The following is a 55,933-nucleotide window of genomic DNA, read 5'->3' as shown; positions in this document are numbered from 1 at the left end:
AATACCAGCTCTCGTTGCGCTCTTTGCATCAGTTCCCAGATCCGCAAACCTCGGCAACGCAAACGCCGCCAGAATGCCCAGAATTACAATCACCATGACCAGTTCGATCAGGGTGAAACCTTTTTCATTGCGCGCAGGAATTGCGTTCATCATTTTCATGGCTCTACTCCACGTTTTGCTTGGTTGATCAGTTAATGGTTGTGGTTACTTCACCGGTGTCGGCGTCATAGACGATGGTGCTGCCCTGGCCGTCCGGCTGGTAGGTGTAAACACAGTCAGGGCCCTGCCCCGCATCACCATCCGGCTGGACGCTGACTGCATAGTCGGGCGAGGCACTCGTTCCCGTGATTGTCGGCGCATTGGCCTGCAACAAACCCTGCCAGACTTCCTGACAACGAGTCACGGTCATATTGGTATCAATGGCACCGCCGGTGGCCGTGGGCCAACCGTCGCCGCTCACATCGATATTGTCGTTGCCAAACCCCTGAACGTTGGTGGTGGCTGCGGTAAACCCGTTCGAAACCCACTGGGTCTTGGCCAGGGCCACGCCGGCGGACAAGGCGCCTGCCGTCGCCCGAATACTGGACTGGTGGGCCTGTTCGGACAACTGAGCAAACCGTGGCAGAGCAAATGCCGCCAGAATGCCCAGTATGGCGATCACCACCACCAGTTCGATCAGGGTAAAACCCTGGCCGCGATTCAGTCTTGTCTGGCTTTTCATAGTAATGCGTTCCTTCTTTTTGTGTGGGGCCCTACATCAATTCTCTGTCACCGGTTCCAACATCAACCCGGTCGTTCTCTCTGATTCGTCCTGACGACCATCGCCGTTCCGGTCCGAAAACTGTGTCGTCACCATCCAGCCCAGCGTCGCGCCTGGCTCGGCCACCCGCTGGCCGATCTGGATTCGGTGTTCCGGCCGGTATAACAATCGGCCAGTCTTCGCGGTATCGCCTTTCACTTCCGGAGAAGGCCGAAAACACCATTTCCCTCTCGCTGGACCATCGTCCGTGCAGGCGCCTTCGAACGAATTCCAGTTCTGCTGCACCAACCCCACCGGGTTGATGCCTACGTAGCTTTCGAAACGAGCGCCCCGGTCCAGCATGATTTCTGCGCCCTTGACCACCAGGGCCGCCCTGAGCTGACTGAGCACAAGCCCGACACTCTGCCGCTCTACCTTGCTGGCCTGGCGTTCCAGTGCTCCCACCAAAAACCACCCGAGCACCGCCAGTATTACCAGCACCAGAGCCAGCCGAAATCGCCGGCTATTTGCGAGCTCACTGCTTCCCGTCAGCCTCGACACTGGCAATGGCTACCTCCCCAGCGCTGCGGCTCCCAGGTCCCAGATCGGCAGAAATACACCCAACGCCAGAATCAACACCAGTATGCCCATGGCTACGATCAGAATCGGCTCAATGGATTCGGCCAGGCGCTTCAGACCGAAATCGACGTCCTCGTCGTAGAAATCCGCTACATTGTTCAGCATTTCATCCACGGAACCGGTTTCCTCACCCACGGCGATCATCTGCAGGATCAGCGGCGGGAACATGCCACTCTGACGAGCCGTACGGAGCAGGCTTTCACCCCGCTCGATTCCGAATCGCATGTCCCGGATGTGGGTCGCAATCCACGCATTGTCGGTGGCGTCGGCCACCACGCTCAGGGCATGGGTCACCGGCATGCCAGCCGCCAGCATGGTCGCGAAATTACGGGCAAACCGGCTCAGGGTAATCAGTTCCAGGAGGTTACCAATCACCGGCAAACGCAACTTGTATCGATCCCAGGTCAAACGCCCCTGCTCTGTCTGCTTCCACTGCTGCACCAGCATTCCAAGCGCCACTCCTGCGAACAGGACGACGTACCAGTAGCCGAGCAGAAAATTGGAGGTCGCAACCAGTATCTGGGTGAGGAACGGCAGATCGGCACCCAGTTTGTTGAAAACCGCCGCAAATTTCGGGATCACCAGGAAGTTCACCACCATCAGCGCAGCCAGCAGGGCGACCATCACAAAGGTGGGATACCGCATGGCCTGTTTCAACCGTCGCTTGGTGTCCCGCTCGAGCTCCAGAATCTCCGAAAGTCGCTTGAACGCTTCATCCAGCCTGCCCGTGTTTTCGCCGACGTGGATCATGGCCACAAACAGATCAGAAAACACGCGGGGATGGGCCTGCATGGCGGTCGCCATGGTGGTACCGCCTTCCAACCGGGTAGTGACGTCCTCAAGAACCTTGGCCAGCACCGGTGACCGGGAGGTTTCCGCCAGCCCCCGCATGGTCCGGATCAGAGGAATCCCGGCGCGGGTCAGTGCATACATCTGACGACAGAAAACGATCAACTCATCGAGAGTCACATTCTGGCGGAACACGCCCATAGTCTGGATTCGGTCTGTTACCGAGACACGCGGCTGATGTTCGCGGATAGTCAGTGGTGTAATGCCCCGGCGCATCAATTCGGAGGCGGCGGCATCCACATTCGGCGCCGACAGCTCCCCCTGCTGGACACTGCCGGAAGCATCTTTCCCCCGATACCGGAAATCCATCAGGAAGAACCTCCCAGCGGACTATCGGGCATGGGAATCTCATCCTCGGGCGAGAACTCCCCTTCCGATGTCGCCGCCACCCGCGCCACTTCTTCCAGCGTCGTTACACCGCGTAATGCATAATCCATGGCACACCGGCCCAATGGCCTGTACCACGGACTGTTTCTGGCGGCCCGAGTGAAGCCGGATACGTCGCTGCGCCGCAGCGCGTCGAGCATGAATTCATTCATTTCCAGTAATTCGTAAACGCCCACCCGGCCCTTGTAACCGGTGTTGCTGCACTGATAGCAACCGCGCCCCTGGACAAAGCCGGCCTCAAGATCCAGCGGATCCAGGTCATAAGTTTCCAGCCAGACCCGTTCCTGATCCGTCGGCTCATAAGGAGACGAGCAGTTCTCACAAACCCGTCTGACGAGACGCTGCGCCACCACCCCCAACAGCGAACTGGCCACGAGGAAGGGCTCCGCGCCCATATCAATCAGGCGCATGGCGCTGCTGATTGAGTCGTTTGTGTGCAGGGTCGACAGGACAAGGTGACCGGTCATGGCCGCTCGCAAGCCGATCTCCACGGTTTCCCGGTCCCGCATTTCCCCCACCAGGATAACGTCCGGATCCTGTCGCAGTGCGGCTCGCAGCACGTTGGCAAATTCAAGACCGATTCTGGGATTGACCTGAACCTGGGTGATCCGTGGCAGGCGATACTCCACCGGGTCCTCGGCAGTGATCACCTTCACCTCAGGTCGGTTCAGTTCGGTGAGTGCACCGTAGAGGGTCGTGGTTTTACCGCTACCCGTCGGGCCCGTTACCAGGATCATGCCGTGGGGTTTGCGGATCATCCGGCGGAAACGGTCCAGGACATCCTCGGGCATGCCCGTGCTGTCCAGATTCAGAATGCCCTGACTCTGGTCGAGCAGACGCATGACCACCGATTCGCCGAACTGAACGGGCATGGTGGATACCCGCACATCAATGCTGCGGCCTTTGACGCGCACATTGAAGCGCCCGTCCTGGGGTAACCGCTTCTCGGAAATATTCAGGCCGGCCATGAGTTTCAAACGAAGAACGAGAGCAGCATTGACCCGTTTTTCCTTCATCACCTGTTCCTGGAGCACGCCATCCACCCGTTGGCGAATCCGGACGACGGACTCGTCCGGCTCGATATGGATATCCGAACTCCGCGCCTGCACGGCGTCCTCAAACAGCGTTTTCAGCAGCTTGACGACCGGCGCATCCTCGCTCTCCGACTCGGCTGACAAATCCGCGAGGTCGAAGGCGTCGTCGCCCAGTTCGTCTTCCAGCTCCTCCGCCAGGGAGGCAATCTCTTCGGTTCGACGGTAGACGAGATCCAGCGTGTTGAGCAGTTCGCTTTCCCGGACGACGGCCTGTTTGATGGGCTGCTTGAGCACCCGGACAAGTTCATCGTAGGCAAAGATGTCCAGTGGATCCGCCATGCCTACCAGCAGTTCGCCATGCTGTTCCGCCAGCACGATGGCCCGGAACCGACGTGCCATCGCCTCGGGAAGCTTTTTCACCAGCTCATTGTTGAACTGATAGTGACGCAATTGCACAAAGGGCACGTCGAGCTGGCGCGACAGAATGTTCAACAGACTGTCTTCGTCGACATAGCCGAGATCGATCAGCGTGCGCCCCAGTTTGCGCCCGGTATCTTTCTGCTCCCGCAGTGCCGTCATCAACTGGTCTTCGGTGATGACCTCATTCTGAACCAGCAGGTCACCAATGCGGATCTTCTTTTTCGGTTCGGTCGTCATCATCCAGCCTGCAAGGTTTTCAGACGTTTGCGTACATAATCAACAAGCGCCGGCGACAGCCCCGGCAGCGACGCTGCCTCGGCGTAGGCCCGCGTTGCGCTGTCCAGCTGGCCCTGAGACTCCAGGGCAATGCCAAGCCCCACCCACCAGGCCGGACGACTGTCATCGGAGGCCAGCAGTCGGGTCCACTGCTCCGCGGCCGCCTGGTTCTCTCCGGCCTGCTGCAACAGCGTGGCCAGTGTGACCAGGTACTCCGGATGGTTTTGCACCGGCGGAATATCATTACGCAACGTGGACAGGGCCGCCTCCAGATTTCCGCCGGCAAGCAATGCCCTGGCACGCAACACCCGAAGGTTCGGGTTCCCAGCCCCTGCATCCTCGGGCAACCAGTCCAGTGCTTTCTGGTAATCGCCCGACACGAGGAATCCCCGGGCGAGCGCCTCGCGGCTCTGCGGTGCCTGTTGTTGCTGCAGCAGGGAACGCAACCTTGCTTCGGCTTCGTCGGTCCGGCCAGACTGCAACAGTTCACCAATATCCCGGCTCAACTGCCGATCACGAAACTCCGGCGTCTCACGCACTCGTTTTACCGGCGGCGATGGCGGTTTGCTCTCCGTTGCCGCTTCGGAGGTTTCCGGCTTGTCGCTCGTCGGAACCGAAACGGTTGCTGCTTTTTCTACCGCCTGCGGATCGGATGCGACACCTGATGAGGCTTCAGGCCGGTCACCCGACACGGATTCGACATTATCCCTGACCGGATTACTCGGAGGCTTACTCCCTGACGTGGGTTCCGGATGCGTTTCTGCAGGGGGCTCGGCGACGGACTTCTGCTCGGTGGCTACCGGCGGGGCTTCCTTGTGCCCCGTCGCAAGGGATGAGGAAGCCTCCGCCGGCGGCATCACGGCAACGGACTCCTGCGTCTTTGAGGGAGAATCAGGCCACAGGTACCAGCCTCCCAACCCCGCGGCGATGACACCAAGGAGTGCGGCAAGAAGCGGGAATTGGCGCGATCGTGTTCCGGGGGCAGACGGTTGCCCCGTATAGGCACCCGATTGACCAGTGCGCTTCTGGCGCTGTTCCGCCGCCCGAAGGGCATCGTTCAGCAGACTCATAGCCACCTCCCGATCAGCCCGGGACGGATCGCGCTGTCGGTGTCCCGGATCGCACTCAACACATGAACTCGCCCGACCTGTCGGGCGCCCTGCCCCCAGGCCGCAAGCAGTCCCTTGTGCGCCAGGATATTGACCAGCCGGGGAATCCCTCCGGAGGAGCGGGCAATGAGCTTCAGGGCGCCGGGCGCAAACAGTTCACCGCCGTTATATCCGGCCTGGGCAAGCCGGTGGCGAAGATACTGGGCAACCGAGGCGCGATCCAGTGGCTTCAGGTGATACTGAAAGGTGATTCGCTGACGCAGCTGGCGCAGACTGTCCTTGCCGAGCAGCTGATCCAGTTCAGGCTGACCAAACAGCACGACCTGGAGCAGTTTCGTGCTCTCGGTTTCGAGGTTGGTCAGCAGTCTTAACGCCTCGATGGTGGGTTCCGGCATGGCCTGGGCTTCGTCAATCACCAGCACAACCGGCTGCTGGTCCATCGCCAGGTCGATCAGGCGCTGGTTAAGCGCCTTGAGCACCTGATGGGTGTTGGCACAGCCGGATATATCGACACCGAGCTCTTCCGCCACCGCCTCGTAAAGGGTATCCGCCGACAGGTGAGGATTGGGTATGTAGGCCGTACAGGCAATATCATCCAGCTCGTTAAGTAACAGTCGACACAGCAGGGTTTTTCCCGTGCCCACCTCGCCGGTGATCTTGATAAAACCCTCCCTTTCCCGGAGTGCCACCAGCAGGAGTTCCAGCGCATCAGCATGGCTGGGTGACCGCAGAAAGTAGCGGGTATTGGGCGTCAATGCGAACGGTGCTTCCTGCAGTCCGAAGTGGGTCTCGTACATATTACCGTGGCGCGCGCTCCGGTTCGGGCTTGACCGACTGGGAAGATTGCAGGAGTTCCCGCAACACCTTCATCCGTTGGTGGCTCGACGAGATATCCGAAGCCATGGTGCCCCTGCCGGCAACCACCGGCCGGAGCAGAATCACCAGCTCGCTCTTGCGTGAGTCAAACTTGCGCTGTTTGAACAGCTCACCCACCAGCGGAATATCGCTGAAAAACGGAACCGCGGAATTGTTGTCTTCACTGGTATTCTGAATCAGGCCACCGATCACGACAATCTGCCCGCTGTCAGCCCGAACGACGCTGTCCGTTTCCCGAACCGTGCTCTTCGCCAGCGGCAGCGTGACATCCCGATCACCCACCGTAATCACCTTTTCCTGATCGCTGACCTCACTGACGGACGGGTGAACGTGCAGCGTGATGGCCCCGTCATCCGCGATCTGGGGTGTTACATCCAGGGAAATACCCGAGAAAAATGGCGTCAGCTCAACCGAGGTGGTCGTACTGTCTGACCCGGTCAGGTTGGTGTTGTCCTTGTTGAAGTCAATATCGGTGACAAAGAACTCATCCGTACCAACCTTGATCACCGCTTTCTGGTTATTCACCGTGGAGACCCTCGGGCTGGACAGAATCTGAACATTGCCCTGGCTTCCAAGGAGCTGGATCAACGCTGAAAAGCTGCCCTCACGGAAAGAGGCGGAGAACAGGCCGCCAATATCCGAGGTGCTGATGGTCTGGCCAGCCAGGGATTGAGCGGTGAAGTCAGCGGGAAGGCCGTCGCTTGCGGTAATGGACGATGCGCGCTGCAGATCCGACCAGTTGATGCCCTGCTGATAGCCTTCATTGAGGGCCACTTCCAGAATCTTGGCTTCCAGCACCACCTGCCGCTGCATGATCAATTCCGTGCGCCGGAGATAATCCTCTACCAGCTTCAGGGTATCAGAGCGTCCCCGAACCATAACCAGGCCCGCACCGGCATTCACAATCACCTGATCGCCGGCCTCCGAATCAACCATCATATTCAGGGTGGCCTGCAGGTCATTCCAGAAATCCGACTCGGTTTTTGTGGAAATGGTGGTACCCACCAGGTTCCGGTCCTCGTTACCCGTGTTTGAGTTAGTGGTTCCATTGTTAGTACCCGACGAGCGTGACCCCGTCACCTGACCGGAACTGACCCGGGTTTCCGAACCACCCTTGCGCTTGAAATCGAGGTAATCGATCGAGAAGATGCGGGTCTGGAGCCTGTCGGCCTTGACCCGATAGAGGCGCCCATTGCGCTCGATATCGAGATTGTAGAGATCCGAGACGATGTCCATGACTTCCGGTACGGTGACATCGTGAAGGCGAAGGTCGATCGGCATCGACAGCCCCGGCTCTACCACCACGTTGAATCGGGTGCCGGCCACCAGAGATTCGAAGAAACTGCGGGCTTCCACCGCACGGGCGTTAACATCGAACCGGTCATCACGCGAGCCAGCCGGTTGCAGGGGCGGCAGCAGAGCCGCACTGACATCGGCCGGCAGGCTGTGCTGCGCCGTCTGCTTCGAGGCATCGGCCTGCTGGTTCTGACCAGCAGCATCAGCTTTGTCCAGGGTCTTAACAATCTCGTCGGCTGCATCGGTCGACGTGGCGGTGGACGTTCGCATGAGAGGATTGTTGCTGCACGCGGACAGTGCCAGCCCGACCATACAGGCCAGTGCCGGTCGGCAGATCTTTCTCATGATGCTTCTGGTTGCCTCCGTATTGTTCATCGACTCACCCGCACACCCGGCAACGGCTCAAGCCTTAGCACGCGTTTGTGCCCACGGTCGAGGACCTCAACCCGATCAGAATGAATGGCTTTCACGCGCACCCCGTTCACGGTCTCACCTTCGCGCATTGGGCGACCGTCAATCACGGCCACTCGCCGACCCTCGCCGTACACAATGGAATCCAGCGACAGCGTCCTGAGTGGCGCAGGGTTCGCTGTCGGTTCCCCAGCGTGCGGCGGACGCGTGGGGTCCTGCACCGCATTGGCCTGTCCCCAGACAAGCAAAAACACGATCAATCCAAAGCTACGGGCGATGTTCATATCAGATTCCCAGCCATGCCTTATCCAGGCTCAGAGTGCGCACGTCAATGACGGCCTCCCCTTTGGGCCAGTCACCAGCCGTGTATTCCAGCCGGACCCACCCAAGGCGATCATCAAGAGACTCGAGTTTTTTCAGATAGGCAAGCACCGCCGGGTAACTCCCGGAGATACGTAGCTCCACCTGATGCGCGTACAAAAGTGGTTCCGACTCACTGTCACTCTGTGCTTTATCGGGTGAGCCACTTTCGGCAAACACCGGTTCAGGTGTTTTGAGTTCGAGGGATTCAAGAACAAGATCGTCCTGGGCAGCCAGGATCTCACGAAGCAAGGCAACCATGGCTTGTGGCGCGATAAGCCGATCCGCGGTCTCGCCGATCTGCCGGTTCAAATCATCGAGCCGCTGGCGCCGCTGAGCGAGTGTTTCCCGCAACGCTTCAGAGGGATCCTCGGACAGCGTCTGCTCCAGGGTCTGCTGCTGGGCCAGCAACTGATCCTGTTGATTCCCGGCAGCATCCAACTGTTGTCCCAGTTCATCACGGGCCCGGTACTGAGGCTCCAGAATCAGAATCCAGACCAGGAAAAGAACCACCACTATGGCGGTAATCGTCATGAGGGTGCGTTCGCGAACAGGCCGCTCATCAAAGCGGTCTGCGCCTTGCTGATACAGATTTTTCAGGTGGCCGATCATGATCCACCCTCCTCACCGGGCCGCGTGGCCACGAAAAACTCGACCGGGCCGCCCTTTTCCGGACGACTCAGACGGAACGAACCAAAGGTGCGTCCGCGAAACTCCGCCGACTGCCCCAGCCGTTCCAGATAGACGGGCACCCGATGGCTGTCACGCGTCCGGCCACGAATTTCAGCATGAAGCGGATCCAGCTCCAGGGTAATTCCGGTAAGCCAGACCTGATCCGGTATCTGCTGTGCCAACGCGGACATCAGGGGGGAAAACGTACCGCTTTGTCCGACCGCAAGCCCGGAGACCCGATCCAGCAAGCGCTGCCGACGGGCCAAAGTGCGGTTGAGACCTTCCAGTTCCGCCTCCAACCCGGGATCGGGTTGGCGCTGTTTCACCGCTTCGGACATCGCAGTGACGGCAGCCTGCAACTGCTCATTACGATGCTGCGTCATTGCCAATTTCGCCTCCAGCTGCCGGCTCTGATAAGACGACCAGACGCTGATCGCAAGAACCCCGACAAACACCACCACCAGCGACAAGACAGCCGTAGTCGCTGTAAGCCGCTGATTCCGCGGGCGCAGTTCACTGGTGTAAAGATTGACTTGCTGAATCCTCATGCAACGCCCCCCACGAGAGCACTGCTCCATGCGGCGATGCACCGGCTATCGAGCGACCCGTCCAGGCCGAGGGACGCCCAGTCAGGTGTGGCAATCTCGGCGGCCACGTAGGAGGACAACATGGAGGACAAAGGCAGAACGCTGTCCCGGGCGACCAGGAAAATGGTATTCGGGGGAACCTGCCCCATCTGGCTCTCGTAATAATCGAGAGACCGCTGGATCTCCAGCGCCAGCGTCTGTACCGCACTCTCCTGACGGGCCGCATCACGCAGCTCATCGTAAGAGACATCGAGCCGACGGGACAGATAGAGGGTTTGGCCCCGACAGATAACAAGCTGACCGTAACCCTCACGCAAGTGGACCAACGCGGTGCTCCGGTCAGTACCGGACATCCGGGCCACGAGATTGCGCAAAGCCAACTCCGCGATATCCACGCGTTCCAGTTGCATGCCGCAGTCCAGTACCAGGGCCGCCAAATCGCTCACCAGCGCTTTTCGAGCCGCCACCACATTGGCCAGTTCTCCACGGCCTCTGGCGCCATCGCTGGGGAAAGGAAAAACGTCTGAGACAGCATCCGAAGGGCTGAAATCGAGCAGATCCTTGAGCTTCCACTTCAGGGCATCCGCCAATTCGTCTTCTTCGATACCCTCGGGCCGTTCCATCTGGAAGACCTGGTACTGATCCAGCGGCAGAACCAATGTGGCGACTGCACCTGCCCAGCCATTCTGTTCGACCAGGGACTTTAGGGTTTCCCCTCGTCTGGCCGGCAGACATTCGGAAAAACCGGAGCGGGGATCAGGGCCCTGAACATTCATCGCCCAGGCAATCCCGTCGGGACGCACTTCGAGGGAAACGCGTTGGGTGGCGCGCCCTGGCCGAAACATGTTTTTCAGTTTTTGAAACAAGGAAACGCTGCCCATGGATACAGACTGGAAGATGAAAGCACTCGCACGATCCGGTTTATTATTATTGGCCAAAAAACGGCCATTTACAGTGGGTTACATGATAGATCAAAAAATAACCCTAACTCTACGTTTTTTGATCGATTTCACGTCTTTTTGCAGCAGCGTTACAAAAAAGCCCCCGCAAACGCGAGGGCTTTTCAACAAGGCGATGAAATGAATACGTCAGAACGGAATGTCGTCATCGAAGTCGTCAATCGGTTCCGGCATACCACCGCTCTGTGACGGCTGGCCATATCCGCCCGCCGGGGCCTGCGAAGGTCCTGACTGGGGCGCCGCCGCAGGCTGACTGGTCTGCTGAGGACGTCCTGCCGGCGCGCCCTGGGACATACCACCTTCACCACCTCGACTATCCAGCATCTGCATCTGCCCATTGATATCGACAACCACTTCGGTGGTGTAACGATCCTGGCCATCCTGACCCTGCCATTTCCGGGTTTGCAGCTTACCTTCGATGTAGACTTTGGAGCCCTTCCGAAGGTACTGCCCGGCCACTTCCGCTACCTTGCCGAACAGAACGACCCGGTGCCATTCGGTTTTCGGAACCAGCTGCCCTGTCTGACGATCCTTGTAGCTCTCATCGGTGGCCAGGTTCAGATTAACCACCGCATTACCATTCGGGGTGTAGCGGGTATCCGGATCCTGTCCGAGATTGCCAATAAGAATGACCTTGTTTACGCCTCGTGCCATCGTATGCTCCTGACTGAAGTTTCTGGGGAGCCCGCACTCCTTGCGGGCTTCCGGATCTCAAAGACTGTTACCCTGCCGGACAAATGCCAGTTCAGCAAGCCGTCCTTCATCGAACTCCTGCCGGTCGATTTTGAGATAGGCAGTTGATGCCTCCTCGACAATGACCACATCCCGCACTCCCGGCAGTTCGCGGAGGCTCGCGTCCACATCGTCAAACCGGCCGGACACGGCTTGCTGCAACTGTACCATGAAACTGGTCGTGTAGCCCGGCGTCGGCATCGTGAGAGCTACCAAAAGCCAGACCAGAAGCACCGCAACCATCAGCCCCACCACGCCGGACACACCAATAGACTCCAGCATCATACCGCCAAGGGAACCGCCAATGAATGCTCCCAGGAACTGGGAGGTGGAATAAACCCCCATGGCCGTGCCCTTGCTCGCCGCCGGCGCTTCCTTACTGATCAGTGACGGCAGGCTGGCCTCAAGAAGGTTGAACGCCATGAAAAAGAAGAACAGGACCACCCAGGCAAATACCAGGCTGTGGCGAAGATTCGACAGCGCACCGGCGGCGGCCGTCAACAAGGCAATGGCGCCACACAGAATCGCTTTCATCTGCCTTTTTTTCTCGCCAATGATGATAAATGGAATCATCGCAAAGAACGACGTCACCATCACGGTGAGATAGAACCACCAGTGCGAGCTGCTGGCCAGCCCCAGCTTGTCCTCAAGCACGGTCGGGAACACAAGGAAGAGGGAAGTCAGCACCAGATGGAGGGAAAAAATTCCGAAGTCGAGACGCAGCAAGCGCCCTTCGCTCAGCACCCGCCCCAGCATCTCCCGTGCCGGCTGAGTATCCGCGCTGGCACGCTGCTGATGCGGCGTTGGCACCACCTGGTGGACAATCACCAGCGCAACGAGGGATAACACGCCGGTGGCGTAGAAAATGCCGGACAGCCCGAAGTGCGAGCCAATCAACGGCCCCAACACCAGCGACACCGAAAACGACAGGCCAATGGACATACCCACCGTCGCCATGGCCTTGGTACGCTCCTCCTCGCGGGTAAGGTCACTCAACAGTGCCATCAAAACACTGGCAATCGCACCCGACCCCTGTAAAACCCTTCCCGCAATCACCACGTATATTGAATCGGTGGACGCGGCAAGCAGGCTGCCGATCGCAAACAGGATCAACCCAATGTAGATCATCCGCTTACGACCAACTCGGTCAGATAGCATGCCGAAGGGAATCTGAAGGAGTGCCTGGCTCAAGCCGTAGGCACCGATGGCGAGACCAAGCAGCGCCGGTGTTGCGCCCTGGAGGTCCTTACCGAGCAGCATGAATACGGGCAGCACCATGAACAGGCCCAGCATGCGCATCGCGTAAACGGACGCCAGAGCAGAAACAGAACGTTTTTCCAGTGCATTCATCGCAGTGGGTACCTCAGCCGCGGAGTGAAAGCCAATGGCCAGGAAGCGTGGGGCTTCCCGCAGGGCGCGCATTGTAACAGAAGCCGCGTTGGCGAGGGACTGACGGCATGCCATGAGTCATTTGCGGTTTCACGACCACTATGATAACGCGGTATAATTTTCGTTTTTTTCGACCTGAGAGGTGTTATGGATCATATCCAGATCAAGGGAGCCCGTACCCATAATCTGAAAAACATCGACCTGGATATGCCGCGGGACAAACTCATCGTGATCACAGGCTTGTCCGGATCCGGCAAATCCTCTCTCGCCTTCGACACACTCTACGCCGAAGGCCAAAGGCGCTACGTCGAATCCCTGTCCACCTACGCGCGACAGTTTCTGTCGATGATGGAAAAGCCCGACGTGGACCACATCGAGGGGCTGTCGCCGGCCATCTCGATCGAGCAGAAGTCTACGTCTCATAACCCGCGGTCAACCGTCGGCACCATCACCGAAATCTACGACTACCTCCGTTTGCTGTTTGCCCGTGCCGGGGAACCGCGCTGCCCGGACCACGACCAGCCTCTGGAGGCCCAGACGGTCAGCCAGATGGTCGACCAGGTACTGGCCATGCCCGAAGGCAGCAAGCTGATGATCCTCGCACCGGTGATTCGGGACCGGAAAGGGGAACACCATCAGGTTATCGACAACATGCGGAGTCAGGGCTTTATCCGGCTACGAGTCGATGGAACCGTTTACGACATTGATGACGTTCCCGAGCTCGACAAAAAACGCAAACACCAGATCGATGTGGTGGTAGATCGGTTCAAGGTTAAGGAGGGCCTTGAACAACGCCTGGCAGAAAGTTTCGAGACCGCCCTGGAGCTGTCCGACGGCATCGCCCTGGTTGCGCCCATGAGCGGCGACGGCGAAGAGCACACCTTTTCCGCACGCTATGCCTGCACTCAATGCGGCTACTCCTTGAGCGAGCTGGAACCGCGACTGTTTTCATTCAACAACCCGGCCGGTGCATGCCCCACCTGCGACGGCCTGGGCGTGAAACAGTTCTTCGATCCCGAAAAGATCATTCAGCACCCGGAGGCAACCCTTGCTCAGGGCGCCATCAAGGGCTGGGATCGTCGAGCCGTCTATTACTTCCAGATGCTGAGCAGCGTTGCAGAGCACTACGGCATGGACCTGGACACGCCCTGGGAAGACCTCCCGGACAGCTTCCAGTCGGTTCTACTCCATGGCTCCGGCAAAGAGAATATCCCGTTCCGGTACGTCAACTCCCGTGGCCAGATCATGGAGAAGGCCCATCCGTTCGAGGGCATACTACCCAACCTTGAGCGTCGGTACCGTGAAACCGAATCCCAGAGCATGCGCGAGGAACTGGCCCGGAACCTGAGCACACAGCCCTGCAAGGACTGCCACGGTTCCCGCCTGCGCCGCGGCGCTCGCCACGTATTTATAGAAAACCGTAACCTGCCGGCCATCACGCATTTGCCAGTCGGTGAAGCCCATGATTACTTCGAGCAGCTCGCCCTGCCCGGTCGCAAAGGCGAAATTGCGGAGAAGATCCTCAAGGAAGTCCGGGAAAGGCTGCAGTTCCTCGTCAATGTCGGCCTCGAATACCTCACCCTGGAACGCAGCGCCGACACCCTCTCGGGGGGCGAAGCCCAGCGGATAAGGTTGGCGAGCCAAATCGGGGCAGGCCTCGTGGGCGTCATGTATATACTGGACGAGCCTTCCATTGGCCTCCACCAGAGGGACAACGATCGCCTGCTGGCGACACTCACCCACCTACGGGATCTCGGCAATACCGTGATCGTGGTTGAACACGACGAAGATGCCATCCGGGCGGCCGACTATGTCATCGACATCGGCCCCGGAGCTGGCGTCCATGGCGGTCATGTTGTGGCCCGAGGCGCACCCGGTGAAATCATCGCCAACCGGGAATCCCTCACTGGCCAGTATCTCAGTGGCGAAAAGGAAATCGCCGTTCCCGAAACCCGCAAGACGGGCTCCGGGAAGACCCTGACGCTGACCGGCGCAACCGGTAACAACCTCCAGGACATCACGCTGAATCTGCCCCTTGGCGTAATGACCTGCATTACCGGCGTATCTGGTTCCGGCAAGTCCACCCTGATCAACAGCACCCTTTACCCGGTCGCGGCGGCAAAGCTGAACAAAGCCACCAGCCTGACCCACTCACCCTATAAATCCCTGAAAGGACTGGACCACCTCGACAAGGTCATTGATATCGACCAGAGCCCGATCGGACGAACCCCGAGATCCAATCCTGCCACTTACACGGGCCTGTTCACCCCTATCCGGGAACTGTTTGCGGGCACCCAGGAAGCCCGTTCCCGGGGCTACAAGCCAGGACGCTTTTCCTTCAACGTGAAAGGCGGGCGATGCGAGGCCTGCCAGGGCGATGGCGTGATCAAGGTGGAAATGCACTTCCTGCCCGACATCTATGTACCGTGCGACGTCTGCAAGGGCAAGCGGTACAACCGGGAAACCCTGGAAGTCCGTTACAAGGGCAAGAACATCAACGAAGTGCTGGAAATGACGGTCGAGGAAGGCCGCGAATTCTTCGATGCGGTCCCCTTCCTGGCCCGGAAGCTCCAGACCCTCATTGACGTGGGCCTGTCCTACATCCGCCTGGGGCAAAGCGCAGTCACCCTGTCCGGTGGCGAAGCGCAGCGGGTGAAACTGGCCAAGGAACTGTCCAAACGCGACACTGGCAAGACCCTGTACATTCTGGACGAGCCCACTACCGGCCTCCACTTCTATGACATCCAGCAACTGCTCAATGTTCTGGAACGGCTACGCGATCATGGCAACACCATTGTGGTGATCGAACACAATCTGGACGTCATCAAGACGGCCGACTGGATTGTAGATCTCGGCCCCGAAGGCGGCTCTGGCGGCGGCCAGATCATTGCCGAGGGAACGCCGGAGGACGTTGCCAAAAGCCCCGCGTCCCACACCGGTCGTTACCTGAGGCCCATGCTGGAGAAGTAACCGACGGGCAAACCACAGCTCTGTCGGTGCGGGGGTGAGGGTGTATTTTCTGCCGGGAAAAGATGTCTGAGCGAAGCGAGTTGTTTTCCCAAAGAAAAGACACCCTCACCCCCGCACCAGCCACCCAAGCTCTCAGGCTACCAGCCATATAAAACCCAGACACAAAAAAACCGGGATCCTGACGGAACCCGGTCTTTTTGTCGTTGGCCAAAGCCGAGGCAATTAATCCTCGTCTTCGTCCACCTCTTCCGCTTCGACATCCAGAGGACGACCAACCAGCTCGACGAATGCCATCGGGGCATTGTCGCCAGCACGGAAGCCGCACTTCAGGATGCGGAGGTAACCCCCCGGACGGTCGCTGTAGCGCGGGCCCAGCTCATCAAAGAGCTTGGCAACCGCAGCATCGTCGCGCAGGCGGGCAAATGCCAGACGACGATTCGCAACCGAATCTTTCTTGGAAAGCGTGATCAAAGGTTCCGCTACCCGACGAAGCTCTTTGGCTTTCGGCAGCGTTGTTTTGATCAGCTCGTGTTCAACCAGTGACGCAGTCATGTTACGGAACATGGCCTTGCGATGCGCACTGGTCCTGCTGAACTTACGACCACTCTTACGATGACGCATTGCTCTGATTCCTTACCTTAAACTAATCGGCGATTAACCGCCCAGAACCCGGTCGTCGCCACGAAGGCTAGCCGGCGGCCAGTTATCAAGACGCATGCCCAGAGACAAACCACGGGACGCCAGAACGTCCTTGATCTCTGTCAGCGACTTTTTGCCAAGGTTAGGCGTCTTCAGCAGCTCCACTTCGGTACGCTGAATCAGATCGCCGATATAGTAAATGTTCTCAGCCTTCAAGCAGTTAGCTGAACGCACTGTCAATTCCAGATCGTCGACCGGGCGCAGGAGGATGGGATCTATTTCTTCCTCTTCCTCAACACGCTCGGGCTCTTTCTCGTGATCGAAATCAACAAACACCGCCAGTTGCTGCTGGAGAATGGTTGCCGCCCGACGAATCGCTTCTTCCGGGTCAATCGTGCCATTCGTTTCCAGGTCAATCACCAGCTTGTCCAGATCGGTCCGCTGCTCAACCCGCGCACTTTCTACGGCGTAGGCCACGCGACGAACCGGGCTGAAAGTAGCGTCCAGCTGCAGGCGTCCGATGGCGCGAGTCTCGTCCTCGTCAAGGCCACGCTGGTCTGCCGGCTCATAGCCGCGACCACGGGCGATACGCAGACGCATGTTCACTTCACCGTTTTCACTCAGGTGGCAGATCACATGATCCGGATTCGCGATCTCAACGTCGTGATCCAGCTTGATATCGCCGGCTGTTACAACACCCGGGCCTTTCTTGCTGAGCGTGAGCTCGGCTTCGTCCCGGCCGTTCATTTTCACGGCGACGCCCTTGAGATTCAGAAGAATCTCAATGACATCCTCCTGGACACCCTCGATGGCGCTGTATTCGTGCAGGACACCGTCGATCTGCGCTTCAGTAATGGCGCAGCCCGGCATCGATGACAAGAGAATACGGCGCAGTGCACTGCCCAGAGTGTGGCCGAAACCACGCTCCAGAGGCTCGAGAGTCACCTTCGCACGCGTTGCGCTGGATTCCTTCACGTCAATGGTACGAGGTGTCAATAACTCATGTACTGAACGCTGCATAGACGCCCCTATCTGCTATCGTTGCTTACTGGACTTTACTTGGAGTAAAGCTCGACGATGAGGTTCTCGTTGATGTCGGCCGGCAGTTCAGTACGCTCAGGCACTGACTTGTAAACGCCGGACATCTTGTTGGCGTCAACCTCTACCCAGCTTACCGGTGCACGACTTCCGGCCAGATCCAGGGCACCTTTAACGCGCAACTGGTTTTTGGCCTTCTCGCGCACGCTCACAACGTCACCTGGCTTAACCTGGTAGGACGGGATATTCACCGCCTTGTCATTTACCAGGATCGCCTTGTGAGAGACGAGCTGACGGGCTTCTGCACGGGTCGAACCAAAACCCATGCGGTATACAACATTGTCCAGACGACCTTCCAGAAGCTGAAGCAGGTTTTCACCTGTTGCGCCCTTGAGACGCGCAGCTTCCTTGTAGTAGTTGCGGAACTGCTTCTCCAGTACGCCGTAGATACGACGGACTTTCTGTTTTTCACGAAGCTGTACGCCGTACTCGGACAGACGACCGCGACGCGCGCCGTGCATACCCGGCGGAGTCTCGATGTTGCACTTCGAATCGAGCGCGCGAACGCCGCTCTTCAGAAAAAGATCTGTCCCTTCACGACGAGACAGCTTGCACTTCGGGCCTATATAACGAGCCATATTTCACTGTCTCCTGTGTTAGACGCGGCGCTTCTTGGGCGGACGACAGCCGTTGTGGGGAATCGGCGTCACATCAGTGATGTTGGTAATCTTGTAGCCACACGCATTCAGCGCGCGAACTGCAGATTCACGTCCGGGCCCAGGACCCTTAACCTCTACATCCAGGTTTTTAAGGCCGTATTCAGCAGCCGCGTTACCGGCTCTTTCAGCTGCTACCTGCGCAGCAAAAGGTGTACTCTTACGTGAGCCGCGGAAACCGGAACCACCTGAAGTGGCCCAGGACAGAACGTTGCCCTGGCGGTCCGAAATGGTCACGATAGTGTTGTTGAAGGACGCGTGGATGTGCGCGACGCCATCAACAACCGTCTTTTTCACCTTTTTACGGGTACGTGTACCTGGCTTTGCCATGTTTGCCTACCTGTTACTTGCGAATAGGTTTGCGAGGACCTTTACGGGTGCGGGCGTTGGTCTTGGTGCGCTGGCCACGGACCGGAAGGCCATGACGATGACGCAGACCACGGTGGCATCCGAGATCCTTCAAACGCTTGATGTTCATCTGTACTTCACGACGCAGATCGCCTTCGACAGACACCTTTCCGACTTCAGTACGAAGTGCTTCAAGCTGCTCGTCGGTAAGGTCCTTGACCTTGACGTCCGGCTTGACGCCGGTTGCATCGCAAAGCTTCTGGGCTGTTGTCTTGCCAACACCAAAGATGTAGGTGAGCGAGATAACAGCATGTTTGTTATCGGGTATATTGACACCGGCTATACGTGCCATCCAAATTACTCCGCGTTCAAAGCTTTGCTGTGTGAATTTTCCGCCACAAAAAGGGCGCGAAATAATAGCGCCTGACTCGCATCCGAGTCAAGCGCCACTATTCCGAACCCCATTTGCAATGTCAGAACGTTTCCCGAAGGAATCAGCCCTGGCGCTGCTTGTGACGAGGCTCCGTGCAGATGACTCGAACCGAGCCATTGCGACGAATTACTTTGCAGTTACGGCAAATTTTCTTTACCGAAGCGCGTACTTTCATTGTCGACTCCAGTTTTCAAGGGGAACGGGACTTTTACCCGTTCCGTCCATAGCCCTTGAGATTGGATTTCTTCATCAGCGATTCATACTGATGAGACATCAGGTGTGACTGCACCTGTGCCATAAAATCCATCACCACGACTACCACAATCAGCAGCGACGTACCGCCCAGATAGAAAGGTACATTCCCGGCCACCATCAGGAACTGAGGGAACAGGGATACTGCTGTAATGTACATTGCACCGAACAGCGTCAGGCGGGTCAGCACGCCATCAATATATTTGGCAGTCTGCTCGCCCGGACGAATGCCCGGAATAAAGGCGCCGGAACGCTTGAGGTTATCCGCAACTTCCTTCGAGTTGTACATCAGTGCCGTGTAGAAGTAGCAGAAGAAAATCACTGCTGCTGCAAACAGGATGATGTACAGGGGCTGACTCGGCGCCAAGGCCTGGGACAACTCGCCCAACCACTCCATTCCTTCGCCCTGACCAAACCATTGCCCCAGCGATGCCGGAAACAGGAGGATTGATGAGGCGAAGATCGGCGGGATCACGCCGGCCATGTTCACCTTCAGGGGAAGATGGCTGGATTGTTGAGCAAATACCCGACGGCCCTGCTGACGCTTGGCGTAATTGATAGTCAATCGGCGCTGACCGCGCTCCATGAAAACCACAAAGCCAATTACAGCCACAGCAAGAATCGCAATTCCCAAAACCACCAGGAGGCTCATCTCGCCATTGCGGGCCTGCTCAAGCGTCTGGCCGATCGCACCGGGCAACCCGGCGACAATACCGGCAAAAATCAACAGCGAGATGCCGTTGCCAACGCCCCGCTCGGTGATCTGCTCACCCAACCACATCATGAACACGGCACCACTTACAAAAGAGACAACCGCTACGAAGTGGAAACTGAAGCTATCGGTAAAGGTGACCCCCTGAGAGGCCAACCCCATGGAAATACCGGCGCCCTGAACAAGCGCCAGAATGACCGTACCGTACCGCGTATACTGACTGATCTTGCGACGACCAGCTTCGCCTTCCTTCTTCAGCTGCTCAAGCTGCGGACTGACCGCAGTCATGAGCTGCATGATAATAGAAGCCGAAATGTACGGCATGATACCGAGTGCGAAGATACTCATGCGCTCAAGCGCACCACCGGAAAACATGTTGAACATGCTCAGGATCGTACCCTGATTCTGCTCAAACAGTGCCGCCAGTCGATCGGGATTGATACCTGGCACCGGAATATGGGCACCGATCCGGTACACCAGCAATGCCAGAAAGACAAACCAGAGCCGCGAACGCAGCTCTGCAAGTCCTTTTCCCCCGCCCGCAGGCAATGATGCTGTCTTGGCCATTTAGTCCTCGACTCGCCTTAGTCTTCGACTTTACCGCCCGCGGCAGCAATTGCCTCGCGTGCGCCTTTGGTGACCCGCAGGCCCTTGACGGTTACCGGACGAGTCAGTTCGCCAGACAGGATAACCTTGGCTTCCCGAATCTCCTCACGGATCACGTCAGCCTTCTTCAGAGCCTCCAGATCAGCAACGTCGCCATCGACTTTCGCCAGTTCGTTCAGGCGAATTTCCGCGACATAGCGCTGCTGACGGGAAGTGAAACCAAATTTCGGCAGACGACGGGCCAACGGCTGCTGACCGCCCTCGAAACCGGGAGCTACGGAGCCACCGGAACGGGACTTCAGACCTTTGTGACCACGGCCGCCGGTCTTGCCGAGACCGCTACCGATACCACGACCAACGCGCTTGGCGTCGGGACGTGAACCGGGTTCCGGAGCAAGTTCGTTCAGACGCATCTTAGTTCTCCTCAACCCGTACCAGGTAATTTACCCGGTTGATCATGCCGCGAATGGAGGGGGTGTCCTCCAGCTCAACGGTCTGACCGATTTTACGAAGACCCAGGCCCTTCACACACAGCTTGTGCTTCGGCTGACAGCTGATCGGGCTGCGGGTCAGTGTTACCTTGATTGTTTTCGCGTTCGCCATGACTTCAACCCAGAATGTCTTCCACGGATTTACCGCGCTTGGCTGCAACGTCCTCAGGCGCCTTCATGGCCTGGAGACCCTTGATGGTGGAACGTACCACGTTCACCGGGTTGGTAGACCCATAACACTTGGACAGTACGTTCTGAACACCCGCTACTTCGAGTACCGCACGCATCGCACCGCCGGCGATGATACCAGTACCTTCAGAGGCCGGCTGCATGAAGACTTTGGAGCCCCCGTGCTGAGCCTTGACCGGGTATTGCAGAGTGGTGCCGTCCAGCGCCACGTCTACCATGTTCTTACGTGCAGCTTCCATCGCCTTCTGGATAGCCACGGGAACTTCCCGGGCCTTACCACGGCCGAAACCAACGCGACCTTTGCCGTCACCCACTACAGTCAGTGCGGTGAAGGCGAAAATCCGGCCACCTTTAACAACCTTGGCGACACGGTTAACCTGAACCAGCTTCTCCTGGAGCTCAGGCGCCTTCTGTTCGTTAACGCTCATCTTCTCCACCTCTTAGAATTGCAAGCCAGCTTCACGGGCCGCATCGGCCAGAGCCTGTACGCGACCGTGGTAGCGGAAACCGGAACGGTCAAACGCAACCTTCTCAATGCCCGCCGCCTTCGCACGCTCAGCAATCAGCTGACCGACTTTCTTGGCGGCTTCCACGTTACCGGTTGCACCCTGGCGCAGTTCCTTATCCAACGTGGAGGCAGATGCCAGCACCTTGCTGCCATCCGCAGTCGTGACCTGAGCGTACATGTGACGCGGCGTGCGATGAACGCACAGACGGTCAGTACCCAGCTCACGGATCTTCATGCGCACTTTGCGTGCGCGACGCAATCTTTCAGTATTCGCGCTCATAGTCCCGCCTTATTTCTTCTTGGCTTCTTTGCGTCTGACCTGCTCATCCGCATAACGAACACCCTTGCCCTTGTACGGCTCGGGCGGACGGAACGCGCGGATTTCTGCAGCGACCTGGCCAACCTGTTGCTTGTCGATCCCGCGAATCACGACTTCCGTGTTGGACGGAGTCTCGGCGGTGATCCCCTCGGGCAGCTCATACTCGACCGGGTGTGAAAAACCCAGAGTCAGATTGAGCTTCTTACCTTGCGCTTGGGCACGGTAACCTACGCCCGTCAGCGTGAGCCTGCGCTCCCAGCCTGTGGAAACACCGGTCACCATGTTGTTAATCAGAGCACGGGTGGTACCAGCAAGAGCGCGGGACTGTTTTGCACCATCGCGGGCAACAAAGCGCAGGACGTTTTCTTCCTGGCTCACTTCGACCGCCTGGTGAATGGTGAATTGAAGCGCTCCCTTGGAGCCCTTCACATTAATTTCCTGTCCGTTCAGCTTAACCTCAACACCGGAAGGCAGCACGACAGGATTATTGGCAACCCTGGACATGTGGTTCTCCTAAAATACGGTGCAGATGACTTCGCCACCCACGCCCGCAGCTCGTGCGGCGCGGTCTGTCATAACGCCCTTGGACGTTGAGACAATCGCGACTCCCAGACCGCCGGATACCTTCGGCAGTTCCCCGGCGCCTTTATACTGGCGCAGACTCGGACGGCTGACCCGCTTGATCTCCTCAATAACCGGCTTGCCGCCGAAGTATTTGAGGGTAATCGTCAGCTCGGGCTTCGCGTCAGCTGAAACAGAGAAATCTTCAACGTAACCTTCGTCCTTGAGGACCTGGGCTACGGAGACCTTCATTTTCGAAGATGGCATCGTCACATCAGCTTTTGATGCCATCTGTGCGTTACGGATACGCGTAAACATATCCGCAAGCGTGTCTTGCATACTCATTGGTATGAGGCTCCTGATCTTTTTAGTTGTGCAGCGGCTTGCCGCACCGCTTACCAACAGGCACCCGGCCGAGGCCAGGCCACCTATCTTACCAGCTTGCCTTGGTCAGGCCCGGAACGTCGCCGCGCATGCCGTATTCACGGAGCTTGATCCGTGACAGCTCGAACTTGCGCAGAACGCCGTGGGGACGACCAGTCACCTGGCAACGATTACGAAGACGTGCGGGACTGGCATTACGAGGAAGCTGCTGGAGCTTGATCTGCGCGTCCCAGCGTTCTTCATCGCTGGTATTCGGGTTCTTGATAATCGCCTTGAGCTCAGCGCGCTTGGCTGCGTATTTTGCAACCATCTTTTCGCGCTTCAGCTCACGCTGTTTCATGGATACCTTAGCCATGTCACTCGTTCCTTTATTTCTTGAACGGAAAGCCGAAGGCTTTCAGCAGTTCGCGACCTTCGTCGTCGGTATCAGCCGTGGTGGTGATGGTGATATCCAGCCCGCGAATCTTGTCGACCTTGTCGTACTCGATTTCCGGGAAGATGATCTGCTCACGAACACCCATGCTGTAGTTACCGCGTCCGTCGAAGGACTTCGGGTTCAGGCCACGGAAGTCACGAATGCGGGGAACCGCAATGTGAACCAGGCGATCAAAGAAGTCCCACATGCGCTCTCCGCGCAGCGTGACTTTACAACCGATCGGCCAACCTTCACGGATTTTGAAACCCGCTACGGATTTCCGGGCCTTGGTGACCACCGGCTTTTGACCGGCCAGACGCTCGAGATCGGCGACAGCGTTCTCGATCAGCTTCTTGTCACCTACTGCTTCACCCACACCCATGTTGAGGGTGATTTTTTCGATACGCGGCACCTGCATAACGTTCTTGTAGCCGAACTCCTTCTGCAGGGCGGGTACCACTTCCTTACTGTACTGCTCTTTACTGTTTAGCATCGTAACCACCACCGCTTACTGGTTATCGACGGCTTCATTCGTGGATCTGAAGATCCGCGTCTTGCTGCCGTCTTCCTTGGTCTGGAAGCCAACACGATCGGCTTTGCCGGTCTGCGGATTGAAGATAGCCACGTTGGAAACCTGGATAGGTGCTTCTTTCTCGACGATGCCACCCGGGGTGCCCAGCATCGGGTTCGGCTTGGTGTGCTTCTTGATCATGTTGATCCCGGAAACAATCACCTTACCATCGTCCTGAACTTTCAGGACTTTACCACGTTTGCCTTTGTCTTTGCCCGTTGTGACGATGACTTCGTCGTCTCGTTTGATCTTTTTCATAACCGGCCTCTGGTCCTTTAAAGTACTTCGGGTGCCAGTGAGATAATTTTCATGAACTTCTCATTACGCAGTTCACGGGTAACCGGTCCGAAGATACGGGTACCAATCGGTGCGTCCTGATTGTTCAGAAGTACTGCCGCGTTACCGTCAAAGCGGATCAAAGACCCGTCCGGACGACGAACACCCTTACGGGTGCGCACGACTACAGCTTTCAGGACCTGGCCTTTCTTCACCTTGCCGCGGGGAATGGCTTCCTTGACGGTCACCTTGATGATATCCCCGACGCTGGCATAACGCCGGTGTGACCCGCCCAGGACCTTGATGCACTGAACCTGACGTGCACCACTGTTGTCCGCGACTTCAAGCATTGTTTGAGTCTGAATCATGGTTGTTCTCCGGGCGAATTACACCTTCGATGCACGTTCGGTAACTTCAACCAGGGCCCAGCTTTTGGTCTTGGAGACCGGGCGGGTTTCCTGGATTGTTACACTGTCACCGATGTTGCACTGGTTGCTCTCATCATGAGCGTGGATCTTGGTAGAGCGCTTCATGTACTTTCCGTACAGCGGGTGCTTAACCTGACGCTCGACCAGAACCACGATGGACTTGTCCATCTTGTTGCTCACGACCTTCCCGCTCAGAGTTCTGGCAGTTTGGGTAGCTTCGGTCATGTCACTGTCCTGCCTTTTCGTTCAATACTGTTTTCACGCGAGCGACGTCGCGCTTCACCTTGCCGAGAAGGTGAGACTGATTCAGCTGACCTGTCGCCTTACGCATGCGCAGGTTGAACTGCTCCTTCAGGAGGTCGATCAGCTCTTTGTTCAGCTCCTCGACTGACTTTTCACGCAGCTCTGTTGCTTTCATCACATCACCGTCCTCGTTACAAAGGTGGTCTGTACCGGCAGTTTGGCCGCGGCGAGAGTGAAGGCTTCACGTGCCACATCTTCGGCAACGCCTTCCATCTCATAGAGCATACGGCCAGGCTGGATCTCAGCCACCCAATATTCGACAGAACCTTTACCTTTACCCATCCGTACTTCGAGCGGCTTGCTTGAGATCGGCTTGTCCGGGAACACCCGGATCCAGATCTTACCGCCCCGCTTGATTCGACGGGTCATGGTACGACGCGCTGCCTCAATCTGGCGCGCAGTTATACGTCCACGACTGGTCGCTTTCAATCCGTATTCACCGAAGCTCACCTTGTTGGCACGGTGAGCAAGACCGGTGTTACGGCCTTTCATTACCTTGCGGAATTTGGTGCGTTTTGGTTGCAGCATAAGAGTGCCCCTTTACTTAGAACCTTTCTTCCCAGAGGCTTTCTTGTCAGCACGGACCTGCTCCATACCACCAAGAATCTCACCTTTGAAGATCCATACCTTGACGCCGATGATGCCGTAGGTAGTTTTCGCTTCGTAGGTCGAGTAATCGATGTCTGCACGCAGTGTGTGCAGCGGAACGCGACCTTCGCGATACCACTCTGAACGGGCAATCTCAGCGCCCCCGAGACGACCGCCTACCTGAATCTTGATACCCTTGGCGCCTTGACGCATGGCGTTTTGAACCGCGCGCTTCATGGCGCGACGGAACATCACACGGCGCTCCAGCTGACCGGCAACGTTCTGCGCTACCAGGCGGGCATCCAGGTCCGGCTTGCGGACTTCCTCGATGTTGATGTGCACAGGCACACCCATCATGTCGCTGACTTCGCGACGCAGACGGTCAACATCTTCGCCCTTCTTACCGATAACAATACCGGGGCGGGCAGTATGGATCGTGATCCGGGCGTTCTGAGCCGGGCGCTCGATCACAATCTTGCTGACAGACGCCTTAACCAGACGCTTGTCCAGAAACTCGCGAACCTGAATATCATTCAGCAGGTTCTTGGAGTATTCCTTCTTGTCGGCATACCAGACTGAGTTGTGCTCTTTGATCACACCCAGGCGAATGCCGGTTGGATTTACTTTATGACCCATCTGAGCATCTCCTACTTGTCGGCGACCTTGACGGTGATATGACAGGTGCGCTTGAAAATACGGTCAGCGCGCCCCTTGGCTCGAGCTTTGATGCGCTTGAGCGTTGGGCCCTCATCCACCATAACGGTGGAAACCCGCAGATCATCTACGTCCAGACCTTCGTTGTGCTCAGCATTGGCAATCGCAGACTCAAGAGCTTTCTTGATGACTACGGCCGCCTTTTTTGGGCTGAAAGTCAGAATGTTCAGGGCGTCCTCAACCGCCTTGCCGCGTACCTGGTCAGCGACAAGACGTGCTTTCTGAGCTGAGAGGCGAGCGCCCTTGTACTTGGCTGCTACTTCCATTTCTATTACCTCAGAATCAGCGTTTAGCTTTCTTGTCGGCCGCATGACCACGATAAGTACGCGTTGCCGCGAACTCACCCAGCTTATGTCCAACCATATCTTCGGTGACATAAACCGGCACGTGCTGCTTGCCGTTGTGGACTGCAATGGTCAGGCCTACCATCTCCGGAAAGACTGTTGACCGGCGGGACCAGGTTTTAATGGGCCGCTTGTCGTTAGCTTCCAGAGCTGCCTCGACCTTCTTCAACAGATGCAGGTCTATAAAAGGACCTTTCTTCAAAGAACGTGGCACAGCAAATTACCTCTATGTAGTCGTTTACTTGGCCGAACGACGACGTACTATCATCTTGTCAGTACGCTTGTTCTTACGAGTCTTATGCCCTTTGGTCGGAACACCCCACGGAGTAACCGGGTGACGTCCGCCAGAGGTACGCCCTTCACCACCACCATGCGGGTGGTCAACTGGGTTCATAGCAACACCACGTACTGTTGGCCGTTTGCCGCGCCAACGTGATGCACCCGCTTTACCAAGTTGCTTGAGGCTATGCTCACTGTTGGACACTTCACCCAACGTGGCACGGCAATCTACAAGCACCTTTCGCATTTCACCTGAACGCAGGCGGATGGTGGCATATGCACCTTCACGCGCTACCAGCTGTACGGATGCGCCCGCGGAGCGAGCCAGCTGGGCACCTTTGCCAGGCTTGAGTTCGACGCAATGGATCACAGAACCGACCGGGATATTCCGGAGCGGCAGAGTGGAACCCACCTTGATCGGCGCGTCGATACCGGAGCGCACCGGGTCACCGATCTGCATTCCTTTGGGAGCGATAATGTAGCGACGCTCGCCATCGGCATACTTCAACAGTGCGATGTGCGCAGAGCGGTTCGGATCGTACTCCAGGCGCTCAATGATCGCCGGAATACCATCTTTGGTCCGCTTGAAATCGATAACACGGTAGTGCTTTTTATGACCACCACCAACGTGACGAGTGGTAATGCGACCAAAATGGTTACGACCACCCGACTTGCTCAGAGTTTCTACCAACGGCTCGTAGGGGCGCCCCTTGTGCAGATCCGGGTTGTAAAGCTTTACAACGTGGCGGCGTCCGGCAGATGTTGGTTTGGTTTTGACGATCGGCATATTACGACCCCTTTACCTTATTCCACATCCAGAAAATCGATGTCCTGACCTTCTGCCAGCTTGACGTAAGCCTTACGAATGTCATTACGCTTGCCGAATCCGCGGATAGTGCGCTTGAGCTTACCCTTGCGGTTCAGAACCTGAACACCTTCTACGGTGACGTTGAACAGCTGTTCAACGGCTTTCTTGATCTCCGGCTTGGTCGCGTCAGGTGCTACACGAAACACTACCTGACCACGCTCTGCTGCCAGAGACGCTTTCTCTGATACGTGCGGCCCAAGCAGGACCTTGTAAATACGTTCCTGATTCATCCCAGCATCTCCTCGATCTTCTTCAGAGCGGGAACAGTCACCACGACGTTCTCGAAGGCAACCAGGCTGACCGGATCAAGCCCTGCAACATCACGAACATCCACGTGGGGAATGTTGCGGGAAGCGAGATGCAGGTTCTGCTCGACATTTTCGGACAGGATCAGCGCATTGGAGACACCCAGATCCTTCAGCTTGGCGTTAAACGCCTTGGTCTTCGGGCTTTCGACATTCATGTCGTCGACCACCACGAGACGCTCCTGGCGAACCAGCTCAGAGAAAATTGAGCGCATCGCCGCACGATACATCTTGCGGTTGACCTTTTGCTCGAAATCGCGGGGCTTGGCCGCAAACGTAACACCACCTGAACGCCAGATCGGGCTACGGATAGTACCCGCACGGGCACGACCGGTACCCTTTTGACGCCAGGGCTTTTTGCCACCACCACTGACTTCGGAACGTGTCTTCTGAGCCTTGGTACCCTGACGACCAGCAGCCATGTAGGCAGTGACGACCTGATGAACCAGGGACTCGTTGAAATCTTTGGCGAACGTAGCGTCGGAAACAGAAATTCCCTTGCCGCTACCAGTAATTGTCAATTCCATCGCACCGCTCCTCAGGCTTTGACTGCAGGCTTGATGACAACGTCGCCGCCAGTTGCGCCAGGAACGGCACCACTTACCAGCAGCAGGCTGCGCTCGGCGTCAACACGGACGATCTTCAGGTTCTGCACGGTAACCTGCGCATTACCCATCTGGCCCGCCATCTTTTTGCCCTTGAACACCTTGCCCGGAGTCTGGTTCTGACCAATGGAACCCGGAGCACGGTGGGACAGGGAGTTACCGTGAGTCGCGTCTTGCATGGAGAAGTTCCAGCGCTTCACACCACCCTGAAAGCCCTTACCCTTGGACTGACCAATGGCATCGACCATCTGACCATCTTCAAAGATGGACGCGCCGATTTCGCCACCAGCAGCAAGCTCTTCACCTTCGCCGTCGGCAAGCCGGAATTCCCAGACACCGCGACCAGCTTCAACGCCTGCTTTGGCGAAATGACCGGCCTCAGCCTTGGTAACACGTGAGGAACGACGGGTGCCTACCGTGACCTGAACGGCCCGATAGCCATCGCTTTCGAGAGTCTTAAGCTGGGTAATCCGGTTGGGCTCAACCTCAATTACCGTTACGGGCAACGCTTGCCCGTCTTCCGTAAAAATACGGGTCATACCGGCCTTCCGGCCGACAACACCAATTGCCATGTTTCACCTCTTAAGTGTACGGGGCTCGCACCCTCTATGGCCTTATGACAGTTACACAGACTAATACCGGGCGGTATTAGCCGAGGCTGATCTGAACGTCGACACCTGCTGCCAGGTCCAACTTCATCAGAGCATCTACTGTCTTCTCCGTCGGCTCAACGATGTCGAGCAGACGCTTATGCGTACGAATTTCATACTGATCCCGCGCGTCTTTGTTGACGTGCGGAGAAATCAATACCGTGTACTTTTCCTTCCGCGTCGGCAGAGGGATTGGGCCACGCACCTGAGCGCCGGTCCGCTTGGCGGTATCGACGATCTCCTGCGTGGACTGGTCGATCAGGCGATAATCAAACGCCTTCAACCGAATTCGAATTTTTTGGCTTTGCATGATGCACCAAACTCCACTCGTAGCAGCTACTGTTTAGCCGACCTTCAAAAAAAGGAGCCGCATTGTATGCATAATACCCAACCCTGTCAACAGCCATGCTGATTGACCAGGTCAGGCAGACTTTGCGACTGAAACAGAAAAAGGGGCTGATCATTCAGCCCCTTTTTCCTGACCAACGAGCGTGATTACTCGATGATCTTGGAGACCACGCCGGCACCAACGGTACGGCCGCCTTCGCGAATCGCGAAGCGCAGACCATCTTCCATGGCGATCGGAGCGATCAGGGTAACACTCATCTTCACGTTGTCACCCGGCATTACCATCTCAACGCCTTCCGGCAGCTCGCAAGAGCCAGTCACGTCAGTGGTACGGAAGTAGAACTGCGGACGGTAACCCTTGAAGAACGGAGTATGACGACCGCCTTCTTCCTTGCTCAGTACGTACACTTCGCACTCGAACTTGGTGTGCGGAGTGATGGAGCCCGGAACCGCCAGAACCTGACCACGCTCAACGTCGTCACGCTTGGTACCACGCAGCAGAACACCAACGTTCTCACCAGCACGGCCTTCGTCCAGCAGCTTGCGGAACATCTCAACACCGGTACAAGTGGTCTTGACGGTATCCTTGATACCAACAATCTCCACTTCATCACCAACCTTGATGATGCCACGCTCAACACGACCGGTTACAACAGTACCACGACCGGAAATGGAGAAAACGTCCTCAATCGGCATCAGGAACGGCTGATCGATCGCACGCTCCGGCTCAGGGATGTAGTCGTCCAGGGCTTCTACCAGCTTCTTCACAGCGGTAGTACCCATTTCGTTGTCGTCCTTACCTTCCAGCGCCATCAGCGCAGAACCGGTAATGATCGGAGTGTCGTCACCCGGGAAGTCATACTGGCTCAGCAGGTCGCGAACTTCCATCTCGACCAGTTCCAGCAGCTCTTCGTCGTCGACCATGTCGGCCTTGTTCAGGAACACAACGATGTAAGGTACGCCAACCTGACGGGACAGCAGGATGTGCTCGCGAGTCTGCGGCATGGGGCCGTCAGCTGCGGAGCAAACCAGGATCGCGCCGTCCATCTGCGCCGCACCAGTGATCATGTTCTTCACATAGTCAGCGTGGCCCGGGCAGTCTACGTGGGCGTAGTGACGGGTCGGAGAATCGTACTCAACGTGGGAAGTCGCGATGGTGATACCACGCGCCTTCTCTTCCGGTGCGTTATCGATCTGGTCAAACGCACTCGCAGAACCCGTACCCCACACTTCGTGACATACACGGGTCAGTGCCGCCGTCAGAGTGGTCTTACCATGGTCAACGTGACCAATGGTGCCCACGTTTACGTGCGGTTTACTACGCTCAAATTTTTCTTTAGACACGGTTACACCTCTTCCTGTTTCTTAAGTCCTGGGATCAACCCTTTTTAATGATCGCTTCGGCAATGTTCGAAGGAGCTTCCATGTAGCGGGAGAACTCCATCGCATAAGACGCCCGGCCCTGTGTTGCAGAACGCAGGTCGGTGGCGTAACCGAACATCTCCGACAACGGAACTTCAGCACGGATGATTTTGCCCGACGGGCCTTCTTCCATACCCTGCACAAGGCCACGACGACGGTTCAGGTCGCCGACCACGTCACCCATGTACTCCTCGGGGGTGACAACCTCTACCTTCATGAGCGGCTCAAGAAGGGCAGGATTCGCTTCGAGGGCGCCTTTCTTCATCGCCATGGAACCGGCGATCTTGAAGGCCATCTCGTTGGAGTCAACATCGTGGTAGGAACCATCGTACAGTGTTGCCTTGATACCCAGCAGCGGATAGCCGGCCAGACAGCCGTTCTGCATCTGCTCCTCGATACCCTGCTGCACTGCAGGAATGTATTCCTTCGGAACCACACCACCAACGATCTCGTTCACGAAGATAAAGTTTTCGCCATCTTCATCATCCAGGGGCAGCGGCTCAAGCTTCACCTTGACGTGACCGTACTGACCGCGACCACCGGACTGGCGCACAAACTTGCCTTCGACGTCTACCGGCTTGCGGATACACTCACGGTACGCTACCTGCGGCTTACCGATGTTGGCCTCTACCTTGAACTCCCGCTTCATACGATCAACGATGATGTCCAGGTGCAGCTCACCCATACCGGAGATAATGGTCTGGCCGGACTCTTCGTCGGTACGAACCCGGAAGGACGGATCTTCCTGGGCCAGCTTGCCCAGAGCCACACCCATCTTTTCCTGGTCGGCCTTTGACTTCGGCTCAACCGCAACGGAAATAACCGGCTCGGGGAATTCCATGCGCTCGAGAACAATCTTGTGATTCTCGTCGCACAGAGTGTCACCAGTGGTCACACTCTTGAGGCCGATAGCCGCTGCAATGTCACCCGCCAGAACCTCTTTGATTTCCTGACGCTCTTTGGAGTGCATCTGAACCATACGGCCGACACGCTCTTTCTTGCCCTTCACGGAGTTGTACACCGCATTACCGGACTCAAGCTTACCGGAGTAAACCCGGAAGAAGGTCAGGGTGCCGACAAACGGGTCAGTTGCGATCTTGAAGGCCAGCGCCGCAAACGGTGCGTCATCGTCAACCGGACGAGTCTCTTCAGTACCCTCGTCGTCAACTTCACCGCGGATGGCTTTAACTTCATCCGGAGCAGGCAGGAATTCAACAACAGCGTCCAGAACCGCCTGAACACCCTTGTTCTTGAACGCAGAGCCGCAAGTTGCCACCACGATCTCGTTTGCCAGAGTGCGCATGCGCAACCCTTGCTTGATCTCATCGATGGACAGCTCACCTTCTTCGAGATACTTCTCCATGAGCTCTTCATTGGCTTCGGCAGCCGCCTCAACCATTTGCTCACGGTACATGGCCACTTCGTCGGCCATTTCAGCGGGCACGTCTTTCTGCTCGTAGGTTGCACCGGAATCGGCTTCGTTCCAGTAAATCGCCTTGTTACGAATCAGATCGACAATACCGGCGAACTCGTCCTCGGCACCAATCGGCAACTGAATGGGAACGCAGTTAGCACCCAGACGGTTCTTGATCTGGTCAACGACGCGCAGGAAGTTAGCACCAGCACGGTCCATCTTGTTGACGAACACCATGCGGGGCACTTCGTACTTGTTTGCCTGACGCCATACGGTTTCGGACTGAGGCTCAACACCGGAGGAGCCACAGAACACAACAACAGCACCGTCCAGTACACGCAGAGAACGCTCTACCTCAATGGTAAAGTCGACGTGTCCCGGGGTATCGATGATGTTGATGCGGTGTTCAGGGTACTGCTTGTCCATACCCTGCCAGAAAGTGGTGGTCGCAGCAGAGGTAATGGTGATACCACGCTCCTGCTCCTGCTCCATCCAGTCCATGGTGGCCGCACCATCATGAACTTCACCGATCTTGTGGGAAATACCTGTATAGAACAGGACCCGCTCGGTGGTAGTGGTTTTGCCCGCATCAACGTGCGCACAAATACCAATGTTTCTGTATCGCTTGATCGGAGTCTTGCGTGCCACGATATAAACCTCGGCTGATTAGAAACGGAAGTGAGAGAACGCCTTGTTGGCTTCTGCCATGCGGTGCACGTCTTCACGCTTCTTCACAGCGGCACCTTTGCTGTCTGCGGCGTCAAGGATTTCGCCTGCCAGACGCTGCGCCATGGACTTCTCACCGCGCTTCCGGGAAAATTCAACGAGCCAGCGCATAGCCAGCGCGTTCTGACGGGAAGGCCGCACCTCTACAGGCACCTGGTACGTAGCACCACCCACCCGACGGGATTTAACCTCGACCATCGGCTGAATGTTCTCCAGTGCCTTCTCGAACATCTCGAGCGGCTCTTCCTTGGATTTGTCGGCGACGATATCGAGCGCGCCATAAACAATGCGCTCTGCAACGGATTTCTTGCCGCTTTCCATCACGTGGTTGATGAACTTGGCAAGACGTGCACTGCCGAATTTGGGATCGGGAATAATTTCCCGTTTAGCTGCAACTCTTCTTCTAGGCATCGATAAGCCCTTAATATATCTAAAAGGTCTTCAGGAACCCCTGAGATAGCCATCTGCTACTCAGCCTTACTCTTACCGTTCTGACAAGCAACGATAAAAGACACCCGCGTGGGACATCAGGACTTGGGTCGTTTTGCACCGTACTTGGAGCGGCCCTGCTTACGGTTCTGCACACCCTGGGTGTCCAGCGTTCCGCGAACAGTGTGATAGCGCACACCCGGAAGGTCTTTTACTCGACCGCCACGGATCAGCACAACACTGTGCTCCTGAAGGTTGTGACCTTCACCACCAATGTATGAGGAAACCTCGTAGCCGTTGGTCAGACGAACACGGCACACTTTACGAAGTGCTGAGTTCGGCTTCTTCGGCGTTGTGGTGTACACACGAGTGCAGACACCACGGCGCTGAGGACAGGCCTGGAGCGCGGGAACGTCGCTCTTGGCTACCTTGCGCTTACGAGGCTTACGCACCAACTGATTAATCGTTGCCATGTAAGCAAACTCCAAAAAACCATACCAATGAAACTTACCCCCTAGACAGGGGGTAAAATTTAAGGGACGCAAGTGTAAGCCTGCACCCCATATCAGTCAAGGAGACTGATGTCTTTTTAACCACCCTCCGGGTACGTATCTACCCGGAGGGTGGTTACACGCTCAACTCAGCTTTCGCGGTTGAGCTCTGCGCTCAGAGCCTCTTCAACGTCTGCCGCAGTCACGCCCTGCTCTTCCAGTTCACGCTTGCGACGACGCTCGCTGTGATAGGCCAGGCCGGTACCGGCCGGAATCAGACGGCCCACCACCACGTTTTCTTTCAGACCGCGCAGGTAATCACGCTTACCGGTAACAGCACCCTCGGTGAGAACCCGGGTAGTCTCCTGGAAGGAGGCAGCCGAGATGAACGACTCAGTTGCAAGCGATGCTTTGGTAATACCCAGCAGCAAGCGCTCGAACTTCGCCGGCTCTTTGTCGGCGGCGTCGGCTTTCTCGTTCTCCTCCAGTACCTGGGTAATCTCAACCTGGTCGCCGGACAGAAGCGTGGTGTCGCCCGGATCCGTAATTTCAACCTTGCGCAGCATCTGGCGAACGATAACCTCGATATGTTTATCGTTGATGACAACACCCTGCAGACGATAGACGTCCTGAATCTCGTTGGTGATGTACTTCGCCAGTTCAACAACACCCAGCAAACGCAGAATGTCGTGCGGGTTGGACGGACCGTCGGAAATCACCTCGCCCTTCTCAACGGTTTCACCCTCGAAGACGTTGAGCTGACGGTGCTTCGGAATCAGCACTTCATAAGCATCGCCATCCTTCGGAGTGATCACCAGACGCTTCTTGCCCTTGGTCTCTTTACCAAAGGAAACCGTACCGCTGATTTCCGCAAGGATCGAAGACTCCTTCGGACGACGGGCTTCGAACAGGTCGGCAACCCGCGGCAGACCACCGGTAATATCCCGGGTCTTGGAGCTTTCCTGCGGAATCCGCGCAACCACATCACCCAGCTCGACCCTGGCACCGTTGGCCATGGTGACCAGGGCATTGGCCGGCATGAAGTACATTGCAGTCGCACCACCCGGCAGTTCGACATCATTGCCGGACTCATCCAGGAGCTGGATCGCCGGCCGGATGTCTTTACCAGCCGCAGGACGATCCTTCGGATCGATCACTTCCATGGTGGACAGACCGGTGAGCTCGTCGGTCTGGGTACGGACAGTAATGCCCTGCTCCATGTTGACGAACTTGGCCACACCTTCGGCTTCGGCGATGATCGGGTGGGTATGGGGATCCCACTTGGCCACCACGACGCCCGCCTCGACGGCATCACCGTTTTTAACGGACAGAACCGCGCCATAAGGCAGCTTGTACCACTCGCGCTCACGACCCTGATCATCTGCGATCGCCAGTGCAGACGAGCGTGATACCACAACCAGGGAGCCGTCGCTCTTCTCGATGGACTTCAGGTTGTGCAGACGGACCGTACCGCCATGCTTGACCTGAATATTGTCAACCGCAGATGCCCGGCTGGCCGCACCACCGATGTGGAAGGTCCGCATCGTCAGCTGGGTACCTGGCTCACCGATAGACTGGGCAGCGATAACACCCACCGCTTCGCCGACGTTCACCTGATGGCCTCGGGCGAGATCACGACCGTAACACTTGGAACAGATGCCGTAGCGGGTGTCACAGGTAATCGCAGAGCGAACCCAGACTTCGTCCACACCGGCCCGCTCGATCATCTCGATGGTCTTCTCATCCAGCAGAGTACCCTCGGGGACAACCGCGTTCTCTTTATCCGTCGGAGTAAAGACATCACGCGCGGTTACACGACCGAGAACACGGTCACCGAGCGGCACAACGACGTCACCACCCTCGATATGCGGCGTCATCAGCAGGCCTTCGTCGGTACCACAATCCTCTTCGGTCACGACCAGATCCTGGGAGACGTCCACCAGACGACGGGTCAGATAACCCGAGTTCGCCGTCTTCAGAGCCGTATCCGCCAGACCCTTACGAGCACCGTGGGTCGAGATGAAGTACTGGAGTACGTTCAGACCCTCGCGGAAGTTCGCGGTGATCGGCGTTTCGATGATAGAGCCATCCGGCTTGGCCATCAGGCCACGCATACCGGCCAGCTGACGAATCTGGGCAGCAGAACCCCGCGCTCCGGAGTCGGCCATCATGTAGACGGAGTTGAACGATTCCTGCATCAGGTCTTCGCCATCTTCGCCCTTCACCGGCTTACCATCAGGCCCGATCACCTGCTCTTTCGCCAGCCGCTCCATCATGGCCTTGGAGACCTTGTCGTTGGCCCGGGACCAGATATCGATCACCTTGTTGTACTTTTCGCCCTGGGTCAGCAGACCGGACGCGTACTGGTTCTCGATGTCCTTCACCTCTTCGGTGGCGGCATCGACCATCTCGTATTTTTCCGGCGGAATCTCGAAATCGTTGAAACCGATAGAGATGCCAGAGCGGGTCGCGTAGTGGTAACCCATGTACATCAGCTGGTCTGCAAAGATAACCGTATCCTTCAGACCGGCATCCCGATAACAGGTGTTGATCAGCGCCGAAATCGCCTTCTTCACCATCGGTTTGTTGACCAATTCGAACGGAAGGCCGTCCGGCACAATGTCGAACAACAGCGCACGGCCGACGGTCGTGTCGACGATGCTGTAGCTCTCCGTACGCGAGCCATCTTCCTCGATCACAACCTGCTTGACCCGGACCTTGACCTTGGCCTGCAGGTCCACTTTACCGGCGCCATAGGCACGATGGGCCTCTTTCACGTCGGAGAAGACCATGCCCTCACCCAGCGCGCTCTCACGCTCACGGGTCATGTAGTAAAGGCCAAGTACCACGTCCTGGGACGGCACAATGATCGGCTCGCCGTTGGCGGGCGACAGCACGTTGTTGGTGGACATCATCAACGCACGGGCTTCGAGCTGCGCTTCCAGGGTCAGCGGTACGTGAACCGCCATCTGGTCACCGTCGAAGTCGGCGTTGTAGGCCGCACACACCAACGGATGCAGCTGGATCGCCTTGCCTTCGATCAGAACCGGCTCAAACGCCTGGATACCCAGACGGTGCAGCGTCGGCGCACGGTTCAGCATGATCGGATGCTCACGGATGACTTCGTCCAGGATGTCCCAGACCACGCCTTCCTCACGCTCGACCATCTTCTTGGCGGCCTTGATGGTGGTCGCCAGGCCACGGTGCTCAAGCTTGGAGAAAATGAACGGTTTGAACAGTTCCAGCGCCATCTTCTTGGGCAGACCGCACTGGTGCAGACGCAGGTACGGACCAACCACGATCACCGAACGACCGGAATAGTCCACACGCTTACCAAGGAGATTCTGACGGAAACGACCCTGCTTACCCTTGATCATGTCAGCCAGGGACTTCAGCGGACGCTTGTTGGTGCCGGTGATGGCACGGCCACGACGACCGTTGTCCAGCAGCGCGTCGACTGCTTCCTGGAGCATCCGCTTCTCGTTGCGCACGATGATATCCGGAGCGTTCAGCTCCAGCAGGCGCTTGAGACGATTGTTCCGGTTGATCACACGGCGGTACAGATCGTTCAGGTCAGAAGTCGCGAAGCGGCCACCGTCCAGAGGCACCAGCGGACGCAGATCCGGCGGAAGTACCGGCAGCACGGTCATGACCATGTCGCCCGGCTTGTTGCCGGAGTACAGGAACGCCTCGAGAATCTTCAGTCGCTTGCTGAATTTCTTGATCTTGGTTTCAGAATTGGTCTGCGGAATCTCTTCACGCAGCGCATCTACTTCGGCCTGCAGATCAATATCTTCGAGGAGCTGTTTGACGGCCTCGGCACCCATACGGGCGTCGAATTCGTCGCCAAACTCTTCGAGGGCTTCGTAGTACTGCTCATCATTGAGCAGCTGACCCTTTTCAAGGGTGGTCATGCCCGGGTCGATCACAATAAAGGATTCGAAGTACAGGACCCGCTCGATATCACGCAGGGTCATGTCCAGCATCAGACCGATACGGGACGGCAGTGACTTCAGGAACCAGATGTGAGCAACGGGGCTGGCCAGCTCGATGTGACCCATGCGCTCACGGCGAACGCTCGCAAGGGCAACCTCAACACCACACTTTTCGCAGATTACACCGCGATGCTTGAGGCGCTTGTACTTGCCACAGAGACACTCATAGTCCTTGATCGGGCCGAAAATCTTGGCACAGAAAAGACCGTCACGCTCCGGCTTGAAGGTACGGTAATTGATGGTCTCAGGCTTTTTCACCTCGCCAAAAGACCATGAACGAATCATGTCAGGCGACGCCAGGCCGATACGGATGGCGTCAAATTCCTTGCTCTGATTCTGGCTCTTGAGAAGATTCAGCAAATCTTTCATCAGTAAAAGCTCCGGATGGCGTTAATCTCGGGCGGGCACACACGGTGCCCGCTCACGCTGCCAAAAACAATTCGGCTCACTCGGATTCCAGCTCGATGTCGATACCCAGCGAGCGGATCTCCTTGACAAGAACGTTGAAGGATTCGGGCATGCCCGGCTCCATGCGATGGTCGCCATCGACAATGTTCTTGTACATCTTGGTCCGACCGTTGACGTCGTCCGACTTGACGGTGAGCATTTCCTGAAGCGTATAGGCTGCGCCGTAGGCCTCGAGGGCCCACACTTCCATCTCACCGAACCGCTGACCACCAAACTGGGCCTTACCACCCAGCGGCTGCTGGGTAACCAGGCTGTAGGAGCCAGTGGAACGAGCGTGCATCTTGTCGTCGATCAGGTGGTTCAGCTTCAGAATGTACATGTAGCCGACAGTCACCGGACGATCGAATTTATCGCCAGTACGGCCATCGTACAGTGTCACCTGACCACTGGTATCCATGTCCGCCAATTCCAGCATCCGCTTCACCTCGGCTTCCTTGGCGCCGTCGAATACCGGCGTTGCCATCGGTACACCTGAGCGGAGGTTGTTGCAGAGCTCGAGGATTTCCTTGTCATTCAGGGAATCCAGATCGACCTTGAAGACCTCATCCGAGTGGTTGTAGATCTCATCCAGCAGCTGGCGCAGCTCCGCAATCTTGCGTTGCTCGTCCAGCATCCGGCTGATCTTCTCACCCAGACCCTTCGCAGCCGCACCGAGGTGCGTCTCCAGGACCTGACCAACGTTCATCCGCGACGGTACGCCCAGCGGGTTCAGGACGATATCCACGGTAGTGCCATGCTCGTCATAGGGCATATCCTCTATGGGCATGACCGCGGAGATAACACCTTTGTTCCCGTGACGGCCGGCCATCTTGTCACCCGGCTGAATACGACGCTTGATGGCGAGGTAAACCTTGACGATCTTCAACACGCCCGGCGCCAGGTCATCGCCCTGCTGAAGCTTGGACTTCTTGTCCTCAAAGCGAGCTTCGTGCTCCTTCTTCCGGTCTTCCAGACCCTGCTCGGACTTTTCGAGCAGCTCGTTCAGGGCTTCGTCCTTCATCCGCAGCTTGAACCAATCAGAGCGCGGCAGTTCCGCCAGATAAGCCTCTTCCAGGGCAGCGCCCTTTTTCAGTCCCGGACCGCTGATGACTTCCTGACCTTTCAGGGCGTTCATCAGACGCTCGAAGGTCGCGCCTTCGACGATGCGGTACTCATCCTTCAGATCCTTGCGGTACTGGTCCAGCTGCTCTTTCTCGATGGACTGGGCCCGCTGATCCTTCTCGATACCATCGCGGGTAAAGACCTGCACGTCGATAACGGTGCCACGGGTGCCAGTCGGGACACGGGAGGAGGTGTCCTTCACATCGGACGCCTTCTCACCAAAGATGGCCCTCAGCAGCTTCTCTTCCGGGGTCAGCTGGGTCTCGCCCTTCGGCGTTACCTTACCAACGAGGATATCGCCCGGGCCGACTTCAGCGCCGATATAGACGATACCGGACTCATCCAGTTTGGAGAGCGCGCTTTCACCGACGTTGGGGATATCCGCCGTGATTTCTTCGCTGCCCAGCTTGGTGTCCCGAGCCACACAGGTCAGTTCCTGAATGTGGATCGTGGTCAGCCGGTCTTCCTGAACCACTTTTTCGGAGATGAGGATCGAGTCCTCAAAGTTGTAACCGTTCCAGGGCATGAATGCGATGCGCATGTTCTGCCCCAGCGCCAGCTCACCCAGATCCACGGACGGACCGTCTGCCAGGACGTCACCCCGCGCGATCACGTCGCCCTGACGCACGATCGAACGCTGGTTGATGCAGGTATTCTGGTTCGAGCGGGTGTATTTGGTGAGGTTATAGATATCCACACCGGCGTCACCTGCCGCGGTTTCCTGATCGTTGACACGAACCACGATACGGGCCGCATCCACGCTCTCGATAACCCCGCCTCGACGCGCTGTCACACACACACCGGAGTCCTGTGCCACGGTACGCTCAACACCGGTACCGACCAGCGGTACCTGCGACTTCAGCGTCGGAACGGCCTGACGTTGCATGTTGGCGCCCATCAGGGCCCGGTTGGCGTCGTCGTGCTCAAGGAACGGAATCAGCGAAGCAGCAACCGACACCACCTGGCGCGGAGATACGTCCATGAAGTTCACCGACTCCGGCGGAGCCACGGTGAATTCGTTCTGGTGCCGAACGGTAACCAGCTCATCCGTCAGACGCTTGCTCTCGTCCGTGGCCGCACTGGCCTGGGCGATCACATAGTTGCTCTCTTCGATGGCGGAGAGGTACACCAGTTCGTCGGTCACGACGCCATCGACCACCTTCCGGTACGGGCTTTCAAGGAAGCCGTAGGAGTTGGAACGGGCATAGGTCGCCAGTGAGTTAATCAGACCGATGTTCGGGCCTTCCGGCGTCTCGATCGGACATACCCGGCCATAATGCGTCGGGTGTACGTCCCGTACCTCGAAGCCGGCACGCTCACGGGTCAGACCGCCTGGCCCCAAGGCCGAGATACGACGTTTGTGAGTGACCTCGGACAGCGGGTTGTTCTGGTCCATGAACTGTGACAGCTGACTGGAACCGAAAAACTCTTTGACCGCCGCTGCAACCGGCTTGGCATTGATCAGGTCCTGAGGCATCAGGCCTTCACTTTCGGCCAGGCTCAAGCGCTCACGCACAGCCCGCTCAACACGCACGAGACCGACACGGAACTGGTTTTCCGCCATTTCACCAACACAACGAACGCGACGGTTGCCCAGGTTATCGATATCGTCAACGTTACCCTGCCCGTTACGGATATTGATCAGGGTACGCAGTACGTCGATGATGTCCTCGTTGGTCAGAGTGCCCTCACCGGTGCTCTCCTCACGTCCGAGGCGCCGGTTGAGCTTCATCCGGCCAACCGCAGACAGATCGTAGCGTTCGTCAGAGAAGAACAGGTTGTGGAACAGATTCTCCGCAGATTCTTTCGTGGGCGGCTCGCCCGGGCGCATCATACGGTAGATCTCAACGAGCGCTTCCAGCGGCGTACGGGTCGGATCGATACGCAGGGTATCCGACATGAACGGACCGCAGTCGAGGTCGTTGGTATACAGGGTTTCAATTTCCTTCACACCGGCATCGAGGATCTTGGTAACCACTTCCTCGGTCAGCTCGGTGTTACACTCGACCAGCACTTCACCGGTCGATTCGTCAATCATATCCTTGGCCAGGACACGGCCGTACAGATACTCGGTCGGCACTTCCAGCTGGTTGATGCCGGCCTTTTCGAGCTGCTTGATATGACGCGCCGTGATCCGACGACCTTCCTCGACAATTACATTGCCATCCGGATCCTTGATATCGAAGGTGGCAATGTCACCCCGCAGTCGACTCGGAACCAGTTCCAGCTGACAGGTTTCCGCTCCGATGGCGAACTTACTGGTGTCGAAGAACATGTCCAGCATCTGCTCGGAGGTATAGCCGAGGCCACGCAGCAGAATAGACGCCGGCAACTTGCGTCGACGGTCGATACGGACGAAGACGCAGTCTTTCGGATCGAACTCGAAGTCCAGCCAGGAACCACGGTAGGGAATCACCCGAGCGGAATACAACAGTTTTCCGGATGAGTGGGTCTTGCCCTTGTCGTGATCGAAAAATACGCCGGGTGAACGATGGAGCTGGGAAACGATAACACGCTCGGTACCGTTGATAACGAAGGTACCGTTTTCAGTCATCAGGGGCATCTCGCCCATGTAGACTTCTTGCTCTTTGATGTCCTTGATCGCCTTGTTGGACGACTCCTTATCGTAAATGATAAGGCGGACTTTCACGCGCAGCGGCGCTGCATAGGTTACGCCCCTAAGCTGGCATTCCTTGACGTCAAATACCGGCTCACCAATACGATAGCTCACGTACTCGAGCGCGGCGTTGCCAGAGTAACTGACAATCGGGAATACGGATTTGAATGCTGCGTGAAGACCGGTTTCCCGGCGGTCTTCAGGAGCGGCTTCCATTTGAAGGAAGTCCCGGAACGAATCCAGCTGAATAGACAGCAAATAGGGGACGTCCATCACGGAAGGCAATTTACTAAAATCTTTGCGAATCCGCTTTTTCTCAGTGTAGGAGTAAGTCATCTGCATTCCCCAGCTTTAGACCTGATACCTGGTATCAAGAAGCAACCATTTTTCTGCTTCGGGGCCGAATTGCTCGGCTTATCGCGCCGTCTTGAACAAGACTCTGGCTGTAGGTTATAGAACTGACATCAACCTGTAATTGCACACCAGACTCTATAGCATATACAACAGAAAAAGGCCGGTGGCGCAAAGCCACCAGCCCGTCCATGCTTAATGCACGGTGTCGATCAACAGCCGACTCTTACTTAAGCTCAACAGAAGCGCCTGCTTCCTCGAGCTTCTTCTTGGCTTCTTCGGCGTCGTCCTTGGAAGCAGCTTCCTTAACGGTAGACGGAGCACCGTCAACCATTTCTTTCGCTTCTTTCAGACCCAGGCCGGTCAGTTCACGAACAGCCTTGATGACGTTAACTTTCTTCTCACCAGCGCCGGTCAGAACAACGTCAAATTCGGTCTTCTCTTCGGCAGCAGCAGCTTCACCGCCGGCAGCGGCCGGAGCAGCAGCAACGGCAGCTTCTGCAGAAACGCCGAACTTCTCTTCCATAGCTTCAACGAGCTCAACAACTTCCATTACGCTCATTTCAGCAATTGCATTCAAAATATCGTCTTTAGACAGAGCCATGACTTTCTCCCAAAAATATAAAAATGGTGTTCAACAGAATCAAGCAGCGTCCCGCTTCTGGTCGCGAACTGCCGCTACGACACGCGTAACCCGACCCGGAATATCGTTCAGGCTGCGTGCGAGCTTGGTAACTGGTGCCTGTGTAACCACGGCCAGCTTGGTCAACGCTTCGTGCAGCGTCGGCAGCGTGGCAAGGCGATCGATTTGATCTGCGCCCATCAGCTCACCGCCGACAGCCAGACCTTTGATTTCGAACGCTTCGTTTCCTTTGGCAAAATCCTTCAGCAGACGCGCTGCCGCACCGGGATCTTCCATAGAAAACGCGAGGATGGTCGGACCAACCAGAGCTTCGTCAATGCACTCGAACTCGGTACCGCGAATGGCGATCTTTGCCAGGTTGTTACGAACAACCTTCAGATGCACGTTCTCGGCACGAGCCTTGGCACGAAGCGCGGTCATATCACCGGAGGTGACACCGCGATAGTCAGCCAAAACCACAGACAGAGCAGTACCAGCAGTCTCGTTGACTTCAGCGACGATCGCTTTCTTGTCTTCGAGTCTAATTGCCACTGGTTTTCTCCTCGATTTCGCCAGCTTGTTGCCGGCAAACCCATCATTGCCCTTTCGGGCGCCTTAACGGTGTTTGGGTTCAGAGAGAACGTCGTCACACCGTCTGCGCAGGCGTTGCTTTAACCCTTGCAGCCTTCCCGACAAACAGGAAGGCTTCGGGGGCCTGCGGTCTTTGACAGCCTTGGCTTCCGCCCAGACTACAAAGTAACCACCGATCAAAGGATCAGATAGCGAGACCGCTCTGATCGATAGTCAGGCCAGGACCCATGGTCGAAGAAATGGTGATCTTCTTGAGATACACACCTTTCGATGACGCAGGCTTGGCCTTTTTCAGATCCGCAACTAGAGCTTCAAGGTTTTCCTTGATGTTCTGTGCAGAGAATTCAATGTTACCCAGCGGTGCGTGGATAATACCGTTCTTATCAGTCCGGTAGCGCACCTGACCCGCTTTCGCGTTTTTCACAGCGGTTTCGACATCCGGAGTCACCGTACCCACTTTCGGGTTAGGCATCAGGCCACGAGGACCAAGAATCTGACCCAGCTGACCAACGACTCGCATCGCGTCCGGAGTGGCGATAACCACATCGAAATCCATGTTGCCCTTTTTGACCTCGTCGGCGAGATCATCCATACCAACGATGTCCGCACCGGCCGCTGTGGCCTTCTCTGCGTTCGCACCCTGAGTAAAGACGGCGACACGAACGCTTTTACCAGTGCCGTGCGGCAGCACGGTGCTGCTCCGAACAACCTGATCGGATTTCCGGGCATCGACGCCCAGGTTCACGGCAACATCCACAGATTCCTTGAACTTCACGCTCTGGCCCAGTTCGGCCAACAGCGCAACCGCTTCGTCAACGGAATAGGCGCGAGTGGAGTCAACCTTTTCACGAATCAGCTTCTGACGCTTGCTCAACTTTGCCATTTCAGAGGCCCTCCACGTTCAGGCCCATACTGCGGGCAGTTCCGGCAATGGTACGAACAGCTGCATCCATATCGGCTGCAGTCAGATCCGGCTCCTTGGTCTTCGCGATCTCTTCCAGCTGCTCACGGGTGACCGTGCCAACCTTGTCGGTGTTCGGACGACCAGAACCGCTCTTGATACCGGCCGCTTTCTTCAGCAGAACCGGTGCAGGCGGAGTCTTGGTAATGAAGGTAAAGCTGCGATCACTGTACACAGTGATAACAGTCGGAATCGGCAGACCCGGCTCCATGCCCTGTGTCTGGGCATTGAACGCCTTGCAGAATTCCATGATATTAACACCACGCTGACCGAGGGCCGGACCAACGGGGGGACTCGGGTTGGCCTGTCCGGCAGCAACCTGAAGCTTGATATACGCTTCGATCTTCTTTGCCATGATATATCTCCTATGGGTTCGAACGCCTCTCGGCTCCCCAACTCAGACACAAAAAGCCCGCGTCGCCTGAGCGCGCGAGCTTTCCTGGTTTTGATGGCCCGTCAGTCTTTCTCGACCTGCCCGAACTCCAGCTCCACCGGAGTTGAGCGACCGAAAATCAGAACGGCCACCTTGACTCGACTCTTGTCGTAGTCGACTTCTTCCACGACGCCATTGAAGTCCGCGAACGGCCCTTCAACGACCCGAACAATCTCACCCGGCTCGAACAGGGTTTTCGGCTTGGGCTTATCGGCACCACTCTCAACACGACGGAGAATGGCCTCAGCCTCACGTTCGGTAATCGGCGCAGGCTTATCCTTGGTACCGCCGATAAAGCCAAGAACCCGCGGGGTATTCTTCACAAGGTGCCATGTACCATCGTCCATTTCCATCTGGACGAGTACGTATCCCGGATAGAACTTGCGCTCACTCTTGCGCTTTTTGCCATCGCGCATTTCGACAACTTCTTCGGTCGGGACCAGGATCTCGCCGAACTTGTCTTCCATGCCGTTGAGCGCAACGCGCTCCTTCAGAGTGCGCATTACGTGCTTCTCAAAGCCAGAATACGCATGAACCACGTACCAGCGCTTAGCCATTGCCCACTCCTGTTAACCAATAAACCCGGCGACCAACCAACTGATCAGGGAATCCATACCCCACAAAATCAGCGCAACCACGAGCACAAAAACCACGACAATCAACGTTGTCTGGACGAGCTCTGGCCGGGTGGGCCATACCACCTTCCGGATTTCGACCCGTGCCTCTTTCAGCAGTGTCGCAAATCGACGCCCACGGCCTGTCTGCAGTGCAACGAGAGCCGCCACAATACCGAGACCTACGAGAGCCAGAACACGATAAAGAAGAGATTCGGCACTGAAATACTGATTACCCACCACACCGGCGGCAATCAGAACAAAAACAACCAGCCACTTCGCAATATCGAAACGGCTGGCTGACTGAACGGCTTTTGACTCCATAGGAATCAGCTTATGTATCCGGATGTTAAAAAATGGCAGGCCAGGAGGGAATCGAACCCCCAACCTGCGGTTTTGGAGACCGCTGCTCTGCCAATTGAGCTACTGGCCTGCACCGAAACAACTCAGTGCAACTACAATCGAGTGACCCTGGGGTCACTCGATGATCTTGGAGACCACGCCGGCACCAACGGTACGGCCGCCTTCGCGAATCGCGAAGCGCAGACCATCTTCCATGGCGATCGGAGCGATCAGGGTAACACTCATCTTCACGTTGTCACCCGGCATTACCATCTCAACGCCTTCCGGCAGCTCGCAAGAGCCAGTCACGTCAGTGGTACGGAAGTAGAACTGCGGACGGTAGCCCTTGAAGAACGGAGTATGACGACCGCCTTCTTCCTTGCTCAGTACGTACACTTCGCACTCGAACTTGGTGTGCGGAGTGATGGAGCCCGGAACCGCCAGAACCTGACCACGCTCAACGTCGTCACGCTTGGTACCACGCAGCAGAACGCCAACGTTCTCACCAGCACGGCCTTCGTCCAGCAGCTTGCGGAACATCTCAACACCGGTACAAGTGGTCTTGACGGTATCCTTGATACCAACAATCTCCACTTCGTCACCAACCTTGATGATGCCACGCTCAACACGACCGGTTACAACCGTACCACGACCGGAAATGGAGAAAACGTCCTCAATCGGCATCAGGAACGGCTGATCGATCGCACGCTCCGGCTCAGGGATGTAGTCGTCCAGGGCTTCTACCAGCTTCTTCACAGCGGTAGTACCCATTTCGTTGTCGTCCTTACCTTCCAGCGCCATCAGCGCAGAACCGGTAATGATCGGAGTGTCGTCGCCCGGGAAGTCGTACTGGCTCAGCAGGTCGCGAACTTCCATCTCGACCAGTTCCAGCAGCTCTTCGTCGTCGACCATGTCGGCCTTGTTCAGGAACACAACGATGTAAGGTACGCCAACCTGACGGGACAGCAGGATGTGCTCGCGAGTCTGCGGCATGGGGCCGTCAGCTGCGGAGCAAACCAGGATCGCGCCGTCCATCTGCGCCGCACCAGTGATCATGTTCTTCACATAGTCAGCGTGGCCCGGGCAGTCTACGTGGGCGTAGTGACGGGTCGGAGAATCGTACTCAACGTGGGAAGTCGCGATGGTGATACCACGCGCCTTCTCTTCCGGTGCGTTATCGATCTGGTCAAACGCACTCGCAGAACCTGTACCCCACACTTCGTGACATACACGGGTCAGTGCCGCCGTCAGAGTGGTCTTACCATGGTCAACGTGACCAATGGTGCCCACGTTTACGTGCGGTTTACTACGCTCAAATTTTTCTTTGGACATTTGACCAACTCCCCTAATCAACCTGGACCGTAACGTTGACCGGATAAAAATGGAGCTCATGGGCGGATTTGAACCGCCGACCTCACCCTTACCAAGGGTGTGCTCTACCAACTGAGCTACATGAGCATTCAAACAAATTGGAGCGGGCAGCGGGAATCGAACCCGCGTCATCAGCTTGGAAGGCTGAGGTAATAGCCACTATACGATGCCCGCGAGCAATTAGTGGTGGAGGGGGCAGGATTCGAACCTGCGAAGGCGATGCCGTCAGATTTACAGTCTGATCCCTTTGGCCACTCGGGAACCCCTCCCGCACAAATCCGCAAACCGCGAATTTGCTCAAAACTAAAAGTGGAGCTGGCGGACGGAATCGAACCCCCGACCTGCTGATTACAAGTCAGCTGCTCTACCAACTGAGCTACGCCAGCTCACATTCGCCTCGTCAGCGAGGGCGGTATACTACGGATTTTTTTCTGGCGTTGCAACACCCTCGCAAGGGTGAATTTCGACGAAATCGAAATCGCGACCAGATTCCGAGGATACTGCCTGAACCGTCTCTTCTACGAGATCCGGATCCGCCTCAAAATCGAGCGCGTAGCTTATCTGATTTCGGTCGTAATTGGCTAGTACCGCATTGAGATTCTGACGTTTTTTTTCTTCAAGCACGGTTCTGGCGGACGCCAGAGACTCGAACAGCCCCAGTGAAATGGCATTCCGGTACTCGCCTTCGGTCACCAGATAGGAATCAATGCCACGACGCTGAATGTCCCGGAACTGCCGTAGAGCAATCTCCCTGGGCTGCGGAGGGATGATCACCCAGTGCAGCGGCGGCAGTTCCCGCACGACCTCCGACACCACTGGCTCCCAGTGCCGCAGAAGAGGGACCGCCGCAATCAGCGCCTCAGCCTTCTGCTGTGTATCAATCCAGCCAATACGCACACACCGGGGTTGGGCGGACTCAGGCACCGGATCGGCTTTGGAGGAAGGTTTCAGGCTGGCCACTCGCGGAAGCGTTCCGGTAACCGGCTCCGTCGAGCGCCGGGGTGGCTGCAAGGCACCGGACAGATACCAGACCAGCACAATAAGAGATAAAAGGAAGGCTGCAACCCATCTCACAGCGCCAGATCCTCGGCATCGATGGCCGCGAGGCCGTCAAGCACAAGGTCGGGGCGATAATCAGCCTTGAGCCCCAACTGGAGCAGAAAACCAGCATCACCGCCTGTCACGATGACACGCTGGATACCCATCTGTTCAGCATCGGTCAGCACGCGCTCTGTCGCCGACTGCAGCATCCAGGATACGCCATGATGGACGCATTCTCCGGTAGTCGTGCCAGGCGCTGAATCGGAGGCCGGCGTGCCATCAAACAGGATTCGGGCGGCATCGGTTTTCAGGCTACGCAGCATCATTTGAACCCCGGGCAGTATGTAGCCGCCAATATGGCGTCCGGCGTCATCGACAAAATCCACCGTGATGGCGCTGCCCGCATCCACCACAACAAACCCGCGACGTGTCTCGATCCACGCTGCGTACATCGCGTGCCATCGGTCGGCACCCATGCGCCGGGGATCCTCATAGGCGTTGACCAGCCCGCCACGACCGGACTCGGCCCAATGGTAGGCGACAGGTATCGAGAAACGCGCTTCAAGGTATTCGGTCAGAGCCTGGCGCCTGGGCTCAGCCGCCACAGTCGACACCGAAATCCGGCGAACCCGACTCGTCGCGGGAAACCCACTCAGGAGATCATCGTCAAATGCTCCCAGCCCCTCGGCAACCACCGCATCTCCGGTTGCCAGCCGCCACTTCAGCCGGGTATTTCCGGCATCGATCAGCAACCTCATTCCGTCACCCTTAGACTGATTTCGCCGGCCCGGACCGGGACGGTACCTTCGTTCGTCTTCAGGAGGTAATTGCCGGCCTCATCAATGCCCGCGCCAATCCCTTCAAGCTTCCCCTCACGAGCCCTGAGGAGTTGCCCCTCGAAGATGTCCCGGGCTTGCCAGGGAGCCCGAAAGACCTTGAACCCCTCTTCCGCGAACAGGGCCGCAACATCCATGACAGCGTTGATCAATGACGACGCCAGCCGGTTTCGGGCCCACACCTGTCCCGGGAATGTGCTATCCAGGCTTGCCCAGGGTTGATCCACACCTGGAGCCTGCGCCATGTGCACATTGATCCCGATGCCAACGATCACCTGAACTACGCCCTCTTGAAGCTCTCCCTGAAGTTCAACGAGGATACCGCCGAGTTTGCCGCCGGGGAGAAAGATGTCGTTTGGCCACTTGAGACCAATGTCCCGGGCGCCCAGCGTTTCGAGAGCATTGGCGACGCCCACACCCAGTACCAGGCTCAGGCCGTCCAGGACCGAAAAACCACCATGAAAGGTCAACCCCATGCTCAAATAGAGATTTTCACCCCGGGGACTCTGCCAGGCACGTCCCCGGCGCCCCCGACCGGCCGTCTGGCAATCTGCGATGCACACCGGCACTCCGGGCGAACCCGACTGCCACAGCCGCAAAACCTCGGCGTTAGTGGAGTCGACTTCATCCTGCACGGACAGGTGAACCGCCGATCGGACCTGGGCATCGAGCCCCTGCACGATCTCACCCTCATCCAGCAGGTCCACCGGGCTTAGCAGCTGATACCCTCGCCCCCGAATGGTCGCAATGTCGCAACCATCCTCCATCGCCTTGCGAACCTGCTTCCACACGGCAGTCCGACTGACGCCCAGCTGTTCGGCAAGGGACTCACCGGAATGGACCTCGCCATCCCTGAGAAGATTGAGCAACGCTTTGGATTTCATGAAGTAGTCACCGGCCTGAGAGGAAGGATCAGGCCGGATTAAACACCAGCGGGGCAGAAAATACAAAGTCACCGGGGCTGGGGTGGCGACCTCGATCAGGGGATCGGCGTCGCCGTCAGATTGGCTTTGATATCGAAATTCTGCATCTTGATGCCGTAAATTGCCGTCTGTGGCCCTCCCACCGGGTGCACCAGATCAACGCGGTTGATCGACAGCTCCTTGAACCGGGATTCCGCCTTGACGGCAAAGCCGAGTGGCCGATCAAGAATTTCATCCGGCGTCGGATTAGCCACATAGCGGTATCCCTGCGCAACGGACGAATCCATGATTTTTTCATCGCCGCGGTTACCGGTGACTCCGAGCGAGTCGGCACCGTCGGTTTTCTTGACGACCTTGGTCTGGTAAACGTCCACCGACAGATCTGTGCGGATACCGAAAGTGTTGTCGTCTCGACCATCGCCGTCAAAATCGCCGCCGTCACTGGTATAGATGTCATTCAGCACCAACTGGGTGCCGGTGCCGTTCACCGCGTTGCCCGATCCATCCGAAGAACGATTGGTTTCCCAGGCAATGGCATTCTTTCTGCCGGAACCATCGGCCGGTGCGAGCAATTGCTTCAGACGGATCGTGATACCCTCGTCGCCCCGCTGCTGCCAGATTCCTCCGGAGGCCGCGCACGCGGATGCACTCGATCCAACACCCCCGGCGCACACATCTCCCGCGCCACCCGGGACAATGGTCATGGTGCTGCCCTTTTCGAATTTCTGAAGCACCAGACGACCAAAACTGCCGCCACTGCTTTTATCACCAACCCGGACATTGCCAATGTCCATAGTGCTCCAGGATTCGCCCGTTCCCAGGATCAGGCCCTCATCCGTGACATCCAGCGTCATTTCCCGAACGTGGCCGTCGTATTCGACCTCCGTCAGCCAGAGCCCCTTCTGGGGGATGTCACCGCTGCCTTCATCGTATGGCGCAGCGATCACGGCAGCCTTGCCGTTGTGCAGCTGGATATCCGAATTCACGGTCAGCCCCTCTCCCGTTGCACCGCCCGGTGCCAGTGTGATGTGGCCGTCCATCTCGAACTCGTAAGCCGGATAGAAGCCCAGGGCCAGGAGCAGTTCGGTCCCGCCCTGCAAAGGTGCATTCTCATCGCCCACTTTCAGTCCGTTGATCCGATAGCCGGCTTTTACTCCATCAAAGCCAATTCTGAGCCCGTCATAGAACCGGGTGCCGTTTCGGGTTTCATCCCGGGTAACATTGACCGTAATGTCACCCTGTCCCCAGGACTGCAAACCACTGAAAATGACCCGGTTGCCATCCTCGGTATAACTCAGGTCCGCGAGGCTGAGACTCCACTCTGCGGCCATGCGCAAGCCTTGCGGACCAGCATCAGGATGCCCGCCGCCCTGCAGGTACACGGCGTTGGTATAGGTTCGACCGTTAAACACCTGATCCTTGAACAGGAAGCTGACGTTTACCTGCCCGACACTCTTTCCGTTGGCTCCCATTTCTATGGCGCCAATGTGCAGGTCGCCCTCCAGAGTACCCAACGTTAATGCCAGGGCCGGCCGCCCCTTCCAGTCATGGTCGACGTCCAGACGCAGGTCGCTGATCTGATAACGGCCACTCATGTCCCGCAATGCCAGGGTATGGGCATCGTCCCGATACAGAAAACTGGCCGAATGGATGGTGGTTTCATGATCGATACGGAGCCCTTCACCGCTACGGCCGCCGGCAGTCAGGTCGGTGCGGGACGAAAGATCGTAGTCCAGACTCAGCCCGCCATAACTGGGCAGCAGGGCACCGGTGGATGCGTCGGTGCTGCGCCCATGGTTAAGCGAATTCCCGCTGTAGCGAATTGCTCCCACATCCAGGCTCCCGACCACGCTCGGCGAGTTCAACGTCAACGTATTACCAACGACATCCAGCGTTGTACCGAGCGCCTCAACCGTCAGGGTAATATCGTCGAGGAAGACTTCGTTACCGTTGGTCCGGTATCCAAGACGACCACCGGTCATGGTGTAGGCGGTATCAAAGGTATAGCCATGCCCCGTCGCGCCACCGGACCTCATCGTCAGAGTACCCTGGAGGCTCTGATCCAGGAAAAGCCCCCCCATACTGACATCGGGGGCGCCAGCCAGCCGGACGTCACCGAACTCGATCCGGCGGTCTTCCACCAGATACTCGAGATTGAGGGACGCGTCCTGCCCCACATCAAGGGTGATCTCGTGATGCGCCGGAGCGTCCGGGGTCACGGAGGAACCAACCCTGAATCCTTCAAGGTGCACTCCCTGCCCATCATCGTAATAGGACACCCGATCGGCGCTTACCCCGACATCCATTTCAAGGGTAATCCCGCTTTGGCCCTGAATGTCTGCCATGGCGTTATCATCCAGCCGCTTGAGGTCTGCGGACACCGGCAGCGGCAACCAGAGCGTGATCAGACCTGCAACGATCGTTTGGCGCGTCATTCGTCCTCCAACTCCCCGGCTACTCATGGATTACCCGTCGGGAATACCAGAAGATTGCCTTCCATGACGACCTCCCCCCGCATCTCAACCGAGAAAATATCGGTCTGGAGGAATCCCGGATCGGTCGGGCGGGCCGTATTGCTGGCTGCAATCTTGAAACGGACATCGTTGAAACGAACGGTGTTCGGAAGCCCCAGCTCCAGGACATCCCGATTAAACAGCTCGCCGTCGCCACCAAACCCGGAATCAACATGCCGGACACGCAGGGTGAGTCCTTCAAAGGAAAAGTTCCCGCGTATATCATCAAGGACCATCCACCCGCCGGTCTCCTTCAGCCGCCAGGCGAACCGGGCACCACACTTTCTGGTGGCATCATCACAACGTCCGAAGTGAGAGTTTTCGACCGGACCACCCATCTCGTTGATGCTGACATCGCCGGACAGGTATATACCGCCCTGACCGGACACATCAGAGAGTGCCTGATCCCCGAGACTGGCCAACTCCGCCCGTACCGGAGATGGCAAGGCGATCAACATGGCGAGAGCCAAACCGTATTTTGCTGTCCCTGGGTGGCGAATCATTGTGCAAGGTCCTTCGTCTGGATATTCAGATGCTGAATCAGCATTCCCTGAACCCTGGCGGAACCAAAGTCACGGTCCGCCACACTGAAATTGCCGATGGACAGATTGCTGCGGTAATCCGGGTTGGTGTAGTACGAATTGTAGAAATCCCAGGTTTCCGCGTTGCTACTGCTTCGCAACCCATCCGCGCCGATCTCACCAGAGGCTGGCTGCCGAATGGCCGCAATCTCGACAACGAAATTGCCGGAACCATCCACATCAAACAGCATGGGCTGCAGCTCATTGCCGAGCGCCAGCTCCAGAGCAAAATTGGACAGAATGATTCGCGACCCGCACGAACTTCCGTCCTGAGCGCAGGCATTTATGGAAACTTCCGGCGAATAGAAGTTCAGCTTGAACTGCCCCACCATCTGGTGACGGTTATTGTCCCCCCACAGCCGGAGGTAGCTGCCATCGATAACCGCGCTCTTTGCATGGATATTGATGTTGGCAGAACGGTCGTCACCCACCGCGACGTTCATCTGGATACCCACATCCGCCCGCTCACCAATATAGTCCGCCGTGGCCGGACGACTGGAACAGGTACCCGTACCGGCGGATGCCGAGGCCCCGAAACAGTCATAACCCTCGGCCGCCGCCACCTGTGAAGGCGCAGAAAATTGAAGCACCGCCTTGTCGGGCACTCCGATGGTATTGCCGTCAACGACATCGATTTCCCATGGGTTCGCCAGGCGCCCGAGATTCACCGGGCTGAGATTCTCCCCGTAGTTGCTTCCGGTACCGGAAATGTAGAGGTGATTCACGGTGATATCGACGTCCCGCCCATCGGTACTCTTTATTCCCGAAATCCTGAAGATCCTGGCCTGTTCACCATTGGCATCAGGCTGGTCGGTTCCATGGGAAAACTTGAAATTCTCAAACACCAGGCCCAATCCGGCACCATCAATCCTGGCCATCTCTCCCTCTGAGAGCCCTTTGAGTTCGGCCACCGCTGGCACCGAAACCAGGACCAGAACACACGCGAGGAGGCGTGCAGGAATGACGGAAGCGACTATTGATCGTAAGCTCACCCTGACATTACTCACTAGAACAGCCCCTTGCCCCGATCAATATACTCGGTGCGATATCGCTGGGTTCCATAAAGCGCCTCGTTGAGGTTCACTTCGGTCGCTCCGTTCGGGATGTTAAAAAAGGCACCGGCGGTCGCCCGAACGAAATCTTCCGGCGTGATATCGGTTTTGCTGACATCCTTGAGCCAGTCAAGATCCTTGGTTTGGAAGGAGATAAACGCTCCGTCGGCAGGCCCGGTGATCGCACGGACACCGTTTTTCTCACCCACCGTACCAATGGGAAAACTGTTATAGATATCGAGGTCAAAACAGGAGTCGATACCCAGGACCAGGCAGTCCTTTGCGTACACATAGATGTCGCCACCAGGGCAACTGAGGAAGGAACACCCCGGAACTTCGATTTCCGAACTGGAGCCCCATCCGATGAGGTTTTTGACGGACCAACGGGTGAAAGCACTGGCATCCTTGAGCACGAACTTTTCGCCATCGGGTACGCCGATATATTCCGCCCGAACCGGATCCAGTGAGCCAATATTCGGATCACCGTCGGCCCCGTATACGAGTCTCGCCTTGGTCTCCAACGGACTGCCGCCCTCCAGAAGCGGGGTCAGGAGGACGATCAACTGGTCGAACAGGTTGCCGCTGGACTGCGCGCTGGAGAGCCCCTCACCGTGGTCAATGATGTCGACATTGACGTTACCCGTGAGAGTTTCGATTTTCCCTGACAGAACTCCCATAGACTTACCGAAGCCAAGGCGCACACCCACAATTTCCTGGGAGGTTTCGTCGTAGGCAAACTCGAAGAAAGGATTATCGATGTGGAAGGGCACAATTTCCCCTTCGCCATACGCACTGCCGTCAGGCTTGAAGGTGCGAGGAGCCTTGGGGTTGGCATCGTAATAGGCCCGGTTATTGATATACCCGAGGGCGAAATCCTTGATCAACACATCGGAGCTTCCAGGCTTTTCCCCGGCCCGATCGTATCGCCCCATTTCCAGAACATCCACGTTGGTCTGGATATCAATGTCCATCCCGAGGTTTACACGGGTATAGGCTGTCGAATTATTGGGATCGGGGTGATATTGCCGGTCCACCGAGACAAAGGCCTGCCCGGTGACCTCGGACATCTGATGATCGGTAATCGGACGCAAATCACCATAAGCGCCTGCGCTCGCGACAGCGAGGAAAAGACAAAAAAATCCATTTTTACTCATAGTCACGTCTCATAACGACCGCATTTCTTATTGATCTTGCGGTTTGTCTGAATGACTGATGAGTGTCTCTGAAGTGCCGGATTCGCCAATAAAGGGCCGTTTATCCGATCTTGTTTATATCTTCAAGGTTACCGTTCATTACAGAATGTCACTGTGCGGAGCGTCATGAAATTGGAAAAACTTTCTGACGGGCAATAAAAAACCCCAGCATCTGAGATGCTGGGGTTTGGGTTAGGAGCCTGACGATGACCTACTCTCGCATGGGCCATGCCACACTACCATCGGCGCTG

Annotated in this window: 63 protein-coding genes and 5 tRNA genes (1 of these 68 cut by a window edge); 1 reads left to right on the top strand and 67 read right to left on the bottom strand. The window is 57.0% G+C overall.

All coding sequences use genetic code 11. From position 1 onward, the window contains the following. From MLD04_RS17690 to MLD04_RS16975, 14 genes are all read right to left on the bottom strand, one after another. A protein-coding gene (locus tag MLD04_RS17690) for a type II secretion system protein (RefSeq protein ID WP_282451998.1) crosses the window boundary here: on the bottom strand, window positions 1–159 show its start. The gene continues 327 nt to the left of window position 1, outside the view; the window shows 159 of its 486 coding nt (coding positions 1–159); the start codon lies at window positions 157–159; its stop codon lies beyond the left edge, outside the window. Between the two features lie 28 nt (window positions 160–187). Next, window positions 188–721 (bottom strand): type II secretion system protein, encoded by a 534-nt coding sequence (locus tag MLD04_RS17035; protein WP_248160608.1) that lies wholly within the window; start codon window positions 719–721, stop codon window positions 188–190. Window positions 722–757: 36 nt separating this feature from the next. Continuing rightward, window positions 758–1,300, bottom strand: a complete 543-nt coding sequence (locus MLD04_RS17030) for a hypothetical protein (protein ID WP_248160607.1) — start codon at window positions 1,298–1,300, stop codon at window positions 758–760. 9 nt (window positions 1,301–1,309) lie between these two features. Beyond that, window positions 1,310–2,536 carry a type II secretion system F family protein gene (locus MLD04_RS17025; protein WP_282451997.1) on the bottom strand — a complete coding sequence of 409 codons (1,227 nt, stop codon included), beginning with the start codon at window positions 2,534–2,536 and terminating at the stop codon, window positions 1,310–1,312. After that, the gene (locus MLD04_RS17020) at window positions 2,536–4,305 is read right to left on the bottom strand and encodes a GspE/PulE family protein (protein WP_248160704.1); all 1,770 of its coding nucleotides are present in this window, start codon (window positions 4,303–4,305) and stop codon (window positions 2,536–2,538) included. The genes MLD04_RS17025 and MLD04_RS17020 overlap by 1 nt, the downstream gene beginning before the upstream one ends. Continuing rightward, window positions 4,305–5,414 carry a tetratricopeptide repeat protein gene (locus MLD04_RS17015; RefSeq protein WP_248160606.1) on the bottom strand — a complete coding sequence of 370 codons (1,110 nt, stop codon included), beginning with the start codon at window positions 5,412–5,414 and terminating at the stop codon, window positions 4,305–4,307. The genes MLD04_RS17020 and MLD04_RS17015 overlap by 1 nt, the downstream gene beginning before the upstream one ends. Next, entirely contained in the window at window positions 5,411–6,250 is an 840-nt protein-coding gene (locus MLD04_RS17010; protein WP_248160605.1) for an ExeA family protein, read from the bottom strand. The genes MLD04_RS17015 and MLD04_RS17010 overlap by 4 nt, the downstream gene beginning before the upstream one ends. A 1-nt stretch (window position 6,251) precedes the next feature. Continuing rightward, window positions 6,252–7,970 (bottom strand): pilus (MSHA type) biogenesis protein MshL, encoded by a 1,719-nt coding sequence (gene mshL / locus MLD04_RS17005; RefSeq protein ID WP_248160604.1) that lies wholly within the window; start codon window positions 7,968–7,970, stop codon window positions 6,252–6,254. A 26-nt stretch (window positions 7,971–7,996) separates the two neighbouring features. Then, window positions 7,997–8,320: a hypothetical protein gene (locus tag MLD04_RS17000; RefSeq protein ID WP_248160603.1), complete on the bottom strand. Its 324-nt coding sequence runs from the start codon at window positions 8,318–8,320 to the stop codon at window positions 7,997–7,999. A 1-nt stretch (window position 8,321) separates the two neighbouring features. Continuing rightward, entirely contained in the window at window positions 8,322–9,008 is a 687-nt protein-coding gene (gene gspM, locus MLD04_RS16995; protein ID WP_248160602.1) for a type II secretion system protein GspM, read from the bottom strand. Next, entirely contained in the window at window positions 9,005–9,616 is a 612-nt protein-coding gene (locus tag MLD04_RS16990; RefSeq protein ID WP_248160601.1) for a PilN domain-containing protein, read from the bottom strand. Before MLD04_RS16990 ends, gspM begins: the two co-directional genes overlap by 4 nt. Then, window positions 9,613–10,500 (bottom strand): type IV pilus biogenesis protein PilM, encoded by an 888-nt coding sequence (locus MLD04_RS16985; RefSeq protein ID WP_248160600.1) that lies wholly within the window; start codon window positions 10,498–10,500, stop codon window positions 9,613–9,615. Before MLD04_RS16985 ends, MLD04_RS16990 begins: the two co-directional genes overlap by 4 nt. 243 nt (window positions 10,501–10,743) lie before the next feature. Continuing rightward, entirely contained in the window at window positions 10,744–11,268 is a 525-nt protein-coding gene (ssb, locus tag MLD04_RS16980; protein ID WP_248160599.1) for a single-stranded DNA-binding protein, read from the bottom strand. A 57-nt stretch (window positions 11,269–11,325) separates the two neighbouring features. Further along, window positions 11,326–12,696, bottom strand: coding sequence for an MFS transporter (locus MLD04_RS16975; protein ID WP_248160703.1), 1,371 nt, complete (start codon window positions 12,694–12,696; stop codon window positions 11,326–11,328). Window positions 12,697–12,882: 186 nt separating this feature from the next. On the opposite strand from MLD04_RS16975, the gene uvrA reads away from it, so the two are divergent. Next, window positions 12,883–15,705 (top strand): excinuclease ABC subunit UvrA, encoded by a 2,823-nt coding sequence (uvrA, locus tag MLD04_RS16970; protein ID WP_248160598.1) that lies wholly within the window; start codon window positions 12,883–12,885, stop codon window positions 15,703–15,705. Between the two features lie 222 nt (window positions 15,706–15,927). Here uvrA and rplQ read toward each other — a convergent pair whose 3' ends face one another. The 53 genes from rplQ to MLD04_RS16705 form a co-directional block, all read right to left on the bottom strand. Next, window positions 15,928–16,326: a 50S ribosomal protein L17 gene (rplQ, locus tag MLD04_RS16965; RefSeq protein WP_248160597.1), complete on the bottom strand. Its 399-nt coding sequence runs from the start codon at window positions 16,324–16,326 to the stop codon at window positions 15,928–15,930. A 33-nt stretch (window positions 16,327–16,359) separates the two neighbouring features. Beyond that, complete coding sequence (locus tag MLD04_RS16960) at window positions 16,360–17,364, bottom strand: DNA-directed RNA polymerase subunit alpha (protein ID WP_008940692.1); 1,005 nt, start codon at window positions 17,362–17,364, stop codon at window positions 16,360–16,362. Between the two features lie 35 nt (window positions 17,365–17,399). Beyond that, window positions 17,400–18,020 carry a 30S ribosomal protein S4 gene (gene rpsD / locus MLD04_RS16955; RefSeq protein ID WP_008940691.1) on the bottom strand — a complete coding sequence of 207 codons (621 nt, stop codon included), beginning with the start codon at window positions 18,018–18,020 and terminating at the stop codon, window positions 17,400–17,402. 18 nt (window positions 18,021–18,038) lie between these two features. Continuing rightward, window positions 18,039–18,428 carry a 30S ribosomal protein S11 gene (gene rpsK, locus MLD04_RS16950; RefSeq protein ID WP_007153992.1) on the bottom strand — a complete coding sequence of 130 codons (390 nt, stop codon included), beginning with the start codon at window positions 18,426–18,428 and terminating at the stop codon, window positions 18,039–18,041. Window positions 18,429–18,441: 13 nt separating this feature from the next. Next, entirely contained in the window at window positions 18,442–18,798 is a 357-nt protein-coding gene (gene rpsM, locus MLD04_RS16945) for a 30S ribosomal protein S13 (protein ID WP_248160596.1), read from the bottom strand. Between the two features lie 142 nt (window positions 18,799–18,940). Next, a complete protein-coding gene (rpmJ, locus tag MLD04_RS16940; RefSeq protein WP_004580765.1) occupies window positions 18,941–19,054 on the bottom strand; it encodes a 50S ribosomal protein L36 in 114 nt (37 codons plus the stop codon). A gap of 33 nt (window positions 19,055–19,087) precedes the next feature. Continuing rightward, entirely contained in the window at window positions 19,088–20,410 is a 1,323-nt protein-coding gene (secY, locus tag MLD04_RS16935) for a preprotein translocase subunit SecY (protein ID WP_248160595.1), read from the bottom strand. Window positions 20,411–20,427: 17 nt separating this feature from the next. Next, window positions 20,428–20,862 (bottom strand): 50S ribosomal protein L15, encoded by a 435-nt coding sequence (gene rplO / locus MLD04_RS16930; protein WP_248160594.1) that lies wholly within the window; start codon window positions 20,860–20,862, stop codon window positions 20,428–20,430. Window position 20,863: 1 nt separating this feature from the next. Then, window positions 20,864–21,052: a 50S ribosomal protein L30 gene (gene rpmD / locus MLD04_RS16925; protein ID WP_008940687.1), complete on the bottom strand. Its 189-nt coding sequence runs from the start codon at window positions 21,050–21,052 to the stop codon at window positions 20,864–20,866. Between the two features lie 4 nt (window positions 21,053–21,056). After that, window positions 21,057–21,557 (bottom strand): 30S ribosomal protein S5, encoded by a 501-nt coding sequence (rpsE, locus tag MLD04_RS16920; protein ID WP_008940686.1) that lies wholly within the window; start codon window positions 21,555–21,557, stop codon window positions 21,057–21,059. A 12-nt stretch (window positions 21,558–21,569) separates the two neighbouring features. After that, on the bottom strand, window positions 21,570–21,917 hold the full coding sequence (gene rplR / locus MLD04_RS16915; RefSeq protein WP_008940685.1) for a 50S ribosomal protein L18: 348 nt from the start codon (window positions 21,915–21,917) through the stop codon (window positions 21,570–21,572). A 9-nt stretch (window positions 21,918–21,926) separates the two neighbouring features. After that, complete coding sequence (gene rplF / locus MLD04_RS16910; protein ID WP_008940684.1) at window positions 21,927–22,460, bottom strand: 50S ribosomal protein L6; 534 nt, start codon at window positions 22,458–22,460, stop codon at window positions 21,927–21,929. Between the two features lie 9 nt (window positions 22,461–22,469). Next, window positions 22,470–22,862, bottom strand: coding sequence for a 30S ribosomal protein S8 (gene rpsH, locus MLD04_RS16905; protein ID WP_008940683.1), 393 nt, complete (start codon window positions 22,860–22,862; stop codon window positions 22,470–22,472). A gap of 88 nt (window positions 22,863–22,950) precedes the next feature. Further along, window positions 22,951–23,256: a 30S ribosomal protein S14 gene (gene rpsN / locus MLD04_RS16900; RefSeq protein ID WP_248160593.1), complete on the bottom strand. Its 306-nt coding sequence runs from the start codon at window positions 23,254–23,256 to the stop codon at window positions 22,951–22,953. Between the two features lie 13 nt (window positions 23,257–23,269). Further along, on the bottom strand, window positions 23,270–23,809 hold the full coding sequence (gene rplE / locus MLD04_RS16895) for a 50S ribosomal protein L5 (protein ID WP_248160592.1): 540 nt from the start codon (window positions 23,807–23,809) through the stop codon (window positions 23,270–23,272). Window positions 23,810–23,824: 15 nt separating this feature from the next. Next, a complete protein-coding gene (gene rplX / locus MLD04_RS16890) occupies window positions 23,825–24,145 on the bottom strand; it encodes a 50S ribosomal protein L24 (RefSeq protein ID WP_008940680.1) in 321 nt (106 codons plus the stop codon). A gap of 17 nt (window positions 24,146–24,162) precedes the next feature. Continuing rightward, a complete protein-coding gene (gene rplN, locus MLD04_RS16885) occupies window positions 24,163–24,531 on the bottom strand; it encodes a 50S ribosomal protein L14 (RefSeq protein ID WP_008940679.1) in 369 nt (122 codons plus the stop codon). Between the two features lie 18 nt (window positions 24,532–24,549). After that, window positions 24,550–24,816, bottom strand: a complete 267-nt coding sequence (gene rpsQ, locus MLD04_RS16880; RefSeq protein WP_248160591.1) for a 30S ribosomal protein S17 — start codon at window positions 24,814–24,816, stop codon at window positions 24,550–24,552. A 1-nt stretch (window position 24,817) separates the two neighbouring features. Then, on the bottom strand, window positions 24,818–25,009 hold the full coding sequence (gene rpmC, locus MLD04_RS16875) for a 50S ribosomal protein L29 (RefSeq protein WP_008940677.1): 192 nt from the start codon (window positions 25,007–25,009) through the stop codon (window positions 24,818–24,820). Continuing rightward, window positions 25,009–25,422 (bottom strand): 50S ribosomal protein L16, encoded by a 414-nt coding sequence (gene rplP / locus MLD04_RS16870; protein ID WP_008940676.1) that lies wholly within the window; start codon window positions 25,420–25,422, stop codon window positions 25,009–25,011. Before rplP ends, rpmC begins: the two co-directional genes overlap by 1 nt. A 12-nt stretch (window positions 25,423–25,434) precedes the next feature. Further along, entirely contained in the window at window positions 25,435–26,118 is a 684-nt protein-coding gene (rpsC, locus tag MLD04_RS16865; RefSeq protein ID WP_008940675.1) for a 30S ribosomal protein S3, read from the bottom strand. Between the two features lie 11 nt (window positions 26,119–26,129). Then, the gene (rplV, locus tag MLD04_RS16860) at window positions 26,130–26,462 is read right to left on the bottom strand and encodes a 50S ribosomal protein L22 (RefSeq protein WP_008940674.1); all 333 of its coding nucleotides are present in this window, start codon (window positions 26,460–26,462) and stop codon (window positions 26,130–26,132) included. 16 nt (window positions 26,463–26,478) lie between these two features. Further along, window positions 26,479–26,754: a 30S ribosomal protein S19 gene (gene rpsS, locus MLD04_RS16855; protein ID WP_007154011.1), complete on the bottom strand. Its 276-nt coding sequence runs from the start codon at window positions 26,752–26,754 to the stop codon at window positions 26,479–26,481. A 24-nt stretch (window positions 26,755–26,778) separates the two neighbouring features. After that, window positions 26,779–27,606: a 50S ribosomal protein L2 gene (gene rplB / locus MLD04_RS16850; RefSeq protein ID WP_248160590.1), complete on the bottom strand. Its 828-nt coding sequence runs from the start codon at window positions 27,604–27,606 to the stop codon at window positions 26,779–26,781. Between the two features lie 17 nt (window positions 27,607–27,623). Next, window positions 27,624–27,917: a 50S ribosomal protein L23 gene (rplW, locus tag MLD04_RS16845; RefSeq protein WP_008174862.1), complete on the bottom strand. Its 294-nt coding sequence runs from the start codon at window positions 27,915–27,917 to the stop codon at window positions 27,624–27,626. Further along, window positions 27,914–28,519, bottom strand: coding sequence for a 50S ribosomal protein L4 (gene rplD, locus MLD04_RS16840; protein WP_248160589.1), 606 nt, complete (start codon window positions 28,517–28,519; stop codon window positions 27,914–27,916). Before rplD ends, rplW begins: the two co-directional genes overlap by 4 nt. 11 nt (window positions 28,520–28,530) lie before the next feature. Then, a complete protein-coding gene (gene rplC / locus MLD04_RS16835) occupies window positions 28,531–29,169 on the bottom strand; it encodes a 50S ribosomal protein L3 (RefSeq protein ID WP_248160588.1) in 639 nt (212 codons plus the stop codon). Window positions 29,170–29,245: 76 nt separating this feature from the next. Then, window positions 29,246–29,557, bottom strand: a complete 312-nt coding sequence (gene rpsJ, locus MLD04_RS16830) for a 30S ribosomal protein S10 (RefSeq protein WP_004580743.1) — start codon at window positions 29,555–29,557, stop codon at window positions 29,246–29,248. Window positions 29,558–29,742: 185 nt separating this feature from the next. After that, window positions 29,743–30,939: an elongation factor Tu gene (tuf, locus tag MLD04_RS16825; protein ID WP_248160581.1), complete on the bottom strand. Its 1,197-nt coding sequence runs from the start codon at window positions 30,937–30,939 to the stop codon at window positions 29,743–29,745. A gap of 34 nt (window positions 30,940–30,973) precedes the next feature. Further along, the gene (gene fusA, locus MLD04_RS16820) at window positions 30,974–33,079 is read right to left on the bottom strand and encodes an elongation factor G (RefSeq protein WP_248160587.1); all 2,106 of its coding nucleotides are present in this window, start codon (window positions 33,077–33,079) and stop codon (window positions 30,974–30,976) included. An 18-nt stretch (window positions 33,080–33,097) separates the two neighbouring features. Beyond that, entirely contained in the window at window positions 33,098–33,568 is a 471-nt protein-coding gene (gene rpsG / locus MLD04_RS16815) for a 30S ribosomal protein S7 (protein ID WP_008940668.1), read from the bottom strand. Between the two features lie 116 nt (window positions 33,569–33,684). Next, window positions 33,685–34,059, bottom strand: a complete 375-nt coding sequence (gene rpsL, locus MLD04_RS16810; protein WP_008174844.1) for a 30S ribosomal protein S12 — start codon at window positions 34,057–34,059, stop codon at window positions 33,685–33,687. A gap of 167 nt (window positions 34,060–34,226) precedes the next feature. Next, window positions 34,227–38,441, bottom strand: a complete 4,215-nt coding sequence (gene rpoC, locus MLD04_RS16805) for a DNA-directed RNA polymerase subunit beta' (RefSeq protein ID WP_248160586.1) — start codon at window positions 38,439–38,441, stop codon at window positions 34,227–34,229. Window positions 38,442–38,517: 76 nt separating this feature from the next. Further along, window positions 38,518–42,594, bottom strand: coding sequence for a DNA-directed RNA polymerase subunit beta (rpoB, locus tag MLD04_RS16800; RefSeq protein WP_248160585.1), 4,077 nt, complete (start codon window positions 42,592–42,594; stop codon window positions 38,518–38,520). 241 nt (window positions 42,595–42,835) lie between these two features. Then, window positions 42,836–43,213, bottom strand: coding sequence for a 50S ribosomal protein L7/L12 (rplL, locus tag MLD04_RS16795; RefSeq protein ID WP_008940665.1), 378 nt, complete (start codon window positions 43,211–43,213; stop codon window positions 42,836–42,838). Between the two features lie 39 nt (window positions 43,214–43,252). Beyond that, on the bottom strand, window positions 43,253–43,783 hold the full coding sequence (gene rplJ, locus MLD04_RS16790; RefSeq protein ID WP_248160584.1) for a 50S ribosomal protein L10: 531 nt from the start codon (window positions 43,781–43,783) through the stop codon (window positions 43,253–43,255). Between the two features lie 223 nt (window positions 43,784–44,006). Further along, window positions 44,007–44,705, bottom strand: coding sequence for a 50S ribosomal protein L1 (gene rplA, locus MLD04_RS16785; protein ID WP_248160583.1), 699 nt, complete (start codon window positions 44,703–44,705; stop codon window positions 44,007–44,009). 1 nt (window position 44,706) lies between these two features. Further along, window positions 44,707–45,138, bottom strand: coding sequence for a 50S ribosomal protein L11 (rplK, locus tag MLD04_RS16780; RefSeq protein WP_008940662.1), 432 nt, complete (start codon window positions 45,136–45,138; stop codon window positions 44,707–44,709). A 101-nt stretch (window positions 45,139–45,239) separates the two neighbouring features. Further along, window positions 45,240–45,773 carry a transcription termination/antitermination protein NusG gene (gene nusG, locus MLD04_RS16775; protein WP_008940661.1) on the bottom strand — a complete coding sequence of 178 codons (534 nt, stop codon included), beginning with the start codon at window positions 45,771–45,773 and terminating at the stop codon, window positions 45,240–45,242. A 12-nt stretch (window positions 45,774–45,785) separates the two neighbouring features. Continuing rightward, window positions 45,786–46,154, bottom strand: coding sequence for a preprotein translocase subunit SecE (gene secE, locus MLD04_RS16770; RefSeq protein ID WP_248160582.1), 369 nt, complete (start codon window positions 46,152–46,154; stop codon window positions 45,786–45,788). Between the two features lie 33 nt (window positions 46,155–46,187). After that, window positions 46,188–46,263 (bottom strand) — tRNA-Trp (locus tag MLD04_RS16765). Window positions 46,264–46,307: 44 nt separating this feature from the next. Continuing rightward, window positions 46,308–47,504, bottom strand: a complete 1,197-nt coding sequence (gene tuf / locus MLD04_RS16760; RefSeq protein WP_248160581.1) for an elongation factor Tu — start codon at window positions 47,502–47,504, stop codon at window positions 46,308–46,310. A gap of 50 nt (window positions 47,505–47,554) precedes the next feature. Beyond that, window positions 47,555–47,630 (bottom strand) — tRNA-Thr (locus MLD04_RS16755). A gap of 12 nt (window positions 47,631–47,642) precedes the next feature. After that, a tRNA-Gly gene (locus MLD04_RS16750) sits at window positions 47,643–47,717 on the bottom strand. Between the two features lie 10 nt (window positions 47,718–47,727). Continuing rightward, window positions 47,728–47,812 (bottom strand) — tRNA-Tyr (locus tag MLD04_RS16745). 41 nt (window positions 47,813–47,853) lie between these two features. Continuing rightward, window positions 47,854–47,929, bottom strand: a tRNA-Thr gene (locus tag MLD04_RS16740). 31 nt (window positions 47,930–47,960) lie between these two features. Continuing rightward, complete coding sequence (locus MLD04_RS16735; protein ID WP_248160580.1) at window positions 47,961–48,617, bottom strand: hypothetical protein; 657 nt, start codon at window positions 48,615–48,617, stop codon at window positions 47,961–47,963. Then, a complete protein-coding gene (locus MLD04_RS16730; protein ID WP_248160579.1) occupies window positions 48,614–49,342 on the bottom strand; it encodes a type III pantothenate kinase in 729 nt (242 codons plus the stop codon). The genes MLD04_RS16735 and MLD04_RS16730 overlap by 4 nt, the downstream gene beginning before the upstream one ends. Continuing rightward, window positions 49,339–50,304, bottom strand: a complete 966-nt coding sequence (locus MLD04_RS16725; protein WP_248160578.1) for a biotin--[acetyl-CoA-carboxylase] ligase — start codon at window positions 50,302–50,304, stop codon at window positions 49,339–49,341. Before MLD04_RS16725 ends, MLD04_RS16730 begins: the two co-directional genes overlap by 4 nt. A gap of 95 nt (window positions 50,305–50,399) precedes the next feature. Next, entirely contained in the window at window positions 50,400–52,778 is a 2,379-nt protein-coding gene (locus MLD04_RS16720; protein WP_248160577.1) for a DUF6160 family protein, read from the bottom strand. 23 nt (window positions 52,779–52,801) lie between these two features. Then, entirely contained in the window at window positions 52,802–53,314 is a 513-nt protein-coding gene (locus MLD04_RS16715) for a hypothetical protein (protein WP_248160702.1), read from the bottom strand. A gap of 41 nt (window positions 53,315–53,355) precedes the next feature. Further along, window positions 53,356–54,315, bottom strand: coding sequence for a hypothetical protein (locus MLD04_RS16710; protein WP_248160576.1), 960 nt, complete (start codon window positions 54,313–54,315; stop codon window positions 53,356–53,358). A 128-nt stretch (window positions 54,316–54,443) separates the two neighbouring features. Continuing rightward, window positions 54,444–55,556, bottom strand: coding sequence for a hypothetical protein (locus tag MLD04_RS16705; protein WP_248160575.1), 1,113 nt, complete (start codon window positions 55,554–55,556; stop codon window positions 54,444–54,446). Window positions 55,557–55,933: the final 377 nt, after the last annotated feature.

It is taken from the genome of Marinobacter koreensis (assembly GCF_023156285.1).
GTDB lineage: Bacteria > Pseudomonadota > Gammaproteobacteria > Pseudomonadales > Oleiphilaceae > Marinobacter > Marinobacter koreensis.
The sequence above is the reverse complement of the archived record's forward strand: the minus strand, read 5'-3'. Positions and strand labels throughout refer to the sequence as shown.

What these genes read in the sequence shown, in the direction of transcription:
- MLD04_RS17035 (WP_248160608.1), bottom strand. Translation starts at nt 721, where the DNA reads ATGAAAAGCCAGACAAGACTGAATCGCGGCCAGGGTTTTACCCTGATC.
- MLD04_RS17025 (WP_282451997.1), bottom strand. Translation starts at nt 2,536, where the DNA reads ATGGATTTCCGGTATCGGGGGAAAGATGCTTCCGGCAGTGTCCAGCAG.
- MLD04_RS17020 (WP_248160704.1), bottom strand. Translation starts at nt 4,305, where the DNA reads ATGACGACCGAACCGAAAAAGAAGATCCGCATTGGTGACCTGCTGGTT.
- MLD04_RS17015 (WP_248160606.1), bottom strand. Translation starts at nt 5,414, where the DNA reads ATGAGTCTGCTGAACGATGCCCTTCGGGCGGCGGAACAGCGCCAGAAG.
- MLD04_RS17010 (WP_248160605.1), bottom strand. Translation starts at nt 6,250, where the DNA reads ATGTACGAGACCCACTTCGGACTGCAGGAAGCACCGTTCGCATTGACG.
- mshL (WP_248160604.1), bottom strand. Translation starts at nt 7,970, where the DNA reads ATGAGAAAGATCTGCCGACCGGCACTGGCCTGTATGGTCGGGCTGGCA.
- MLD04_RS17000 (WP_248160603.1), bottom strand. Translation starts at nt 8,320, where the DNA reads ATGAACATCGCCCGTAGCTTTGGATTGATCGTGTTTTTGCTTGTCTGG.
- gspM (WP_248160602.1), bottom strand. Translation starts at nt 9,008, where the DNA reads ATGATCGGCCACCTGAAAAATCTGTATCAGCAAGGCGCAGACCGCTTT.
- MLD04_RS16990 (WP_248160601.1), bottom strand. Translation starts at nt 9,616, where the DNA reads ATGAGGATTCAGCAAGTCAATCTTTACACCAGTGAACTGCGCCCGCGG.
- MLD04_RS16985 (WP_248160600.1), bottom strand. Translation starts at nt 10,500, where the DNA reads ATGTTTCGGCCAGGGCGCGCCACCCAACGCGTTTCCCTCGAAGTGCGT.
- ssb (WP_248160599.1), bottom strand. Translation starts at nt 11,268, where the DNA reads ATGGCACGAGGCGTAAACAAGGTCATTCTTATTGGCAATCTCGGACAG.
- MLD04_RS16975 (WP_248160703.1), bottom strand. Translation starts at nt 12,696, where the DNA reads ATGAATGCACTGGAAAAACGTTCTGTTTCTGCTCTGGCGTCCGTTTAC.
- uvrA (WP_248160598.1), top strand. Translation starts at nt 12,883, where the DNA reads ATGGATCATATCCAGATCAAGGGAGCCCGTACCCATAATCTGAAAAAC.
- rplQ (WP_248160597.1), bottom strand. Translation starts at nt 16,326, where the DNA reads ATGCGTCATCGTAAGAGTGGTCGTAAGTTCAGCAGGACCAGTGCGCAT.
- MLD04_RS16960 (WP_008940692.1), bottom strand. Translation starts at nt 17,364, where the DNA reads ATGCAGCGTTCAGTACATGAGTTATTGACACCTCGTACCATTGACGTG.
- rpsD (WP_008940691.1), bottom strand. Translation starts at nt 18,020, where the DNA reads ATGGCTCGTTATATAGGCCCGAAGTGCAAGCTGTCTCGTCGTGAAGGG.
- rpsK (WP_007153992.1), bottom strand. Translation starts at nt 18,428, where the DNA reads ATGGCAAAGCCAGGTACACGTACCCGTAAAAAGGTGAAAAAGACGGTT.
- rpsM (WP_248160596.1), bottom strand. Translation starts at nt 18,798, where the DNA reads ATGGCACGTATAGCCGGTGTCAATATACCCGATAACAAACATGCTGTT.
- rpmJ (WP_004580765.1), bottom strand. Translation starts at nt 19,054, where the DNA reads ATGAAAGTACGCGCTTCGGTAAAGAAAATTTGCCGTAACTGCAAAGTA.
- secY (WP_248160595.1), bottom strand. Translation starts at nt 20,410, where the DNA reads ATGGCCAAGACAGCATCATTGCCTGCGGGCGGGGGAAAAGGACTTGCA.
- rplO (WP_248160594.1), bottom strand. Translation starts at nt 20,862, where the DNA reads ATGCGTCTGAACGAACTTGCTCCGGAACCCGGTTCACGTCCCGACGCC.
- rpmD (WP_008940687.1), bottom strand. Translation starts at nt 21,052, where the DNA reads ATGGCGAACGCGAAAACAATCAAGGTAACACTGACCCGCAGCCCGATC.
- rpsE (WP_008940686.1), bottom strand. Translation starts at nt 21,557, where the DNA reads ATGAGCGTTAACGAACAGAAGGCGCCTGAGCTCCAGGAGAAGCTGGTT.
- rplR (WP_008940685.1), bottom strand. Translation starts at nt 21,917, where the DNA reads ATGAGCGCGAATACTGAAAGATTGCGTCGCGCACGCAAAGTGCGCATG.
- rplF (WP_008940684.1), bottom strand. Translation starts at nt 22,460, where the DNA reads ATGTCCAGGGTTGCCAATAATCCTGTCGTGCTGCCTTCCGGTGTTGAG.
- rpsH (WP_008940683.1), bottom strand. Translation starts at nt 22,862, where the DNA reads ATGAGTATGCAAGACACGCTTGCGGATATGTTTACGCGTATCCGTAAC.
- rpsN (WP_248160593.1), bottom strand. Translation starts at nt 23,256, where the DNA reads ATGGCTAAGGTATCCATGAAACAGCGTGAGCTGAAGCGCGAAAAGATG.
- rplE (WP_248160592.1), bottom strand. Translation starts at nt 23,809, where the DNA reads ATGCTAAACAGTAAAGAGCAGTACAGTAAGGAAGTGGTACCCGCCCTG.
- rplX (WP_008940680.1), bottom strand. Translation starts at nt 24,145, where the DNA reads ATGAAAAAGATCAAACGAGACGACGAAGTCATCGTCACAACGGGCAAA.
- rplN (WP_008940679.1), bottom strand. Translation starts at nt 24,531, where the DNA reads ATGATTCAGACTCAAACAATGCTTGAAGTCGCGGACAACAGTGGTGCA.
- rpsQ (WP_248160591.1), bottom strand. Translation starts at nt 24,816, where the DNA reads ATGACCGAAGCTACCCAAACTGCCAGAACTCTGAGCGGGAAGGTCGTG.
- rpmC (WP_008940677.1), bottom strand. Translation starts at nt 25,009, where the DNA reads ATGAAAGCAACAGAGCTGCGTGAAAAGTCAGTCGAGGAGCTGAACAAA.
- rplP (WP_008940676.1), bottom strand. Translation starts at nt 25,422, where the DNA reads ATGCTGCAACCAAAACGCACCAAATTCCGCAAGGTAATGAAAGGCCGT.
- rpsC (WP_008940675.1), bottom strand. Translation starts at nt 26,118, where the DNA reads ATGGGTCATAAAGTAAATCCAACCGGCATTCGCCTGGGTGTGATCAAA.
- rplV (WP_008940674.1), bottom strand. Translation starts at nt 26,462, where the DNA reads ATGGAAGTAGCAGCCAAGTACAAGGGCGCTCGCCTCTCAGCTCAGAAA.
- rplB (WP_248160590.1), bottom strand. Translation starts at nt 27,606, where the DNA reads ATGCCGATCGTCAAAACCAAACCAACATCTGCCGGACGCCGCCACGTT.
- rplW (WP_008174862.1), bottom strand. Translation starts at nt 27,917, where the DNA reads ATGAATCAGGAACGTATTTACAAGGTCCTGCTTGGGCCGCACGTATCA.
- rplD (WP_248160589.1), bottom strand. Translation starts at nt 28,519, where the DNA reads ATGGAATTGACAATTACTGGTAGCGGCAAGGGAATTTCTGTTTCCGAC.
- rplC (WP_248160588.1), bottom strand. Translation starts at nt 29,169, where the DNA reads ATGGCAATTGGTGTTGTCGGCCGGAAGGCCGGTATGACCCGTATTTTT.
- rpsJ (WP_004580743.1), bottom strand. Translation starts at nt 29,557, where the DNA reads ATGCAAAGCCAAAAAATTCGAATTCGGTTGAAGGCGTTTGATTATCGC.
- rpsG (WP_008940668.1), bottom strand. Translation starts at nt 33,568, where the DNA reads ATGCCTAGAAGAAGAGTTGCAGCTAAACGGGAAATTATTCCCGATCCC.
- rpsL (WP_008174844.1), bottom strand. Translation starts at nt 34,059, where the DNA reads ATGGCAACGATTAATCAGTTGGTGCGTAAGCCTCGTAAGCGCAAGGTA.
- rpoC (WP_248160586.1), bottom strand. Translation starts at nt 38,441, where the DNA reads ATGAAAGATTTGCTGAATCTTCTCAAGAGCCAGAATCAGAGCAAGGAA.
- rpoB (WP_248160585.1), bottom strand. Translation starts at nt 42,594, where the DNA reads ATGACTTACTCCTACACTGAGAAAAAGCGGATTCGCAAAGATTTTAGT.
- rplL (WP_008940665.1), bottom strand. Translation starts at nt 43,213, where the DNA reads ATGGCTCTGTCTAAAGACGATATTTTGAATGCAATTGCTGAAATGAGC.
- rplA (WP_248160583.1), bottom strand. Translation starts at nt 44,705, where the DNA reads ATGGCAAAGTTGAGCAAGCGTCAGAAGCTGATTCGTGAAAAGGTTGAC.
- rplK (WP_008940662.1), bottom strand. Translation starts at nt 45,138, where the DNA reads ATGGCAAAGAAGATCGAAGCGTATATCAAGCTTCAGGTTGCTGCCGGA.
- nusG (WP_008940661.1), bottom strand. Translation starts at nt 45,773, where the DNA reads ATGGCTAAGCGCTGGTACGTGGTTCATGCGTATTCTGGCTTTGAGAAG.
- secE (WP_248160582.1), bottom strand. Translation starts at nt 46,154, where the DNA reads ATGGAGTCAAAAGCCGTTCAGTCAGCCAGCCGTTTCGATATTGCGAAG.
- tuf (WP_248160581.1), bottom strand. Translation starts at nt 47,504, where the DNA reads ATGTCCAAAGAAAAATTTGAGCGTAGTAAACCGCACGTAAACGTGGGC.
- MLD04_RS16730 (WP_248160579.1), bottom strand. Translation starts at nt 49,342, where the DNA reads ATGAGGTTGCTGATCGATGCCGGAAATACCCGGCTGAAGTGGCGGCTG.
- MLD04_RS16725 (WP_248160578.1), bottom strand. Translation starts at nt 50,304, where the DNA reads ATGAAATCCAAAGCGTTGCTCAATCTTCTCAGGGATGGCGAGGTCCAT.
- MLD04_RS16720 (WP_248160577.1), bottom strand. Translation starts at nt 52,778, where the DNA reads ATGACGCGCCAAACGATCGTTGCAGGTCTGATCACGCTCTGGTTGCCG.
- MLD04_RS16715 (WP_248160702.1), bottom strand. Translation starts at nt 53,314, where the DNA reads ATGTTGATCGCCTTGCCATCTCCGGTACGGGCGGAGTTGGCCAGTCTC.
- MLD04_RS16710 (WP_248160576.1), bottom strand. Translation starts at nt 54,315, where the DNA reads ATGGCCAGGATTGATGGTGCCGGATTGGGCCTGGTGTTTGAGAATTTC.
- MLD04_RS16705 (WP_248160575.1), bottom strand. Translation starts at nt 55,556, where the DNA reads ATGTCCGAGGTCACCGGGCAGGCCTTTGTCTCGGTGGACCGGCAATAT.